General features: G+C 70.3%; 52 protein-coding genes and 5 tRNA genes (1 of these 57 cut by a window edge). 19 read left to right on the forward strand and 38 right to left on the reverse strand.

Annotated features, from left to right (window positions below; genetic code table 11):
- Window positions 1-92: 92 nt before the first annotated feature.
- Window positions 93-887: a bifunctional hydroxymethylpyrimidine kinase/phosphomethylpyrimidine kinase gene (gene thiD, locus ACHBTE_RS29265; protein WP_394727492.1), complete on the reverse strand. Its 795-nt coding sequence runs from the start codon at window positions 885-887 to the stop codon at window positions 93-95.
- On the reverse strand, window positions 884-1,852 hold the full coding sequence (locus tag ACHBTE_RS29270; protein WP_394727494.1) for a thiamine-phosphate kinase: 969 nt from the start codon (window positions 1,850-1,852) through the stop codon (window positions 884-886). The genes thiD and ACHBTE_RS29270 overlap by 4 nt, the downstream gene beginning before the upstream one ends.
- A 206-nt stretch (window positions 1,853-2,058) precedes the next feature.
- On the opposite strand from ACHBTE_RS29270, the gene ACHBTE_RS29275 reads away from it, so the two are divergent.
- Together ACHBTE_RS29275 and ACHBTE_RS29280 are read left to right on the forward strand one after the other, a co-directional pair.
- Entirely contained in the window at window positions 2,059-2,292 is a 234-nt protein-coding gene (locus tag ACHBTE_RS29275; protein WP_003997603.1) for an Lrp/AsnC family transcriptional regulator, read from the forward strand.
- 20 nt (window positions 2,293-2,312) lie between these two features.
- On the forward strand, window positions 2,313-2,822 hold the full coding sequence (locus ACHBTE_RS29280) for a DUF3515 domain-containing protein (RefSeq protein ID WP_394727497.1): 510 nt from the start codon (window positions 2,313-2,315) through the stop codon (window positions 2,820-2,822).
- Between the two features lie 40 nt (window positions 2,823-2,862).
- On the opposite strand, the gene ACHBTE_RS29285 is transcribed toward ACHBTE_RS29280, so the two are convergent.
- From ACHBTE_RS29285 to ACHBTE_RS29295, 3 genes are all read right to left on the reverse strand, one after another.
- Window positions 2,863-4,020, reverse strand: a complete 1,158-nt coding sequence (locus ACHBTE_RS29285) for a D-alanine--D-alanine ligase family protein (RefSeq protein WP_394727499.1) — start codon at window positions 4,018-4,020, stop codon at window positions 2,863-2,865.
- 121 nt (window positions 4,021-4,141) lie between these two features.
- Entirely contained in the window at window positions 4,142-5,152 is a 1,011-nt protein-coding gene (locus ACHBTE_RS29290) for an NAD(P)H-dependent glycerol-3-phosphate dehydrogenase (RefSeq protein ID WP_394727501.1), read from the reverse strand.
- Complete coding sequence (locus ACHBTE_RS29295) at window positions 5,149-5,937, reverse strand: lysophospholipid acyltransferase family protein (RefSeq protein WP_394727503.1); 789 nt, start codon at window positions 5,935-5,937, stop codon at window positions 5,149-5,151. Before ACHBTE_RS29295 ends, ACHBTE_RS29290 begins: the two co-directional genes overlap by 4 nt.
- Before the next feature lie 213 nt (window positions 5,938-6,150).
- On the opposite strand from ACHBTE_RS29295, the gene cofC reads away from it, so the two are divergent.
- Together cofC and ACHBTE_RS29305 are read left to right on the forward strand one after the other, a co-directional pair.
- Window positions 6,151-6,789: a 2-phospho-L-lactate guanylyltransferase gene (gene cofC, locus ACHBTE_RS29300; RefSeq protein ID WP_394727505.1), complete on the forward strand. Its 639-nt coding sequence runs from the start codon at window positions 6,151-6,153 to the stop codon at window positions 6,787-6,789.
- A gap of 48 nt (window positions 6,790-6,837) precedes the next feature.
- On the forward strand, window positions 6,838-7,041 hold the full coding sequence (locus ACHBTE_RS29305) for a hypothetical protein (RefSeq protein WP_394727507.1): 204 nt from the start codon (window positions 6,838-6,840) through the stop codon (window positions 7,039-7,041).
- Window positions 7,042-7,138: 97 nt separating this feature from the next.
- Here ACHBTE_RS29305 and ACHBTE_RS29310 read toward each other — a convergent pair whose 3' ends face one another.
- From ACHBTE_RS29310 to leuC, 4 genes are all read right to left on the reverse strand, one after another.
- Complete coding sequence (locus ACHBTE_RS29310; RefSeq protein ID WP_394727509.1) at window positions 7,139-7,783, reverse strand: HU family DNA-binding protein; 645 nt, start codon at window positions 7,781-7,783, stop codon at window positions 7,139-7,141.
- Between the two features lie 139 nt (window positions 7,784-7,922).
- The gene (locus ACHBTE_RS29315) at window positions 7,923-8,153 is read right to left on the reverse strand and encodes a hypothetical protein (RefSeq protein WP_394727511.1); all 231 of its coding nucleotides are present in this window, start codon (window positions 8,151-8,153) and stop codon (window positions 7,923-7,925) included.
- 278 nt (window positions 8,154-8,431) lie between these two features.
- On the reverse strand, window positions 8,432-9,025 hold the full coding sequence (gene leuD / locus ACHBTE_RS29320) for a 3-isopropylmalate dehydratase small subunit (protein WP_394727513.1): 594 nt from the start codon (window positions 9,023-9,025) through the stop codon (window positions 8,432-8,434).
- Window positions 9,026-9,031: 6 nt separating this feature from the next.
- Window positions 9,032-10,462: a 3-isopropylmalate dehydratase large subunit gene (leuC, locus tag ACHBTE_RS29325; protein ID WP_394727515.1), complete on the reverse strand. Its 1,431-nt coding sequence runs from the start codon at window positions 10,460-10,462 to the stop codon at window positions 9,032-9,034.
- 200 nt (window positions 10,463-10,662) lie between these two features.
- Here leuC and ndgR point away from each other — a divergent pair, with 200 nt between their 5' ends.
- Window positions 10,663-11,379: an IclR family transcriptional regulator NdgR gene (gene ndgR, locus ACHBTE_RS29330; protein ID WP_394727517.1), complete on the forward strand. Its 717-nt coding sequence runs from the start codon at window positions 10,663-10,665 to the stop codon at window positions 11,377-11,379.
- Between the two features lie 70 nt (window positions 11,380-11,449).
- On the opposite strand, the gene ACHBTE_RS29335 is transcribed toward ndgR, so the two are convergent.
- Window positions 11,450-11,977 (reverse strand): DUF4188 domain-containing protein, encoded by a 528-nt coding sequence (locus tag ACHBTE_RS29335; RefSeq protein WP_394727519.1) that lies wholly within the window; start codon window positions 11,975-11,977, stop codon window positions 11,450-11,452.
- A gap of 89 nt (window positions 11,978-12,066) precedes the next feature.
- Between ACHBTE_RS29335 and ACHBTE_RS29340 the strand changes: the two genes are divergently transcribed.
- Window positions 12,067-12,711 carry a MerR family transcriptional regulator gene (locus tag ACHBTE_RS29340; protein WP_394727521.1) on the forward strand — a complete coding sequence of 215 codons (645 nt, stop codon included), beginning with the start codon at window positions 12,067-12,069 and terminating at the stop codon, window positions 12,709-12,711.
- Between the two features lie 50 nt (window positions 12,712-12,761).
- On the opposite strand, the gene ACHBTE_RS29345 is transcribed toward ACHBTE_RS29340, so the two are convergent.
- From ACHBTE_RS29345 to ACHBTE_RS29390, 10 genes are all read right to left on the reverse strand, one after another.
- Window positions 12,762-12,837, reverse strand: a tRNA-Glu gene (locus ACHBTE_RS29345).
- 44 nt (window positions 12,838-12,881) lie between these two features.
- Window positions 12,882-12,953: transfer RNA gene (locus tag ACHBTE_RS29350), tRNA-Gln, on the reverse strand.
- A 20-nt stretch (window positions 12,954-12,973) separates the two neighbouring features.
- Window positions 12,974-13,046: transfer RNA gene (locus ACHBTE_RS29355), tRNA-Glu, on the reverse strand.
- 62 nt (window positions 13,047-13,108) lie between these two features.
- Window positions 13,109-13,181: transfer RNA gene (locus ACHBTE_RS29360), tRNA-Glu, on the reverse strand.
- 21 nt (window positions 13,182-13,202) lie between these two features.
- Window positions 13,203-13,274 (reverse strand) — tRNA-Gln (locus ACHBTE_RS29365).
- A 90-nt stretch (window positions 13,275-13,364) separates the two neighbouring features.
- The gene (locus ACHBTE_RS29370; protein ID WP_394727523.1) at window positions 13,365-14,096 is read right to left on the reverse strand and encodes an HAD family hydrolase; all 732 of its coding nucleotides are present in this window, start codon (window positions 14,094-14,096) and stop codon (window positions 13,365-13,367) included.
- A 65-nt stretch (window positions 14,097-14,161) separates the two neighbouring features.
- Window positions 14,162-14,836 carry a DUF4241 domain-containing protein gene (locus tag ACHBTE_RS29375; RefSeq protein ID WP_394727525.1) on the reverse strand — a complete coding sequence of 225 codons (675 nt, stop codon included), beginning with the start codon at window positions 14,834-14,836 and terminating at the stop codon, window positions 14,162-14,164.
- 147 nt (window positions 14,837-14,983) lie between these two features.
- The gene (gene gltX, locus ACHBTE_RS29380; protein ID WP_394727527.1) at window positions 14,984-16,468 is read right to left on the reverse strand and encodes a glutamate--tRNA ligase; all 1,485 of its coding nucleotides are present in this window, start codon (window positions 16,466-16,468) and stop codon (window positions 14,984-14,986) included.
- On the reverse strand, window positions 16,461-17,246 hold the full coding sequence (locus ACHBTE_RS29385) for a fumarylacetoacetate hydrolase family protein (RefSeq protein ID WP_394727529.1): 786 nt from the start codon (window positions 17,244-17,246) through the stop codon (window positions 16,461-16,463). The genes gltX and ACHBTE_RS29385 overlap by 8 nt, the downstream gene beginning before the upstream one ends.
- A gap of 152 nt (window positions 17,247-17,398) precedes the next feature.
- Window positions 17,399-17,584: a hypothetical protein gene (locus tag ACHBTE_RS29390; RefSeq protein ID WP_394727531.1), complete on the reverse strand. Its 186-nt coding sequence runs from the start codon at window positions 17,582-17,584 to the stop codon at window positions 17,399-17,401.
- 603 nt (window positions 17,585-18,187) lie between these two features.
- Between ACHBTE_RS29390 and ACHBTE_RS29395 the strand changes: the two genes are divergently transcribed.
- From ACHBTE_RS29395 to ACHBTE_RS29430, 8 genes are all read left to right on the forward strand, one after another.
- Window positions 18,188-21,934 (forward strand): nitrate- and nitrite sensing domain-containing protein, encoded by a 3,747-nt coding sequence (locus tag ACHBTE_RS29395; RefSeq protein ID WP_394727533.1) that lies wholly within the window; start codon window positions 18,188-18,190, stop codon window positions 21,932-21,934.
- A 9-nt stretch (window positions 21,935-21,943) separates the two neighbouring features.
- Window positions 21,944-22,357, forward strand: a complete 414-nt coding sequence (locus tag ACHBTE_RS29400) for a roadblock/LC7 domain-containing protein (protein WP_030216565.1) — start codon at window positions 21,944-21,946, stop codon at window positions 22,355-22,357.
- A gap of 115 nt (window positions 22,358-22,472) precedes the next feature.
- The gene (locus ACHBTE_RS29405) at window positions 22,473-22,871 is read left to right on the forward strand and encodes a DUF742 domain-containing protein (protein WP_003997626.1); all 399 of its coding nucleotides are present in this window, start codon (window positions 22,473-22,475) and stop codon (window positions 22,869-22,871) included.
- Window positions 22,852-23,427 carry an ATP/GTP-binding protein gene (locus ACHBTE_RS29410; protein ID WP_030051303.1) on the forward strand — a complete coding sequence of 192 codons (576 nt, stop codon included), beginning with the start codon at window positions 22,852-22,854 and terminating at the stop codon, window positions 23,425-23,427. Before ACHBTE_RS29405 ends, ACHBTE_RS29410 begins: the two co-directional genes overlap by 20 nt.
- A gap of 388 nt (window positions 23,428-23,815) precedes the next feature.
- Window positions 23,816-27,106: a nitrate- and nitrite sensing domain-containing protein gene (locus tag ACHBTE_RS29415; RefSeq protein WP_394727536.1), complete on the forward strand. Its 3,291-nt coding sequence runs from the start codon at window positions 23,816-23,818 to the stop codon at window positions 27,104-27,106.
- A 10-nt stretch (window positions 27,107-27,116) separates the two neighbouring features.
- Window positions 27,117-27,530 carry a roadblock/LC7 domain-containing protein gene (locus tag ACHBTE_RS29420; protein WP_004983065.1) on the forward strand — a complete coding sequence of 138 codons (414 nt, stop codon included), beginning with the start codon at window positions 27,117-27,119 and terminating at the stop codon, window positions 27,528-27,530.
- A gap of 93 nt (window positions 27,531-27,623) precedes the next feature.
- Window positions 27,624-28,196, forward strand: a complete 573-nt coding sequence (locus tag ACHBTE_RS29425; protein WP_394727538.1) for a DUF742 domain-containing protein — start codon at window positions 27,624-27,626, stop codon at window positions 28,194-28,196.
- Window positions 28,177-28,758 (forward strand): ATP/GTP-binding protein, encoded by a 582-nt coding sequence (locus ACHBTE_RS29430; RefSeq protein WP_026248371.1) that lies wholly within the window; start codon window positions 28,177-28,179, stop codon window positions 28,756-28,758. Before ACHBTE_RS29425 ends, ACHBTE_RS29430 begins: the two co-directional genes overlap by 20 nt.
- A 309-nt stretch (window positions 28,759-29,067) precedes the next feature.
- Here ACHBTE_RS29430 and ACHBTE_RS29435 read toward each other — a convergent pair whose 3' ends face one another.
- From ACHBTE_RS29435 to ACHBTE_RS29445, 3 genes are all read right to left on the reverse strand, one after another.
- On the reverse strand, window positions 29,068-29,262 hold the full coding sequence (locus ACHBTE_RS29435) for an acyl-CoA carboxylase subunit epsilon (protein ID WP_394727541.1): 195 nt from the start codon (window positions 29,260-29,262) through the stop codon (window positions 29,068-29,070).
- Between the two features lie 57 nt (window positions 29,263-29,319).
- The gene (locus ACHBTE_RS29440) at window positions 29,320-30,903 is read right to left on the reverse strand and encodes an acyl-CoA carboxylase subunit beta (protein ID WP_394727543.1); all 1,584 of its coding nucleotides are present in this window, start codon (window positions 30,901-30,903) and stop codon (window positions 29,320-29,322) included.
- 154 nt (window positions 30,904-31,057) lie between these two features.
- Window positions 31,058-33,379 carry a polysaccharide lyase 8 family protein gene (locus ACHBTE_RS29445; RefSeq protein WP_394727545.1) on the reverse strand — a complete coding sequence of 774 codons (2,322 nt, stop codon included), beginning with the start codon at window positions 33,377-33,379 and terminating at the stop codon, window positions 31,058-31,060.
- A 216-nt stretch (window positions 33,380-33,595) separates the two neighbouring features.
- On the opposite strand from ACHBTE_RS29445, the gene ACHBTE_RS29450 reads away from it, so the two are divergent.
- Window positions 33,596-34,150 (forward strand): YceI family protein, encoded by a 555-nt coding sequence (locus ACHBTE_RS29450; RefSeq protein WP_394727547.1) that lies wholly within the window; start codon window positions 33,596-33,598, stop codon window positions 34,148-34,150.
- An 83-nt stretch (window positions 34,151-34,233) separates the two neighbouring features.
- Here the strand turns inward: ACHBTE_RS29450 and ACHBTE_RS29455 are convergent, their stop codons facing one another.
- Window positions 34,234-34,803: a YdeI family protein gene (locus ACHBTE_RS29455; protein WP_394727549.1), complete on the reverse strand. Its 570-nt coding sequence runs from the start codon at window positions 34,801-34,803 to the stop codon at window positions 34,234-34,236.
- 256 nt (window positions 34,804-35,059) lie between these two features.
- On the opposite strand from ACHBTE_RS29455, the gene ACHBTE_RS29460 reads away from it, so the two are divergent.
- Complete coding sequence (locus tag ACHBTE_RS29460) at window positions 35,060-35,842, forward strand: S1 family peptidase (protein WP_394727551.1); 783 nt, start codon at window positions 35,060-35,062, stop codon at window positions 35,840-35,842.
- 151 nt (window positions 35,843-35,993) lie between these two features.
- Here the strand turns inward: ACHBTE_RS29460 and ACHBTE_RS29465 are convergent, their stop codons facing one another.
- The 8 genes from ACHBTE_RS29465 to ureA form a co-directional block, all read right to left on the reverse strand.
- Window positions 35,994-37,340 (reverse strand): hypothetical protein, encoded by a 1,347-nt coding sequence (locus tag ACHBTE_RS29465; RefSeq protein ID WP_394727553.1) that lies wholly within the window; start codon window positions 37,338-37,340, stop codon window positions 35,994-35,996.
- A gap of 120 nt (window positions 37,341-37,460) precedes the next feature.
- Window positions 37,461-37,889 carry a VOC family protein gene (locus ACHBTE_RS29470; protein ID WP_394727555.1) on the reverse strand — a complete coding sequence of 143 codons (429 nt, stop codon included), beginning with the start codon at window positions 37,887-37,889 and terminating at the stop codon, window positions 37,461-37,463.
- Between the two features lie 55 nt (window positions 37,890-37,944).
- A complete protein-coding gene (cimA, locus tag ACHBTE_RS29475; RefSeq protein WP_394727557.1) occupies window positions 37,945-39,549 on the reverse strand; it encodes a citramalate synthase in 1,605 nt (534 codons plus the stop codon).
- 307 nt (window positions 39,550-39,856) lie between these two features.
- Window positions 39,857-41,143, reverse strand: a complete 1,287-nt coding sequence (locus tag ACHBTE_RS29480) for a TolB family protein (protein WP_394727559.1) — start codon at window positions 41,141-41,143, stop codon at window positions 39,857-39,859.
- 105 nt (window positions 41,144-41,248) lie between these two features.
- Complete coding sequence (locus tag ACHBTE_RS29485) at window positions 41,249-41,848, reverse strand: TetR/AcrR family transcriptional regulator (RefSeq protein WP_394727561.1); 600 nt, start codon at window positions 41,846-41,848, stop codon at window positions 41,249-41,251.
- 46 nt (window positions 41,849-41,894) lie between these two features.
- Window positions 41,895-42,935 carry an agmatine/peptidylarginine deiminase gene (locus ACHBTE_RS29490; protein ID WP_394727563.1) on the reverse strand — a complete coding sequence of 347 codons (1,041 nt, stop codon included), beginning with the start codon at window positions 42,933-42,935 and terminating at the stop codon, window positions 41,895-41,897.
- Window positions 42,936-42,944: 9 nt separating this feature from the next.
- Complete coding sequence (locus ACHBTE_RS29495; protein ID WP_394727565.1) at window positions 42,945-44,657, reverse strand: urease subunit alpha; 1,713 nt, start codon at window positions 44,655-44,657, stop codon at window positions 42,945-42,947.
- Window positions 44,654-45,364, reverse strand: coding sequence for an urease subunit gamma (gene ureA, locus ACHBTE_RS29500; RefSeq protein WP_394727567.1), 711 nt, complete (start codon window positions 45,362-45,364; stop codon window positions 44,654-44,656). Before ureA ends, ACHBTE_RS29495 begins: the two co-directional genes overlap by 4 nt.
- A 143-nt stretch (window positions 45,365-45,507) precedes the next feature.
- On the opposite strand from ureA, the gene ACHBTE_RS29505 reads away from it, so the two are divergent.
- Window positions 45,508-46,959, forward strand: a complete 1,452-nt coding sequence (locus ACHBTE_RS29505) for a cytosine permease (RefSeq protein WP_394727569.1) — start codon at window positions 45,508-45,510, stop codon at window positions 46,957-46,959.
- Window positions 46,960-47,026: 67 nt separating this feature from the next.
- Here ACHBTE_RS29505 and ACHBTE_RS29510 read toward each other — a convergent pair whose 3' ends face one another.
- Both ACHBTE_RS29510 and ACHBTE_RS29515 read right to left on the reverse strand, forming a co-directional pair.
- On the reverse strand, window positions 47,027-48,115 hold the full coding sequence (locus ACHBTE_RS29510; RefSeq protein WP_394727571.1) for a branched-chain amino acid aminotransferase: 1,089 nt from the start codon (window positions 48,113-48,115) through the stop codon (window positions 47,027-47,029).
- A gap of 274 nt (window positions 48,116-48,389) precedes the next feature.
- Entirely contained in the window at window positions 48,390-49,433 is a 1,044-nt protein-coding gene (locus ACHBTE_RS29515; RefSeq protein ID WP_394727573.1) for a 3-isopropylmalate dehydrogenase, read from the reverse strand.
- Between the two features lie 142 nt (window positions 49,434-49,575).
- Between ACHBTE_RS29515 and ACHBTE_RS29520 the strand changes: the two genes are divergently transcribed.
- Window positions 49,576-51,147 (forward strand): purple acid phosphatase family protein, encoded by a 1,572-nt coding sequence (locus ACHBTE_RS29520; protein ID WP_394727575.1) that lies wholly within the window; start codon window positions 49,576-49,578, stop codon window positions 51,145-51,147.
- Between the two features lie 18 nt (window positions 51,148-51,165).
- Here ACHBTE_RS29520 and ACHBTE_RS29525 read toward each other — a convergent pair whose 3' ends face one another.
- Together ACHBTE_RS29525 and ACHBTE_RS29530 are read right to left on the reverse strand one after the other, a co-directional pair.
- Window positions 51,166-51,306 carry a hypothetical protein gene (locus ACHBTE_RS29525; protein WP_384762590.1) on the reverse strand — a complete coding sequence of 47 codons (141 nt, stop codon included), beginning with the start codon at window positions 51,304-51,306 and terminating at the stop codon, window positions 51,166-51,168.
- A 259-nt stretch (window positions 51,307-51,565) separates the two neighbouring features.
- Window positions 51,566-52,123 carry a GNAT family N-acetyltransferase gene (locus ACHBTE_RS29530; protein WP_394727577.1) on the reverse strand — a complete coding sequence of 186 codons (558 nt, stop codon included), beginning with the start codon at window positions 52,121-52,123 and terminating at the stop codon, window positions 51,566-51,568.
- A gap of 84 nt (window positions 52,124-52,207) precedes the next feature.
- Here ACHBTE_RS29530 and ACHBTE_RS29535 point away from each other — a divergent pair, with 84 nt between their 5' ends.
- Entirely contained in the window at window positions 52,208-52,414 is a 207-nt protein-coding gene (locus ACHBTE_RS29535; RefSeq protein ID WP_394727580.1) for a DUF5988 family protein, read from the forward strand.
- A 65-nt stretch (window positions 52,415-52,479) separates the two neighbouring features.
- Here ACHBTE_RS29535 and pruA read toward each other — a convergent pair whose 3' ends face one another.
- Window positions 52,480-54,111, reverse strand: a complete 1,632-nt coding sequence (gene pruA / locus ACHBTE_RS29540; protein WP_394727582.1) for an L-glutamate gamma-semialdehyde dehydrogenase — start codon at window positions 54,109-54,111, stop codon at window positions 52,480-52,482.
- Window positions 54,112-54,257: 146 nt separating this feature from the next.
- A protein-coding gene (locus ACHBTE_RS29545) for a proline dehydrogenase family protein (protein WP_394727584.1) crosses the window boundary here: on the reverse strand, window positions 54,258-55,168 show its 3' portion. The gene runs 16 nt beyond the window's last position; the window shows 911 of its 927 coding nt (coding positions 17-927); its start codon lies beyond the right edge, outside the window; it ends in the stop codon at window positions 54,258-54,260.

Below are 55,168 nucleotides of genomic sequence, written 5' to 3' on the forward strand. Positions count from 1 at the left end.
TTCCTGCACACCTACAACCACCATCGCTGCCACACCGCACTCGGCGGCCAGCCACCGATCAGCCGTGTGAACAACCCTGCGGGTCAATACACCTAGGCGGCGTCCCCCCGGAACCGCCACCCGTGATCCACCGGCCCGATGCCCCCGCCGAGCGCGAAGCCGGCCCTGATCGCCCCGGTGACGTAATCCTTGGCGGCCACCACCGCCTCCGGCACGGGCAGTCCCTTCGCGAGCCCCGAAGCGATCGCCGAGGCGAGTGTGCAGCCCGTACCGTGCGTGTGCCGGTTGTCGTAGCGAGGGGCTCGCAGCCAGTGCTCCGCGGTGCCGTCGGTCAGCAGGTCCACGGCGTCGCCGGACAGATGACCGCCCTTGATCAGCACCCAGCGCGGGCCGTACGCGAGAACCGCGTCCGCCGCCTCCCGCAGCTGCTCCTCCGACTCGACATGGACGCCGGTCAATTGCGCCACCTCGTCCAGGTTGGGGGTCGCCACGGTCGCGACCGGCAGCAGCTTCGTCCGCACCGAGTCGAGCGCGGAAGCGGCGAGCAGCGGGTCCCCGTGCTTGGAGACCCCCACCGGATCGACCACGGCGGGCGCGGCCGTGCCGCCGATCAACTCGGCGACCGTCCCGACCAGTTCCGCCGAGGCCAGCATCCCCGTCTTGATCGCCTGGACGCCGATGTCGTCGACGACGCTGCGGTACTGCGCCCGCACCGCCTCCACCGGAAGTTCCCAGGCGCCCTGCACACCGAGGGAGTTCTGGGCCGTGACGGCGGTGATCACGCTCATGCCGTGCACGCCGAGGGCGAGCATCGTCTTCAGGTCGGCCTGGATGCCCGCGCCCCCGCCGGAGTCGGAGCCCGCCAAGGTGAGGACGTTCGGGATCATGACTCGATGTCCCCTCCGAAGTGGTCCCAGCCGCCCTTCTTGGTCCAGGGCGCCCCGTCCACCGTGACCTGGGGCAGCGCCGAGGGGTTCAGGACCTCGCCGATGACCTTCCAGCGGGCCGGCAGCTTCACGTCGGGCGGGAAGGTGGCCACGATCGCGTGGTCCTCTCCCCCGGTCAGCACCCACTGCATGGGGTCGACGCCGACGGCCTGGCCGATGTCGTTCATCTGGGTCGGGATGTCGATCGCGCCGGAACGGATGTCGATGCGCACCTTGCTGGCCTCGGCGATGTGCCCGAGGTCGGCGATCAGCCCGTCGCTGACGTCGCACATCGCGGTCGCGCCGAGCCCCGCGGCGGCCGGACCCGCGTGATACGGCGGTTCGGGACGCCGGTGCGCCTCCACGAAGGCGCGCGGCGAGCGGAAACCCCGGGCGAGCACGGCGTATCCGGCGGCGGACCAGCCCAGCCAGCCGGTCACTGCGACGATGTCGCCGGGCTGTGCGCCGGCCCGTGTCACGGGCTCCTGGTTGCGCAGATCGCCGAGCGCGGTGATCGAGACCATGATGGAATCGCCCCCCACGACGTCCCCGCCGACCACCGAGGCGCCCGCGACCTGGCACTCGTCGCGCAGGCCGTCCATCAGCTCGGTCGGCCAGGCGACGGGGAGTTCGGCCGGCACGACCAGGCCGAGCAGCAGCGCGGTCGGCACGGCGCCCATCGCGGCGATGTCCGCGAGATTCTGCGCGGCGGCCTTGCGGCCGACGTCGTAGGCGGTGGACCAGTCCCGGCGGAAGTGCCGTCCCTCGACGAGGATGTCGGTGCTGGCCACCACCCTGCGGTCGGGTGCGGCCACCACCGCGGCGTCGTCGCCGGGGCCGACCCGGACCGCCGGGGTGGTGGTGAGACGGGAGGTGAGCTCCCTGATGAGCCCGAACTCGCCGAGCTCACCAACAGTGCCCTTCATTGCCCTTACGCCCCTTCTGTCCCTGTCCGTACCCGGTCGCGCGTCCCTGCGGTCCTCGCTACCGTCGAGGTGTACGTCAACTTCTGTCGTCCCGGTACCCCGGCGCGCAAGCCCCGGTCACCGGGGGTCTCCCCGCGGCGAGCGGCGACGCGATACCGTGGCGTTCCTTTTCCCCACATGATCCTCGTGGCCGCCCTGGAGGTTCCGTGGTACAGGCGTACATCCTGATCCAGACGGAGGTCGGCAAGGCGTCGACCGTCGCCGAGACGATCAGCAAGATCCCTGGAGTCATCCAGGCCGAGGACGTCACAGGACCGTACGACGTCATCGTGCGCGCCCAAGCCGACACGGTCGACGACCTGGGTCGCATGGTGGTCGCCAAGGTCCAGCAAGTGGACGGCATCACCCGCACCCTGACCTGCCCGGTCGTCCATCTGTAGCCCCCGTCTACCCTTGGCCGGTGAACTCTTTCCGTCACCGGCACCTTTCTGTCCTCGGGCTGCCCGCGCTCGTCCTGCTGATCACCGCCGCGGGCTGCTCATCAGCAGACGACAGCCTGTCGACCGCGGTTCCCAGCCCGGACGCGAAGGTGACCGAGCTGTGCCGGAAACTGGACAAAGTGCTGCCGGCCGAGGTGGACGGTGAGCGCCGCGCGGATCCCTCGCCCGCTTCCGCGCTGACGGCGGGCTGGGGAGACCCGGCGATCATACTGCGGTGCGGTGTCGCGCAACCGCCGAAGATGGTCGACCCGGAGGTGGCCGAGGGGCGTGACGCCGACGCGGTCCCGGGCGGGGTCGAGGGCGTCGACTGGCTGATGGAGAAGCAGGACGGCGGGGCGTACCGCTTCACCACAGCCAATCGTGACGCGTACGTCGAGGTAACGGCGCCCGAGGGGCACGACAGCTCGGGTGTGCTGATCGACCTGGCGTCGGCGATCAAGAAGGCCGTTCCGGAGCGGAAGACCCTCTGAAGCCGGCGGGCCGGCCGCCGGATCCGTGCCCCCGGGGGCTTCAGCGCAGGCCCGTGGACCTGCGCAGCGCCGCCTGGATCAACTGGTCCACCATGTCCGGGTAGCTGATCCCGCTCGCCTGCCACATCTGCGGGTACATCGAGATCGGCGTGAAACCGGGCATCGTGTTGATCTCGTTGATCACGAACTCCCCGTCCTCGGTGAGGAAGAAGTCCGCGCGCACCAGGCCCTCGCAGGAGGCCGCCTCGAAGGCGTCCACCGCGAGCCGCTGCACCTCGGCCGTCTCCTCCCGCGTCAGCGGCGCCGGCACGATGCCGGGTGTGGAGTCGATGTACTTGGCCTCGAAGTCGTAGTACGCGTGCGCGTCCGGCGGCGGGATCTCCGCGGGGACGGAGGCGCGCGGGCCGTCGGCGAACTCCAGCACCCCGCACTCGATCTCCCGGCCGCGCAGGGCCGCCTCGACGAGGATCTTCGGGTCGTGCCGCTGGGCCTCGGCGATGGCCTCGTCCAGGCCGGACAGGTCGTCCACCTTGGTGATGCCGATCGACGAGCCCGCGCGCGCGGGCTTCACGAAGAGCGGCCAGCCGTGGTCGCCGGCGAGGTCGATGATCTTCTTACGGGCGGCGGACGGGTCCTGCTCCCACTCGCGCGGCCGGACCACCACGTACGGGCCCACCTTGAGCCCGAACGAGACGAACACCCGCTTCATGTACTCCTTGTCCTGGCCGACTGCCGAGGCGAGGACGCCCGAGCCCACGTACGGCACGCCGGACAGCTCCAGCATGCCCTGGAGGGTGCCGTCCTCGCCGTAGGGGCCGTGCAGGACCGGGAAGACCACGTCGATCTCGCCGAGCGCCTTGGGCACCGATCCGGGCTCGCTGTAGACGACTTCGCGGTTGGCGGGGTCGACGGGGAGCACCACGCCGCCCTCGCTCGACTCGGCCAGCAGCTCGACGCTGGGCGTACGACGCTCGGTGATCGCCATACGTTCCGGTTCGTCGGCGGTGAGCACCCATCGGCCGCTCTGCGTGATGCCGATCGGCAGGACGTCGTACTTGGTCCGGTCGATCGCGCGCAGGACGGCGCCGGCGGTGACCGCGGAGATCCCGTGCTCGGAGCTGCGACCGCCGAACACGACGGCCACCCGCGGCTTGCGGGAGGGCCGGCCGGGGTTCTGGGGGAGGTTCTCGGTGCTCATATCGCGATGAGCGTACCCGCCCGTAGGGCCCGAGTCAGCGTCCGGAGGGTGGCGTTCGCTCAGCGTCGCCCGGGCTTCGCTCAGCGTCGCCCGTACTCGCTCGGCGTCGCTCAGGCCCGGCTCAGCGCCGTTCGGGCTTGGCGCTGCGCGACATCAGCTCCTTGAGGGCGACCACCGGCGGCTTGCCCTCGTGCACGATGCCGACGACCGTCTCCGTGATCGGCATGTCGACGCCGTGCCTGCGGGCCAGATCCAGCACGGACTCACAGGACTTGACGCCCTCGGCGGTCTGCTTGGTGACGGCGATCGTCTCCTGGAGGGTCATGCCCTTGCCGAGGTTGGTGCCGAAGGTGTGGTTGCGCGAGAGCGGCGAGGAGCAGGTGGCCACCAGGTCGCCGAGCCCGGCGAGTCCGGAGAACGTCAGCGGGTCGGCGCCCAGCGCCATACCCAACCGGGTCGTCTCGGCGAGGCCGCGGGTGATCAGCGAGCCCTTGGCGTTGTCGCCGAGTCCCATGCCGTCCGCGATGCCGACGGCGAGCCCGATGACGTTCTTCACAGCTCCGCCCAGTTCGCAACCCACCACGTCCGTATTGGTGTACGGCCGGAAGTACGGCGTGTGGCTGGCGGCCTGGAGGCGCTGCGCGACGGACTCGTCGGTGCAGGCGACCACGGCGGCGGCCGGCATCCGCGCGGCGATCTCACGGGCGAGGTTGGGGCCGGTGACCACGGCGATGCGGTCCGGACCGACCTTGGCGACATCCTCGACGACCTCGCTCATCCGCATCGCGGAGCCGAGTTCGACACCCTTCATCAGCGAGACGAGGGTCGTGCCGGGCGCGAGCAGCGGGGTCCATTCGGCGAGGTTGCCGCGCAGCGTCTGCGAGGGGACGGCGAGGACGGTGAAGTCGGCGTCGTGCGCGGCTTCGGCGGCGTCCGCCGTGGCGCGCAGGTTCTCCGGGAGTTCGACGCCGGGGAGGTAGTCCGGGTTCGTACGCGTGGAGTTGACCGCGTCGGCGAGGTCGGCGCGGCGGGCCCAGAGGGTCACCTCGCACCCCGCGTCGGCGAGGACCATGCCGAAGGCGGTGCCCCACGACCCGGTGCCCATGACAGCCGCCTTGACGGGCTTGCTCACGTGCCCTGCCCCTCTTCCTGCTCGGCCTTGACCGTGTGCGCCTGCCGGTTCTGCGCGGCGGTCCTGCGCCGCTGCTCGATGCGCTCCTGGCGCGGGTCGTACGGCGTATCGGGCGCCTTCTCGCCGCGGATCTCCTCCAGCTGGCGGGTGATGGCGGCCATGATGACCTCGGTCGCCTCCTTGAGCAACTCCGGGGTCATCTCCTTGTCGTAGAAGCGCGCGAGGTCCACGGGCGGGCCCGCGAGCACCTGGTGGGTCTTGCGCGGAAGGAGATTGGGCTTCTTGGCATACGGCGGCAGCAGTTCGTTGGCCCCCCACTGTGCGACCGGGATGACGGGGCACTTGGTCTGGAGGGCGACCCGGGCGGCGCCGGTCTTGGCCGTCATGGGCCACAGCTCCGGGTCGCGGGTGAGGGTGCCCTCGGGGTAGAACGCGACGCATTCGCCGCGCTCCACGGCGTCGATCGCGGCCCGGAAGGCGCTCAGCGCGTCCGTGGTCTCCCGGTAGACGGGGATCTGCCCGGTGCCGCGCATGGCGGCGCCGATGAATCCCTTCTTGAAAAGCCCGCTCTTCGCGAGGAATCGCGGTACCCGGCCGGTGTTGTACTGAAAGTGCGCGTATGCGAAGGGATCGACGTGCGAATTGTGGTTCACCGCGGTGATAAATCCACCCTCGGCCGGAATGTGCTCCATTCCACGCCAGTCCCGCTTGATCAGAACCACCAGCGGCGGTTTGCAGAGCACCGCGGCGAAGCGGTACCAGAAGCCGATTCTGCGGCGGGGCACGCGCGCACCTTCCTCTAGGGATCAATGACGTCGGGCCGGGGGGCCGCACAAGTGTCGCCCCAGGCCGCCGGTCTGTCGAGAACACCGTACGCCCGCCGGTCTCCCGCCCCCACCCCCGCAAGGGCTTCGCGCCCTTCCCCGCGCCGCGACCACGGGCCGGCCCCGGTACCGGCTGAGTGACAATGGCCGCGAGGAGAGAGGGACGGAACGCTGGTGCAGTGGACCTTGGTCGTACCCCTGAAGCCCTTGGCGCGGGCGAAGAGCAGGCTGTCGGACACGGCCGCGGACGGGCTGCGCCCGGGCCTGGCCCTCGCGTTCGCACAGGACACCGTGGCCGCGGCGCTGGCCTGCCCCGCGGTGAAGGATGTGGCCGTCGTCACCAACGACGCCCTGGCCGGCCGCGAGCTCGGGGCACTTGGCGCGCACATCGTCCCCGACCAGCCCGAAGACGGCCTGAACGCGGCGCTGGCCCACGCCGCGGCAGTCGTACGGTCGTCTCGCCCCGAAAGCCCCCTGGCGGCCCTGAACGCCGACCTCCCCGCCCTGCGTCCCCTGGAATTGGCCCGGGTCCTGGACTCGGCCGCGGAATTCCCCCGCGCATTTCTCCCGGACGCCGCGGAGATCGGTACGACATTGCTGGCCGCAGGGCCGGGCCGCGAATTGCTCCCGGCGTTCGGCTCGGATTCCCGCGACCGCCATCACGAGTCCGGGGCGGAGGAACTGTGCCTCGACGGGGTCGACTCCGTACGCCAGGACGTGGACACCGGCGCGGACCTGCGGGCCGCCCTGACCCTGGGCGTGGGCCCGCGAACGGCTGCCGCGGCGGCCCGGCTGCTGCTCGGAAAGCCGTAGCGAAGCCCCACGGCGCGCCCCGCCCCGGCGGACACTAGGCTGGCCGTCATGCAGGCCACCGCATACACCTACGACGCCGATACCCGCGCCGGCAGCGTCCTCCTGGACGACGGCACCCCCGTCCCCTTCGACGCCCCGGCCTTCGACGCCGGCGGCCTGCAGCTGCTGCGCCCCGGGCAGCGGGTCCGCATCGAGACGGAGGGCGAGGGCGAGTCGCTGCGCATCACGCTGGTGACGCTGCAGACGCTCTGAGCCGCCGGGCCGCACCCCGGGCCCGGCCCACCCCGAAAAACGCCGCGGGCCGGACTCCCCGTGGAGTCCGGCCCTGCGCGTGAGTGCCCCAGCGGTTCTACCTCTTGCGAGCGGTGGCCTTCTTGGCGGTGGTCTTGCGAGCCGTCGACTTCTTGGCGGGCGCCTTCTTGGCGGTCGCCTTCTTCGCCGGGGCCTTCTTGGCCGTCGCCTTCTTCGCCGTCGTCTTCTTCGCCGCGGTGGTCTTCTTGGCCGCCGTGGTGGTCTTCTTCGCGGGAGCCTTCTTCGCCGTGGTCTTCTTCGCGGCGGCCGTGGTCTTCTTGGCCGTCGTCTTCTTCGCGGTGGTCTTCTTCGCCGCCGCCTTGGTGGTCTTCTTCGCGGCGGCCTTCTTGACCGTCGCCGAGGCACCACCGGTGAGGCTGCCCTTGGGCGCCTTCTTCACGGAGACCTCGCCGCCCCGCGGGAGCTTCTTCGAGCCGCTCACCAGGTCCTTGAAGCCCTGACCCGCACGGAAGCGGGGAACGGAGGTCTTCTTGACCCGAACCCGCTCGCCCGTCTGAGGGTTGCGGGCGTAACGAGCCGGACGGTCGACCTTCTCGAACGAACCGAAGCCGGTGACCGAGACCCGCTCACCGGAGACGACCGCGCGGACGATGGCGTCCAGTACATGGTCGACAGCATCGGCGGCCTGCTGGCGGCCACCCATCTTGTCGGCAATCGCTTCTACGAGCTGCGCCTTGTTCACGTCTTCCCCTTCGGAGACATCGCCAGAACGAAAGTGTTCAAGCTTTTTCGCACGTTAGGCAGATATATACCGCAAATCAAACACGAAACGGGCTAATCACCCTTGTGCCGCAACAGACTCGACTGCCTCGAAGGGCTTCTCAGCGTTCCTCTTCGGGGAATCGCCCCGCGTCGAGGTCCGCGATGAACCGCTCCAGACGCCTTGTCGCTTCGGCGACGTCGTGTTTGGCCGCGGCCGTAATGACCAGCAGCTTCCGGGTCAGCGCCATCCGTACGCCCTCCGGGACTTGCAGTGCGCGCACTCTTGTGTGCGCTTCCTTCAGTTGGCCCGCGACCGCCGCATAGAGCTCGAGTTGGCCGTCGTGTTCCATGCACAGATTGTGCCATCTGGGGCGAGTTGTCGCCTGCCAGGGGTGCAACTCCGGCCTCAAATGGCCTTCCGGGCTCTTGCGGAAGTCACGGGTACGACACTCGCGTACCCGAGTAACACCCGTCGTAACGTGGGAAGTTGAACTTGGTTCGATCAGCGGCAGGGCCGTTCGGGTGCAGACATGGCAGTACCCCCGATCGGAGCTGATCGGGGGTACTGAGCGGGTGTTGCGGTGGCCGAAAGTCGCCTTGTGCCGATGCTTCGGCCGGGGCGGCCGGCTCAGCCCTGGAGGGTGCGCGGCTTGAACGACGGGCGCTTCGCCTCGTAGGCGGCGATGTCGGCCTCGTTCTGGAGGGTGATCGAGATGTCGTCGAGGCCGTTCAGCAGCCGCCAGCGGGAGTTCTCGTCCAGCTCGAAGGCGGCGGTGATGCCCTCGGCGCGCACCTCACGGGCCTCCAGGTCGACGGTGATCTCGGCCTGCGGGTCCTTCTCGGTGAGCTCCCACAGCGCATCCACGATCTTCTGCTCCAGAACCACCGTGAGCAGGCCGTTCTTGAGCGAGTTGCCGCGGAAGATATCGGCGAACCGGGAGGAGATGACGGCCTTGAAGCCGTAGTTCTGCAGCGCCCAGACGGCGTGCTCACGGGAGGAGCCGGTGCCGAAGTCGGGTCCGGCGACCAGGACCGTGGCGCCTTCGCGCTCGGGGCGGTTGAGCACGAACTCCGAATCCTTGCGCCAAGCCTCGAAAAGCCCGTCCTCGAACCCGTCCCGCGTGACCTTCTTGAGCCAGTGAGCAGGGATGATCTGGTCGGTGTCGACGTTGGAGCGGCGCAGCGGGACGGCCCGGCCGGTGTGCTTGGTGAATGCTTCCATGACTTCTCAGACTCCAGCGGGCGTACGGGTCTCGGCGTCGGACAGGTCGGCCGGGGAGGCCAGGTGGCCCAGGACAGCCGTAGCGGCCGCGACCTGCGGCGACACCAGGTGCGTACGACCGCCCTTGCCCTGCCGGCCCTCGAAGTTGCGGTTGGAGGTGGACGCGGAGCGCTCACCCGGGGCCAGCTGGTCGGGGTTCATGCCCAGGCACATCGAGCAGCCCGCGTGCCGCCATTCGGCGCCGGCCTCCTTGAAGACGACGTCCAGTCCCTCGGAAACGGCCTGCAGACCGACCCGCGCGGAACCGGGGACGACCAGCATCCGTACGCCGTCGGCGACTTTGCGGCCCTTGACGAGCTCGGCGGCGGCGCGCAGGTCCTCGATGCGGCCGTTGGTGCAGGAGCCTACGAAGACGGTGTCCACCTTGATGGAGCGCAGCGGCTGACCGGCCTCCAACCCCATGTATTCCAGGGCCTTTTCGGCGGCGTGGCGCTCCGAAGCGTCTTCGTACGAAGCAGGGTCGGGGACGGACGCCGAAAGCGGCGCTCCCTGGCCGGGGTTGGTGCCCCAGGTGACGAAGGGCGACAGTTCGGCGGCCTCGATGACGACCTCGGCGTCGAACTCGGCGTCGTCGTCCGTCTTCAGCGTCTTCCAGTACGCGACGGCCGCGTCCCAGTCCTCGCCCTTGGGCGCGTGCGGACGGCCCTCGAGGTAGTCGAAGGTGGTCTGGTCGGGGGCGATCATGCCCGCGCGGGCGCCGGCCTCGATCGACATGTTGCAGATGGTCATCCGGGCCTCCATCGAGAGCTTCTCGATGGCGGAGCCGCGGTACTCCAGGACATAGCCCTGGCCGCCGCCGGTGCCGATCCGGGCGATGATCGCCAGGATCAGGTCCTTGGCGGTGACGCCCTCGGGCAGCTCGCCGTTGACCGTGATGGCCATGGTCTTCGGGCGGGCCATGGGCAGCGTCTGGGTGGCCAGCACATGCTCGACCTGGGAGGTGCCGATGCCGAACGCGAGGCCGCCGAAGGCGCCGTGCGTGGAGGTGTGGGAGTCACCGCAGACCACGGTCATGCCGGGCTGGGTCAGGCCCAGCTGCGGGCCGACGACGTGCACGACGCCCTGCTCGACGTCGCCCAGCGGGTGCAGGCGCACACCGAAGTCGGCGGCGTTCTTGCGCAGCGTCTCCAGCTGGACGCGGGAGACCGGGTCCGCGATGGGCTTGTCGATGTCGAGGGTCGGGGTGTTGTGGTCCTCGGTGGCGATGGTCAGGTCGAGCCGGCGCACCTGGCGACCGCTCTTGCGGAGGCCGTCGAAGGCCTGCGGGCTGGTCACCTCGTGCAGCAGGTGCAGATCGATGAAGAGGAGGTCGGGCTCGCCCTCGGCGCGCCGGACGACGTGGTCGTCCCAGACCTTCTCCGCGAGTGTCCTACCCATCGCTTTCCCTTCGGCCGGCAACGGTCCGCCGGCCCAACTAGAGATCTTGAGAAGGCGGCCACCGCCCACGCCCCTGCTTCCGGGCGTCCGCCGCCAGGCCCGTTCTGTTCACGGGCCGCTCTGCCTTCGTTCTTCCAGAGTGGCGGGTTCCACGGAAAATTGAACTTGCGTTTCACAGAGTGAGACGCGAGTATCGTTGCATGGACAACAGTAGCGGCGTCGGCGTTCTGGACAAGGCAGCCCTTGTCCTGAGCGCCCTGGAGTCCGGTCCGGCCACCCTCGCAGGGCTCGTCTCGGCCACCGGATTGGCACGACCCACGGCACATCGACTGGCCGTGGCTCTGGAACACCACCGCATGGTGGCGCGTGACATGCAGGGCCGTTTCATTCTCGGCCCTCGCCTCTCGGAACTGGCTGCGGCGGCCGGTGAGGACCGCCTGCTCGCCACAGCGGGCCCGGTCCTCACCCACCTCCGTGACGTGACCGGCGAGAGCGCACAGCTCTATCGCCGCCAGGGCGACATGCGCATCTGCGTGGCCGCGGCGGAACGCCTGTCCGGCCTTCGGGACACGGTCCCGGTCGGTTCGACGCTCACGATGAAGGCTGGCTCCTCGGCACAGATCCTCATGGCCTGGGAGGAGCCGGAGCGCCTGCACCGCGGCCTCCAGGGCGCCCGCTTCACGGCTACGGCCCTCTCGGGCGTACGACGCCGGGGCTGGGCCCAGTCGATCGGTGAGCGCGAGCCGGGCGTCGCGTCCGTCTCCGCGCCCGTGCGCGGCCCGTCGAACCGCGTGGTGGCCGCCGTCTCGGTCTCCGGCCCCATCGAGCGCCTGACCCGCCACCCGGGCCGTATGCACGCGCAGGCGGTCATCGACGCCGCCGCCCGCCTCTCCGAGGCGCTGCGCCGCACGGGCTGACTTTCGAGCGCATGACGAGGGGGCCTGCCTCAACGCCGCGGCAGGCCCCCTCGTTCCCCCGATCCCCCCGTCACCTGGCTTCTTCGACCGCCTCAGCCCGCCCCTTCGACCGGTACGCGAACCGGTCCTTCGCATTGCGCCCCCGCCGCTCCAGCGGCACCTGCCCGTGTGCCGCCGCGAGCCCGAACGCCGGCATGTCGCCGTAGATCGCCTCGTAGGAGCCCTCGGGCACGACATAAGCCTCGTGCCAGATGCCCACGTGCCCGTACGCCTTGCCCTCCCGCTCCTTGCGGTTGAGGAGCGCCCACATCCGGTGGTGGAGCATCTCGGGCGTGTGGGCGTAGGCGTAGAGCTTCTCCTTGGACTCCCAGTACTGGACGATGTAGTACGTCCGTGGCGACGCCGTCAGCATCACCTTGCTCAGAAGCCCCCGGCCTGGGTCCTTCGCGAGTGCCGCCAGCATGCGGAACATCGACACCATCACCAGCCCCCACTCGTGCACCGCCCAGAAGTGGTTGATCCGCATCCCGATGAGCAGCACGACCACATCACCCTCGGTGTCGGCGGTCGTACGTCCCAGCACCGGCTTCGCGAACATGGCTTCTCCACGGATCCATTGTCGGATAGCGGCACTATCCTTCTCGGCAGTGATTGGATAGTGACACTCCCCAAGGAAGGGCGCAAGAGATGCGGCTGGCCGAACTGAGCGAGCGCAGCGGGGTGTCCACCGCGACGATCAAGTACTACCTGCGCGAAGGGCTGTTGGCGCCCGGCCGTCAGATCAACACGACGACGGCCGAGTACGACGAGGAGCATCTGCGCCGGCTGCGGCTGATCCGCGCGATGATCCAGGTCGGCCGGATGCCGGTGGCGACGGTCCGGGAGGTGCTGGGGCATGTGGACGACGACTCCCTGCCGCGGGCGATCCGCCTGGGCGCCGCGATGTGGACGCTGCCGCAGGTGCCGGAGCCGGACGAGGACGACGAGTACGTGCGGGCCGCACACCAGGAGGTCGGCCTGCTCCTGGACCGGCTCGGCTGGGAGAACGCCAAGCGGCTCTCGACCATCTCGCCCGCCTACCGCTCGCTGGTGGTGGCGGTCGCCGCGTTCCGTCGCCTCGGCTACGGCTGGGGGGCCGAACTGCTCGCGCCGTACGCCGAATTGATGCACCGGACGGCCGTCCTCGACCTGGACAACATGGAGACGCACGCGTCGCAGGCGGAGCAGATCGAGTTCGCGGTCCTCGGCGCGATCCTCAACGAACCGGTGCTGCAGGCGCTGCACCGACTGGCCCAGGAGGAGGAGAGCACGCGGCGGTACGGCTTCGAGTGAGGGGTGCCGGGCACGACGAAGGCCCTCCGCCGAAGCGAAGGGCCTTCATGTGGTACCCCCGACCGGATTCGAACCGGCGCTACCGCCTTGAGAGGGCGGCGTGCTAGGCCGCTACACAACGGGGGCGTGGAGCCTGCTGGCGTTTAGAACTACACCGCCGCAGGTCCGAGCTGGTCTACCTGGACTCGAACCAAGACTAACTGAACCAGAATCAGTCGTGCTGCCAATTACACCATAGACCAATGTGGTTTAGACCAGTCAGTACCCCCGACCGGATTCGAACCGGCGCTACCGCCTTGAGAGGGCGGCGTGCTAGGCCGCTACACAACGGGGGCCCTAGCGATCCTGCATGAGAGGCAATGGGTGCGACCCGGACTGCTTCCCTGGGAAGGATCTGTACCCCCGACCGGATTCGAACCGGCGCTACTGCCTTGAGAGGGCAGCGTGCTAGGCCGCTACACAACGGGGGCTTTGCAGATGAGCTCTGCGAGCTGGCCTACCTGGACTCGAACCAAGACTAACTGAACCAGAATCAGTCGTGCTGCCAATTACACCATAGGCCACTGGAACGCAAGCCCCTGCGGGGATCTTGTTCTAGTTCGCTCCTCCGGTTCCGGCCTTTCGGCCCGCTCCCCGGCGGCGCAGGAAGAACATTACCCGAAGGTGGACCGGGCTCCAAAACGGGTATCCGCGCCGAGGAGCGCGGGGAGTTCGGCGAGGGAGGCGATCCGGTGCGGTCCACCGGAGGTGGCCACGCCGGTGTACACGCCGTCACGGTCGATCCACACCGACAGCAGCCCGGCCCGCGCTGCCCCGTGCCCGTCGATCTCCGGGTGGTCACCGACGTACGCCACCTGATGCGGGGCGAGGTCGAGCGCGTCGCAGGCGGCGAGGAAGGCGCCGGCCTCCGGTTTGGAGACGCCGAGCTCCGCGGCGCACAGGATGGCCTCGAACCGGTCGTGCACGCCGAGCACCCGCAGCTTGCGGTCCTGGACATGGAGGCTGGAGTTGGAGAGCACCGCGTGCCGGTGGCTGGCGGCGAGGGCGTCCAGGGCGGGCAGGACGTCGGGGAAGAGGGCCCAGGCGGTCTCGTAGTGCGCGACGTACCGCTCGAACCAGGCGTCGGCCTCGCCGTCGCTCAGCTCCGCGCCGAGGAACACCCGCACCCGGTCCCGGCGCTGGCCCTGAAAGGTGGCCTCCCCCGCCGAGAAACGCGCCCACTGGGCCTCGGTGACCTCCCGCCAGCGCACGATGGCGTGCTCGACGCTCTCGTATCCGTCGAGCAGGCCCTCGGCCAGCAGGTGCGCGCGCATTCCGGTGCGGTCCGCCGCGGTGTAGTCGAAAAGCGTGTCGTCCACGTCCCAGACCACGGCGCGAATGCTCATGATCCGACGGTAACGCGCGGCGCCGGGGCGTGTCCGCCGATCGGGAGGGCGGAGACTTCATGACTTCAGTCCACGACGTCGCGGGGGTCGGGGGCCACGAAGAAGTCCGTCACGAAGCAGGTGACCTCGCCCCGCGCCGAGCGGCCCGTCCAGGTCGGGTAGGCGCCGTCGCCCCAGCCGGACGTGAAGGCGGCCAGGGTGTGGCCGGTACCGGGGGAGGTGATCAGGTGGGGTCCCTCCGACCAGTCACTGTCCTCGAAGGCGTCCCACAGCGGCCCCTCGTCCTCCTGCGCCTCGGGGAAGCCCTGCTCCGCCGAGGCGTCGTAGAAGCAGCCGGTGCCGGCGTCCACGCCGTAGCCGTAGAACTCGTCGTCGCCGAGGTCGGCCGGGTCCTGGCCGGGGCGCAGGGCCAACTCCCATGTCGCGGTGGGTTCGTCGCGGATGACCAGACGCGCCGCCGCGACCCGGCGGTGGGGGCGGGCGGCCGGGGGCTCGCCCTGCCGGGCCAGGGTCGCGACGGCTGCCTCGACCCGGTAGCGGCCGGGGGTGACCGTGACCGTGAAGGGCTCGATGTCCCCGGTCCCGAGGTACACGAACGGATCGCAGGCCACGACCCGGCCGGTGGGCAGGTCCAGCTCGCCCCCGTCGGCCACGTGGAGCACGCCGGTGGTCCCGGCGGGGTGGCTGAAGGTGCTGCCCGGCGTGAAGAGCCAGGTGTAGTCGCGGGGGGACATGGGCATGGCGGCGCGCCTTCCTGATCAAGGGTGGAAGCACCACGGAACGTTAGTGCGCCCCACTGACATCGGCGCCGGCCGACGACGTCCGCGCCCAGGAAGAAGGGGCGGCGCCCGGACCACCGGGTGCCGCCCCTGTGCGCTTCGGCAGGGTTACGCGGCCAGCTTCGCCAGCGCCGCGTCGATACGGGCCAGCGTCTGGTCCTTGCCCAGGACCTCGAGGGACTCGAAGAGGGGCAGGCCGACGGTGCGGCCGGTGACGGCGACGCGGACCGGGGCCTGGGCCTTGCCGAGCTTGAGGCCATGAACCTCACCGGCGGCCAGGACGGCCTCCTTCAGGGACTCCGGGGACGTCCAGTCGGCCGCCTCCAGCTTCTCGCGGGCCGTGCGCAGCAGGGCGTCCGAGCCCTCCTTCATGGCCTTCGTCCAGGACGCCTCGTCGAAGACCGGCTCCGGCAGGAACAGGAAGTCGACGTTGTCGGTGATCTCCGACAGGACCTTGAGGCGGGTCTGGGCGTGCGGGGCGATCGCCTGCCACTTCACCTCGTCGAAGGCCTCCGGGGCCCAGGGGGCGAACGGGGCCTTCAGCCACGGGCGGCAGCGCTCGGTGAAGTCCTTCACATCCAGCAGGCGGATGTGGTCGCCGTTGATCGACTCGCACTTCTTGAGGTCGAAGCGGGCCGGGTTGGGCTGCACGTCGGCGATGTCGAAGGCCGCGACCATCTCGTCCGTCGTGAAGATGTCCTGGTCGGCGGAGAGCGACCAGCCGAGCAGGGAGAGGTAGTTGAGCAGGCCCTCCGGCAGGAAGCCGCGCTCGCGGTAGAGGTTCAGCGAGGACTGCGGGTCACGCTTGGAGAGCTTCTTGTTGCCCTCGCCCATCACGTACGGCAGGTGCCCGAAGGCCGGGGTCTGCTTGGCGATGCCCAGTTCGGTCAGTGCCTTGTACAGAGCGATCTGACGGGGCGTGGAGGAGAGCAGGTCCTCGCCGCGCAGGACGTGGGTGATCTCCATCAGGGCGTCGTCGACCGGGTTGACCAGCGTGTACAGCGGCGCGCCGTTCGCGCGGACGATGCCGTAGTCCGGGACGTTCTCCGGGGTGAACGTCAGCTCGCCGCGGACGAGGTCCGTGAAGGTGATCGTCTCGTCGGGCATGCGGAAGCGGACGATCGGGGCGCGGCCCTGGGCCTTGTACTCCTCGACCTGCGCGTCGGCGAGGTCGCGGCAGTGGCCGTCGTAGCCGGACGGCTTGCCGGCGGCGCGGGCGGCCTCGCGGCGGGTGTCCAGCTCGTCCTGGGAGCAGTAGCAGTGGTAGGCGTGTCCGGCTTCGAGGAGCTTGGCCGCGACGTCCTTGTAGAGGTCCATGCGCTGCGACTGGCGGTACGGCGCGTGCGGGCCGCCGATCTCGGGGCCCTCGTCCCAGTCGAAGCCCAGCCAGCGCATCGAGTCGAGCAGCTGGTCGTACGACTCCTCCGAGTCGCGGGCCGCGTCGGTGTCCTCGATGCGGAAGACCAGGGTGCCCTGGTGGTGCTTGGCGAACGCCCAGTTGAACAGGGCGGTGCGGACCAGGCCCACATGGGGGTTACCGGTGGGCGAGGGACAGAAACGGACGCGAACGGGAGTGCCGGGTGCGCTAGCCACGCTTGACAACCTTGTTGGTGAGAGTGCCGATGCCTTCGATGGTGACGGCGACCTCGTCGCCGACGTTGAGGGGGCCGACCCCTGCCGGGGTGCCCGTGAGGATCACGTCGCCGGGGAGCAGCGTCATGGCCTCGGAGATGTTGACGATCAGGTCCTCGATGGAGTGGATCATCTCGCTGGTGCGGCCCAGCTGGCGCTGCTCGCCGTTCACCGTGAGCTGGATGGTGAGGTCGGCCGCGGTCTCCAGGGCCAGGTCCGTCTCCACCCAGGGGCCCAGCGGGCAGGAGGTGTCGAAGCCCTTGGCCCGGGCCCACTGCTTCTCGCGCTTCTGCACGTCCCGCGCGGTGATGTCGTTGGCGCAGGTGAAGCCGAAGATGACGTCCTTGACGCGCTCGCGCGGGACCTCGCGGCACATGCGGCCGATGACGACGGCCAGCTCGGCCTCGTGGTGGAGGTCCTCGGTGAAGGACGGGTACTGGATCTCGTCGCCGGGGCCGATCACCGCGGTGGAGGGCTTGAAGAAGGCGAAGGGGGCGTCCGGCACGTCGTTGCCGAGTTCGCGGGCGTGCTCGGCGTAGTTGCGGCCGAAGGCCACGACCTTGTTGGGGAGCACCGGCGGCAGCAGCCTGACCTTGGTCAGCGGCACCTTGGTGCCGGAGAGCTCGAAGTCCGCGAACGGGATGCCTTTGATGATGTCCAGGACGAGCTCGTCCGGCCTGTCGCCCTCGACCGCGCCGAAGGCGACGTTCCCGTCGATGGAGAATCTGGCGATGCGCACGGGATCTGGCGCCTCTCACTTGAGCCGGCTGGAGTCTGACGCTCCAGGCTAACGCGGTGAGGGGCGGGCGCCTCGCGCATTGCCGCGGGCGCCCCGGCGGCCGTACGGCCGATGCTCGTACGTGATTGAACGATCGCCTGCCGGCCCGCGTACTAGACGGCGGTGACGGTGACGGGGATCTCCTGGAGGATGGTGCGCTTGGGGTTGGCGGTCTGGGCGGGAAGGTCGACGGAGTGCTCCGGCTGCGGCGGGACGTGAAGGCCGCCGGCGCTGTCGAGGTGCACCAGCGTCGTGCGCCGCGGGTTGGCTATCGTGCGGATCATCGTCGTCGTCTTCACGGTTGTACTTCAGCCCTGTCGTGACGAGGCGCCGCGGACGGGCCTGAAGGTGGCAGTCCGGGCGCGGGTTGGCAGAAACATCTCTCCTGTAAAGCGTCAGGCTAGACACGCGGTTCCCACGGAAAGTCGTCAAGACGCTTGATAGGCGTGTGAGTTTGCTCACGGATCAGCGAATAAAACGGGCAATTCAGGCTGGCAATTGACCGTACCGAAACGGACATTGGGCACCTGAAGCCATCATTCCGCTCCTGATCATGGCGACTGGGACACCTCTCACGCCTTGTCGGCTCGCGGGCATACGTCCGGTTTGGGCGGGATAAGGTTCTACGCCAGGTAATCTCGTCACCACATGGTGTCACGTATGTCACGGCTCGACCTACGGGCCTTGTTGGAGATCCTGCACTGTGCTGGAATTCCACGGACCGCCGCAGGATCGAGCCGGCGCACAGGGGGCGCAGCGAGCGCCTTGTGGCGGCGAGAAGGGGGAGCCAGCGCCGGTCCACCACGACCATCAGGGAGCGTATTCAGGGCGCTCCCCGACACGCCGACACCGTGTCCGTCCGTTCACGCGGAGGGGCGCCTGGTCCAGAGGTTGCGACGCTAGTGCAGGGACGTTTCAAGAGGGATGGCAGCGCTTCGGCGGAGCCGGAGCACGGCGGGACCGACCGAGGTCCCTCGCCCCAGCACGCCCAGAACCAGGGCCCGGCCCCATCGGTCGACAGCGGTGAGCGCTCCGGGCGCCCCGCCGTGTCGGCGTCCCCGGGTACGACGGCCCCCTCCGCCTCGCCGGCCAGGAGGACCGCGAAGAGCATGGTCGGCACCGGCTCGCGAATAGCCCTGCGCAACTGGCGTATCTCCACGCGTCTCGTGGCCCTGCTGACCCTCCCCGTGGTCGCGGCCACCTCGCTGGGCGCACTGCGCATCAGCGACAACATGGACGACATCCAGCAGCTCGAGAACATGAAGCTGCTCACGGACATGACCAAGCGGGCCACCGAGCTCGCCGCCGCGCTCCAGGAGGAGCGCGACCAGTCCGCCGGCCCCCTCGCGCACGGCGCCAAGGCGACCGACTACACGGTCAAGGGCTACCGGGACAAGACGAACCGGGCCGCGGACAGCTTCCGGGAGGCCTCCGAGGAGGTCGACAACAACAGCAAGGACGGCAACCTCAAGGGCGTCCGGGACAACCTCGTCCAGCTCGTCGGTGATCTGAGCAACATCGAGAAGATCCGCAGCACCGCCTACGAGTCCAAGCGCAACTCCACGCAGACCGTGGAGGCCTACCACCGTCTGATCACCAACCTGCTCGACCTCTCCCAGGACATGGCGGAGGCGACCAGCAACCCGGAGATGATCCGCAGCACGCGTGCCCTGGCGGCCTTCTCCAACGCCAAGGAGTACGCGTCGATCCAGCGGGCCGTCCTGGCCGCGGCGCTGCCCGCGAACAACGACACCGTCGGCGACCTCTCCGAGAACGACCGCCTCTACGCCGAGTCGGCCCTGACGAGCCAGCGTTCCGAGATCAAGGCCTTCCGCAACATCTACGGCACGCAGGCCGCCGCCGACCTGCTCCAGTCGATCGAGCGGAACAACCCGACGATCACGGCGAGCGACAAGTACGCCAACCGCGCGCTCGGCAACCCGAACGCCCTCAACGACCTCGAGAAGCGCTCCTACCGCGACTGGGTCGACGACAGCACCACCAAGATCCAGCAGATGCGCGCCATCGAGACGACGCTGCTGGAGGACATGGAGCAAAAGGCCCGCGAGCTGCGCAACGAGTCGGAGCGCGAAGCGATCATCTCTGGTGCGCTGATCCTGATCGTGCTCGGTGTCTCGCTGGTCGGCGCCTTCGTGGTGGCCCGCTCCATGATCCGCTCGCTGCGCCGCCTGGAGGAGACCGCCACCAAGGTCGCCCAGGACCGGCTGCCGGAGCTGGTCAAGCAGCTGTCGGAGTCGGACCCGCAGGACGTCGACACGTCCGTCGAGTCGGTCGGTGTGCACTCCCGGGACGAGATCGGCCAGGTGGCCGCGGCCTTCGACGACGTGCACCGCGAGGCGGTCCGCCTCGCCGCCGAGCAGGCCCTGCTGCGGGGCAACGTCAACGCGATGTTCACCAACCTCTCGCGCCGCTCCCAGGGCCTCATCCAGCGTCAGCTCTCGCTCATCTCCGAACTGGAGTCCCGCGAGGCCGACCCGGACCAGCTGTCCTCGCTGTTCAAGCTCGACCACCTCGCGACGCGCATGCGCCGTAACGGTGAGAACCTCCTCGTCCTCGCCGGTGAGGAGCCCGGCCGCCGCTGGACCCGCCCGGTCCCGCTGGTCGACGTGCTCCGCGCCGCCGCGTCCGAGGTGGAGCAGTACGAGCGCATCGAGCTGGCCTCCGTGCCGACCACCGAAGTGGCCGGCCGGGTCGTCAACGACCTCGTGCACCTGCTCGCCGAGCTGCTGGAGAACGCCACCTCGTTCTCCTCCCCGCAGACCAAGGTCAAGGTCACCGGTCACGCGCTGCCCGACGGCCGCGTCCTGATCGAGATCCACGACACCGGCATCGGCCTCTCCCCCGAGGACCTCGCCGCGATCAACGAGCGGCTCGCCTCGCCGCCCACCGTGGACGTGTCGGTGTCCCGCCGCATGGGTCTGTTCGTGGTCGGTCGTCTTTCCCAGCGGCACGGCATCCGCATCCAGCTGCGTCCGTCCGACTCCGGTGGTACGACCGCGCTGGTCATGCTGCCCGTCGATGTCGCCCAGGGCGGCAAGAAGCCCGCTCCGGGCAGGACCGGCCCGAACGGCCCCGGTGGCCCGGGTGGCTCCGGTGGTCCGGCCGCCGCGCAGGCCGCCGCCGGTGCCGCAGCCGCACGTCGTCAGGCCCAGGCCGCCGGCGGAGCCCTCGGCGGAGGTGCACCCGGCGGTACGCCGGGTGGTGCCCTCGGTGCCGGTGCCTCCGGCGGGGGCCGGCTGGGCGCCGGTCAGGGACCGCGGGCCGCGCTGCCGGGCCGTGACGGTGGAGGATCTCCGGGTGCCCCGCGTGGACCGCAGGGTCCGGGCGCGCCCTCACAGGGCCGGCCGCCGGCCGGTGCCGGTGCCGGATTCGGTGGTGGCCAGGCTCCGGGTGCGCCGCAGGGGCTCCAGGCGGCGGGCACGGGTCAGGACCCGTTCGGTTCGGGTCAGGACGCCTTCGGTGCCGGACAGGACGCCTTCGGCGGTGCCCGTGGCGGCTCCGCCGGCCGTGAGCAGTCGCGGCCCCAGACGCCGCCTTCCGCCGGCGGCGAGAAGAGCCGCCGCGCCGGTCGCCGGCCGCAGCTGCCGCCACGCGGTGGTGCGCGTGCCGAGCTGCCGGGCGGCGCCCCGCAGCAGCGCCCCAGCTGGAGCGACGAGAACGCCCAGCCGCCGGTGCCGCGCGCCTCGCTCGACGCCCCGCGCGGACATGACGAGGACCCCTCGCAGACGTCCCGGATGCCGCGGATCGACGACCGTCAGGGCCACGACTCGACGACTCAGATGCCGGCCGTCCCGCGCAACGACGGCCGCCAGGGCCACGGCCCCGCCGACTTCCCCGGCTCGGTGTCGAACAACCCGCAGAACACGGGCCAGTTCGTCCGTCCGGACGTCTTCGGCCAGGGTGGCCAGAGCAACCCGTCGCAGACGGGCCAGTTCGCCGCTCCGCAGGGCTACGACAACGGCTCGACCGGCCGGCACTCCCTGCCCGGCCGGCAGAACCCCGAGTCCACCGGTCAGTTCGAGCGCCCCCAGGCCAACGGCGCCTACGGCAACGGTTCCGGCTTCGGCGCCCAGCAGCCCCCGGCCCCGGCGCGTCCGCAGCAGCGGCCCGCCCGCCAGGAGCCCGAGGCGCTGCCGCCCGCGACCGGCCCCGGTGACGGACGCACGCCCCTGTACGACACGCTGGAGACCAACTGGTTCCACGGCGGTCAGCAGGGCCGGCAGACGGGCTCCGACGGCTCGGCTCCGGCAGCCTCCCCGCAGCAGCCGGAGCAGCAGCCGCAGGCTCCGGCGGCGGCTCCGCAGCCGTCCTCCGCTTCGCAGCGGACCTCATCGACCGCCTGGCGCAGCTCGCCGAACGACGACCTCGTCCGGCAGGCCGAGCGCGTACGGCAGCCGGCCGCGGGCGGGGTCACCACCTCCGGCCTGCCGCGCCGGGTGCCCAGGGCGAACCTCGTCCCGGGTACGGCTCAGCAGCAACAGCACCAAGCTGGTCCGCAGGTCTCGCGTGCGCCTGACGACGTACGCGGCCGGCTGACCAATCTCCGTCGGGGTATCGCGCAAGGTCGTCAGGCCAACACCGGCCAGACGGGCAGTTTCCCGAGCCCCACTCACCAGCAGGAGCGTTAGTTGAGCCAGATGAGCCAGGCGGCACAGAATCTCAACTGGTTGATCACCAACTTCGTGGACAACACCCCGGGTGTGTCCCACACCGTCGTCGTGTCCGCCGACGGACTCCTGCTGGCACTGTCGGAGGGCTTCCCACGCGACCGTGCAGACCAGCTGGCGGCCGTCGCGTCGGGCCTGACCTCGCTGACGGCGGGCGCCTCCCGGATCTTCGAGGGCGGCAGCGTCGCTCAGACGGTCGTCGAGATGGAACGGGGGTTCCTCTTCCTCATGTCCGTCTCGGACGGCTCGTCCCTCGCCGTGCTGGCCCACCCGGAATGCGACATCGGCCTCGTCGGCTACGAGATGGCGCTGCTCGTCGATCGCGCGGGCGCGGTGCTCACGCCGGATCTGCGCGCCGAACTCCAAGGCAGTCTGCTCCACTGAACGCCCCCGGATCCACCCGTCTCACCAAATCACCGTCCGGCCGCCACAATCCCCCCACTGGCCCTCACCCCGACGGCTTGACTGACCGACTTGCTGTCCCCAGCCCGGAGGATTCATGACCCCGCCCACCGCCTCTCATGATCCGTACGCGGAGCCGTACGAGGATGAGGGCGACCAGCCGCTGGTACGTCCGTACGCGATGACCGGCGGCCGGACCCGGCCGCGCTACCAGCTGGCCATCGAGGCCCTGATCAGCACCACGGCCGACCCGGCAGCGCTCATGGGACTCCTCCCGGAGCACCAGCGCATCTGCCACCTGTGCCGTGAGGTGAAGTCGGTCGCCGAGGTCTCCGCGCTGCTGTCCATGCCCCTGGGCGTGGCCAGGATCCTGGTCGCCGACCTCGCGGAGGCCGGCCTGGTCGCCATCCACCAGCCGGGCGGCGACGAGAACAACGGCGGCGCTCCGGATGTGACGCTGCTCGAAAGGGTGCTCAGTGGACTTCGCAAGCTCTGAACCGGGCCGGGCGACCACCTCTGCCAAGATCGTGGTGGCGGGTGGCTTCGGCGTGGGCAAGACCACGTTCGTGGGCGCCGTCTCGGAGATCAACCCGCTGCGCACGGAGGCCGTGATGACCTCCGCGAGCGCGGGCATCGATGACCTCACACACACCGGGGACAAGACCACCACCACGGTGGCCATGGACTTCGGCCGTATCACCCTGGACCAGGACCTGATCCTGTACCTGTTCGGCACGCCCGGCCAGGACCGCTTCTGGTTCATGTGGGACGACCTGGTCCGCGGCGCCATCGGCGCCGTCGTCCTGGTGGACACCCGCCGTCTCGCCGACTGCTTCCCGGCCGTCGACTACTTCGAGAACAGCGGCCTGCCCTTCGTCATCGCGCTCAACGGGTTCGACGGGCATCAGCCCTATACGCCCGACGAGGTACGCGAGGCGTTGCAGATCGGACCGGACGCGCCGATCATCACGACGGACGCCCGGCACCGGGCCGATGCCAAGAGTGCGCTGATCACGCTGGTGGAGCACGCCCTGATGGCGCGGCTGCGGTAGCGCAAATCAGCAGCGCAATACGGCAGTTGTCGTAGATGTGGCGGAGCCGGCTGTGGCCTTTGACACGGTCGGCTCCATTGTTCATAACGTTTCGGCAGAGGAATCGGGTGGTACCGCCACGCGTCGCGGTCGATCGGTGTCGCTGCGCGCACGAAGGCCCCGTCTTTTGACGGGGCTCGCTCTTTATGACCGTTTTATCTAGGGCTTACATCACGTCGAATCCTCAACTTCCACTGTTTGGAAGAGCGCAGGCAGGCGTGCTGGAATGCCTGAACTGCCCAATAGTCAAAGACGTACTCAGCAGTACTGCGTACTCGATGGCGTACTGGGCTCTGAGACACTGCGGCACAAACGTAGGTGCCGACCCCGCCGGAAGGTTGTTGGTCGAGTGAGGCGAAGCAAGAACAGTCCCGAGCCGTCGGCCCGGGGCAACTTCACCCCGCCGCCGCGCGGAGCGGCGCCCGCCCCTGTGCCCGGATCCGAACCGACTGCGGCCCCGGCGCCCAGCGGCGGCCGGTTCTCGCCGCGCAACTGGCGCGTGCCGACCCGGCTGAACGCGATCCTGCTCATACCCGTGCTGGTCGGCCTCGTCATGGGCGGCTTCCAGGTGAAGAGCTCGATCGACACCTGGCAGGAGGCCGAGGACGCGGAGAACACCGCGCGTCTGGTGCGGGCCGCGCTGACCTACGCCAACGCCGTGAACAACGAGCGTGACATCACGGCCGCCCCGCTGCTCCAGGGCAAGGGCCCGGACGACAAGACCGTCTCCGCGGCCCGCGACGCGACGGACAAGGCCGCCGACGAGTTCGACGCGGCGGCCCAGAGCATGCCGGACAAGCCGGGCCTGGAGCGCCGCCGCGACCTGTTCCGCGAGGCCGAGCCCGAACTCGCCAAGCTGCGCGCCGCCGCGTACACCACCAAGCTCAGCGGTGTGAAGACCCAGGAGGGCTACGTCAAGGTCGCCCACCCGCTGATGGAGTTCGCCAACGAGCTCGGTCTGGGCACCGGCAACATCACCAGCTACGGCCGTACCGTCTACGCGATCTCGCTGACGAAGGCGGCCCTGTCGCTGGAGCGCTCCATCGGTATGCAGCTCCTGGTCAAGCCCGGCCCCGGCGCCGGCAGCTTCGCCACCCAGCGGGTCTCCCTGTCCTCGTACGCCTACCTCGAGCGCATCGCCATCGAGGAGTACACCGCCGGTGGTACCGAGGCCGACGCGCAGAAGCTGAAGGACGCCGAGACGGACATCCGGGCGGAGGGTGCGGCCCTGGCCAAGGAGGCCGCCGCCAAGAACCCGGACTACGTGGCTCCGCCGGCCGACCCCAAGGACATGATCACGGCGCTGGTGTCGCTGCCGTCGACCGCCGAGAGCGACCGCGCCGCCCTGGCCCAGAAGGGCATCACCGCGCAGAACTGGTGGGCGGTGAACACCCTCAAGTACAACGCCTACCAGAAGATCGAGTCCGACCTGGCCGACAAGGCGGTGAACGAGGCCTCCACCATCGCCGACGACGCCAAGCAGGACGCCCTCATCACCGGTGCCGTCGTCGTGATCGCGCTGCTCGTGGCGTTCATCCTGGCCGGTGCCGTGGCCCGCCAGATGTCCCGCTCGATGCGCCAGCTGCGCAACGCCGCCTTCGGTATCGCCGAGCAGCGGCTGCCGATGCTGGTCGACCAGCTCTCGCGCACCGACCCCGGCCGCGTCGACACCCGTGTCGCGCCCATCCCGATCACCACCCGCGACGAGATCGGCGAAGTCGCCCGCGCCTTCGACCAGGTCCACCGCGAGGCCGTCCGGCTCGCCGCCGAGCAGGCCCTGCTGCGGGGCAACATCAACGCGATCTTCACCAACCTCTCGCGCCGCAACCAGTCGCTGATCGAGGGCCAGCTGACCCTGATCACCGACCTGGAGAACAACGAGGCCGACCCGGACCAGCTGGAGAACCTCTTCCGCCTGGACCACCTCGCGACCCGTATGCGCCGCAACGGCGAGAACCTCCTGGTCCTCGCCGGCGAGGAGCCCGGCCGCCGCTGGGACCAGCCGGTCCCGCTGGTGGACGTGCTGCGTGCCGCCTCCTCCGAGGTGGAGCAGTACGAGCGCATCGAGCTCTCGGGCGTCCCGGAGGCCGAGATCCACGGCCGTGCCGTGACCGACCTCGTACACCTGCTGGCCGAGCTGCTGGAGAACGCGACGACGTTCTCCTCCCCGCAGACCAAGGTCCGTGTGACCGCCACCCGTCTCCCCGACGGCCGCGTCATGATCGAGATCCACGACAAGGGCATCGGCCTCACCGCCGAGGACTTCGCGGACATCAACCACAAGCTGGCCAACCCGCCGACCGTCGACGCGGCGATATCCCAGCGCATGGGCCTGTTCGTGGTCGGCCGGCTGTCCGACCGGCACGGCATCCGGGTCCAGCTGCGCCCCTCCGGCGAGCAGGCGGGCACGACCTCGCTGGTCATGCTGCCCGACGCGATCACCCATGGTGGTGGCGGCGAGCAGCAGCCGATGCAGGACGAGTTCACCGTCTCGCAGATCATCCCGGAGCAGAACTTCCAGGGTGAGGACTTCAACAACGGTCTGCCGATGCGCACGGCGGCCGAGCTCGGCTTCGACGACAGCCGCTACACCGAGGTCCCCGACGACATCCGCGATCTCGACCCCGTCGGCCGCTCCCTGATGCGTGAGGAGCGCCGCGCGGCCCTGGAGGCGCAGGCCCACGGCCAGCAGCCCGGCCAGGAGGGCGAGGCGACCGGGTACGACGAGTTCACCGGTCAGCAGGGCTACGACGAGCGGGGCGGGTTCCCCGAGCAGCCCGGCGGTTACGACCCGCAGCCGTCGTACGAGGACCAGCGGCAGGCGCCGTACGAGGAGCGGCAGGCCGGCTACGACGAGCCTCAGCGTGCCGCCTACGAGGAGCCCCAGCGGGCGTCGTACGACGACACGTACTACGCGCCGAACGGCGGCCTCCAGCAGAACAACGACACCTTCTCGTCCGGCGGCGGCTACCCCGAGCCCTCGTATCCGGAGCCGGTCCGCGAGGAGCCCCCGGCCACCGGCGCTTCGGCCCCGGGGAGCTTCCCGGCCTTCGAGCAGCGCCGTCACCAGGACGACTGGCCGCAGCAGAACGGCTACCGCAACGGCTACCCGGACGGTTACGCTCCGGAAACGGAATCCGCGCAGGCCGATGACGGGAACGAGCGGGACCGCGTAGGCTTCGACCGTCCGGGACCGGCCCCCTCCGCCGCCCACGAGCTGACCGACGCCGGGCTCCCCCGCCGCGGTTCCCTCAACGGCACCAACGGGACCAATGGCGCACGGCCCGTGCGGCAGGAAGCCCCGGCCCCCACACCGGAGAGCAACGGCGACAGCAGCTGGCGTTCACAGAACGACGACCGCTGGCAGCAGGCCGCGCAGCTCCGGAAGCCCAAGGCAGGCGGAGTGACCTCTTCCGGCCTGCCGCGGCGGGTACCCAAGGCCAACCTGGTCGAGGGAGCCGCCGCAACCACCCCCCAGGGGGGCCCACAGGTCTCCCGCGCTCCCGAAGACGTCCGGGGCAGGCTGAGCAACCTGCGCCGGGGTGTCCAGCGGGGTCGCAGTGCGGGAAGTGAAACGAACGGCCAGGCCACTAGGAATCAGCACAGTGGTCCTGACAGCACCTACAACCAGGAGCGTTAGTGTGAGCCCGATGAGCCAGGCGGCACAGAACCTGAACTGGTTGATCACCAACTTCGTGGACAACACCCCTGGGGTGTCCCACACGGTGGTGGTCTCCGCCGACGGACTCCTTCTGGCGATGTCCGAAGGCTTTCCGCGCGACCGCGCCGATCAGCTCGCGGCCGTCGCCTCCGGTCTGACGTCTCTGACGGCAGGCGCCTCCCGCATCTTCGAGGGTGGCAGCGTGAATCAGACGGTTGTGGAGATGGAGCGGGGATTCCTGTTCATCATGTCCATCTCCGACGGATCCTCGCTCGCGGTCCTCGCACACCCGGAGGCGGACATCGGCCTCATCGGGTACGAGATGGCGCTTCTGGTCGACCGTGCCGGTACGGTCCTGACGCCGGATCTGCGTGCGGAGCTCCAAGGCAGCCTGCTCAACTAACAGACAGTCGGTGCGTTTTGGCGTCCCGGGGCCGTAAGGTTTCGGGACGCGGCTCCACAAGATGGGTGCCAGGCACAGTCGGAGGAGGAGAAAGTGGCAACACCCCCAGACGGTTCGTCATCGGGCAATTGGTCGTACGGCCCTGCCCAGGGCCGGCACGACGGTTCCCAGAACCGGTACAACTTCCCCTCCTCGCCGAGCCAGCGGCCTCCGTACGCACCGCAGGGCCCCGGGCCCTCGCCGTACGACCAGCCGTCGGCGCCGCGCATCCAGCCGGTGCAGCCGCAGCGACGCGCCCCTGAGCCGGCGCCCGCCGGGGCGTCGAACAACCCCCTGGTGCGCCCGTACGCCATGACCGGCGGCCGGACGCGCCCGCGCTACCAGCTCGCCATCGAGGCACTGGTGCACACCACCGCGCAGCCGCACCAGATGCAGGGCCAGCTGCCCGAGCATCAGCGGATCTGCAACCTCTGCCGCGAGATCAAGTCGGTGGCGGAAATCTCCGCCCTGCTCACGATCCCTCTCGGCGTGGCCAGGATCCTCGTCGCCGACTTGGCGGAGGCGGGCCTGGTCGCCATCCATCAGCCCGGCGGCGACGAGAACGCCGGCGGCCAGCCAGACGTGACACTGCTCGAAAGGGTGCTCAGTGGACTTCGCAAGCTCTAGCGGCGGTCCTTCCCGCTCCACCACCTCCGCGAAGATCGTGGTGGCGGGCGGCTTCGGCGTGGGCAAGACCACGTTCGTCGGCGCCGTCTCGGAGATCAACCCGCTGCGCACAGAGGCCGTCATGACGTCTGCTTCCGCGGGCATCGACGACCTCACCCACACCGGAGACAAGACGACCACCACGGTCGCCATGGACTTCGGCCGTATCACCCTGGACCAGGACCTGATCCTGTACCTGTTCGGTACGCCCGGCCAGGACCGCTTCTGGTTCATGTGGGACGACCTGGTCCGCGGCGCCATCGGCGCCATCGTTCTCGTCGACACCCGGAGGCTCGCCGACTGCTTCCCGGCTGTGGACTACTTCGAGAACAGCGGCCTGCCCTTCGTCATCGCCCTCAACGGCTTCGACGGCAACCAGCCGTACAACCCCGACGAGGTCCGTGAGGCGCTCCAGATCGGCCCCGACACCCCGATCATCACCACGGACGCCCGCCACCGTGCGGATGCGAAGTCGGCGCTGATCACGCTGGTCGAGCACGCTCTGATGGCACGGCTGCGGTAGCTGGACCGGACCGGACGCACTTGGTTTTCTGGCCCGCGGCCACCTCCTTCGGGAGGTGGCCGCGGGCCGTTTGTGCGACCGGGCCGGGCTTCATGGGCGGCCGCGGGTGCGTGGGGGCTGATCGCGCAGTTCCCCGCGCCCCTGAGAGTGGGACCAGTGGCCCGGTCTTCAGGGGCGCGGGGAACTGCGCGACCGGCCCACCACCACCCGCAGCCGCTCCCTGGCGGCGCCCACCGAGCTCCCGGGCGCCCCATGCAGACGGCCCCGCCCTCCCGACGGGAGAACGGGGCCGTACGAGCGTCGCGGGCGTCAGCGCCAGCTGTGCGGTGCGCGGAAGCCGGGCTCGCGCTCCAGGCGGCGCCAGCCGGCCTTTGCGCGGCCTCGGTGGGCAGGGGCGGCGTCGGCCGGCTGGGCGGCGGCGCGGGCCAGGAGGATCGCCGTGATGGCGGCGACTTCCTCGGGCTCGGCGTGGCCCTTCTCGACGCGAATGTCAGGGAGGTTCATGGGTGTCAGTCTCCGTGGACGAGGTTTCCGCGGGGGTACCGCGAAGGATCCGCTGGGTTACTGCGGGGGGTTGCCGTGCTTGCGGGACGGCAGGTCGGCGTGCTTGGTCTGGAGCATCGCCAGCGACTTGACCAGTACCTCGCGGGTCTCCGCGGGGTCGATCACGTCGTCGACCAGGCCACGCTCCGCCGCGTAATAGGGGTGCATGAGCTCGGACTTGTACTCCTTGACCATGCGGGAGCGCATGACCTCGGGTTCCTCGGCCTCGGCGATCTGCCGGCGGAAGATCACGTTGGCGGCGCCCTCGGCGCCCATCACGGCGATCTCATTGGTGGGCCAGGCATAGGTGAGGTCGGCGCCGATGGACTGGCTGTCCATGACGATGTAGGCCCCTCCGTACGCTTTGCGCAGGATCAGCGAGATCCTCGGCACGGTGGCGTTGCAGTAGGCGTACAGGAGCTTCGCACCGTGCCGGATGATGCCGCCGTGCTCCTGGTCGACACCCGGGAGGAAGCCGGGCACGTCCAGGAAGGTGATGATCGGGATGTTGAAGGCGTCACACATCTGCACGAAGCGCGCGGCCTTCTCCGACGCCTCGATGTCCAGCACACCGGCCAGCACCTGCGGCTGGTTGGCGATGATGCCCACCACCTGACCGTCGAGGCGGGCCAGGGCGCAGATGATGTTGCGGGCCCAGCGCTCGTGGACCTCGAGGTACTCGCCGTCGTCGACGATCTCCTCGATGACCTTGGCCATGTCGTACGGCCGGTTGCCGTCCGCCGGGACCAGGTCCAGCAGGACGTCGCTGTGCCGGTCGGGGGCGTCCGAGGACTCCACCCGGGGCGGGTTCTCCCGGTTGTTCTGCGGGAGGAGGGAGAGGAGGTAGCGGACCTCCGCGATGCACGTCTCCTCGTCGTCGTACGCGAAGTGGCAGACGCCGGAGGTCTCGGCGTGCACGTCGGCGCCGCCCAGCCCGTTCTGGGTGATCTCCTCACCCGTCACGGCCTTGACCACGTCCGGGCCGGTGATGAACATCTGCGAGGTCTCGCGGACCATGAAGACGAAGTCCGTCAGGGCGGGCGAGTAGGCCGCGCCGCCCGCGCAGGGGCCCAGCATCACCGAGATCTGCGGGATCACCCCGCTCGCCTTGGTGTTGCGCTGGAAGATGCCGCCGTAGCCGGCGAGAGCGGAGACGCCCTCCTGGATTCGGGCGCCCGCGCCGTCGTTGAGGGAGACCAGCGGAGCGCCGGCCGCGATGGCCATGTCCATGATCTTGTGGATCTTGGTGGCGTGGGCCTCGCCCAGCGCGCCGCCGAAGATGCGGAAGTCATGGGCGTAGACGAAGACCGTGCGGCCCTCCACCGTGCCCCAGCCGGTGATGACACCGTCGGTGTACGGCTTCTTGGCCTCCAGGCCGAAGCCCTGGGCCCGGTGCCGACGCAGCTGCTCGACCTCCCGGAAGGACCCGGGGTCCAGGAGCAGCTCGATGCGCTCCCGTGCGGTCAGCTTGCCCTTGGCGTGCTGTGCCGCGGTCGCCTTCTCGCTCGGGCCGGCCAGGGCCTGCGCACGAATCTCGTGCAGCTCGGCCGTCCGTCCGCGGGCGTCGATCGGCTCACCCGGTGCCTCATCCAAAACGGTCATGTAGTGACCTTACGAAGGACACGGAGGAAAGCGAGCCGTTGACTCCGTACAGTCTCCGGCGCGTTTTCCTGGCACCCCTGAACAGAACCATGGACGCGTGCAGCCCTTCCGACTGCTCAGAGGGCCTGTGCGTTGTGAGGACCGTACAAAGACGTCAGCCGAGAACCACCTCACATCGATGGCCGGCACATACCATCCCCGGAGTGACACGAACCCTCAGTCGGCGGCCCGTGGAGAGCACCTCGACCGAGTCGTCCGCCCGCGTCACCCGGCGTACGGGACGGTCCCAGACGATCTCCAGCGGTACCCCTGTGCGCGGCGGCTCGCTCACGCAGAGGGTAGCGGTCCGGCCCCGGCCGCGGACCAGCACACTCGCGCCGGCGGAGGCACTGAGCGGGCCGGCCGTACCCGGCTGCCAGAAGTTGGCGGCCGTCAGGCCCAGGGAGGGGACGCGGACCGCCTGGCAGCCGCTGTCGTTGGCGAGGACGGACAGCCAGCGGGCGCAGCGCGCGGCCCGTGCCGCCACCGCGCGCCGCCCGGCTCCGGGCATGAGCAGGTAGACGTACGTCGCGTCCTTCGGGTCGGTGCCGTGGTCGAGCCACAGGAGCTGCCGGCGCCTGGTGCGGCGCTCGGCCGTGCCACCGGTGTTGATGTCGGCCCAGGCGCCGGTGCGGTCCTCGCGCAGCGTCCGCAGGTCGCCGTACGGCACCACCCAGCCGCCGTGGCCCTCCAGATGCGCCCAGCCGGGTCCGCGTACGAGGGCCTGGGTGCCGCCCTCCCCCAGGTTGCGGTTGTCGACGACGGTCTCGACGGGGACGCCGTCGGCGCAGGTGATCCCGGCGCCCAGGCAGATCACCGCGTCCGCGACGCAGAACCACGACTTACGGGCTTCGAGCGTGGAGCCGAGCCCCTTGAGGTGCTGCCCGATCGCCGCGTACTCGCCGTCCGTGGTGCCGCCGACCCAGCGCGCGTCGGGCTTGGGCTCGCCCCACTCGCCGCCGGCCCGGTCGGGAAGGCGCCGGGTGGAGACGGTGGTCCCGGGGAGGCGGTACCAGTCGACGGTCGGCCAGTACCAGTCCGTGTACTGGTCGCCGTTGCCCGTCGCCCACCAGGAGAGCATTCCGGCGCCGGTGTGCCAGCCGCGCGGGTTCTCGCCGTTGCCGCACTCGTAGTGGGCGATGCGGTCGCTCGCCATGGCGATGTTCGCGACGAAACCGGGGCGGCGGTGCACGGCACGGTCCATGGCGGCGAAGAGGTGATGGCCGGTGGGTTCGGGGGCGGCCGGGACGGGGGAGGCGGCGACCGCGTGCAGGCGGGCCAGATCGGCGGTACCGAACTGACGTGCCGTCAGGATCGGGGCGACCGTGTCCCGTTCGATCCACCCCTTGATCCGGCCGTACCAGCGCTCGCGTTCCGCCGCGCTCGCTCCGCCGGCGAGCAGGGCGATGGCGGCGATGACGCCCTGGCCGTGGAAGTGATCGCCGCGCATCACCTGGCGGTCGTCGCTCTTGAGGTAACCCCGGCTGATGGCACGGCCGTTGACGCTGTCCATCATCAGTCCGTCGTGGAGGAGGGGCGCGAAGGCCCGCTCGACGCTGTCGAGGACGATCTGCTTGTTCGGGTCGGCCACCTCCCACTCGGACCCGGCGAGCAGGGCGAAGAGGCGGCCGAGGCCGTCGAGGAGGACCTGGCCGTAGGTGCCGGAGTAGGCGACCCAGGTGTGCTGGACGAACGAGCCGTCGGCGTAGAGGCCGTCGCCCTCGGTGACGTACGGGAAGACCGGGGAGAGGGCGTCGCGGGCGAGCGCGATCTTCGCGGGGGTCCGGCCGAGGATGCCGCGCAGGGCGACGCTGCGGCACAGGTCGACGCGGTTGGCGCCGGTGGAGGTGCCGGAGTAGTCGCCGAGCATCGAGTCCGGGACGAAGTGGTCGACGGCCGCGCAGGCGGCGGCGATTTGTTCTTCGGTGAGGTGGCCGTACAGGGCGGCCGTGATGTCCATCAGCAGCCGGGGGCTGCCGATCTGCCATTCCCACCAGTTGCCGTAGCGGGTGGTGGACGGGTTGTAGACGGTGGTGGAGAGATGGTCGAGGCCGCGCAGTACGTCGGCGAGGAGGGCCGGGTCGCCGGTGGAGCCCGTGCCCTGCTGGAGGTAGGCCCGGGTCATCGTCCACAGCCGGCTGTAGCTCCGGGTGATACCGGAGGGCGGATCGTACGGGTGCCCCGGCCAGAGGGAGGTGGCGGTGGGCGTCATGGTGGCCCCGAAGCCGCGGGCGAGGGTGCCGGTCTCGGCGAGACGGGTGACGTACGGCTCCGCCGCGGGGTCGTAGCCGCTGCCGAGGGCGATGTCGAGCCAGCGCAGGCGGAGGGCGTCGTAGGGGTCGAGGGCGGCTGCCGCTCGGGCAGGGGTGAGGGCTCCCTGGACCAGGGGTGCGGTGAGGGCGGCGGCGTACAGGAAGGCACGGCGCGTGAAGGTCATGCTCATGCCGATACCACGTAACGCGGTGCTACGCCACAGACACACCGTGGATGCTGTTGAACATTGAACGGAATAGAGCTACGGTAGGTCTCGTTGATGTAGTTCAAGATTCAACATTACGGATCCGGCGCACCCCCACCGGTCCGGCAGCACACGCCGATCCGGCAGCACGGCTCGGCATCACACGGATTCGACCTCACTTCGAAGGAGCACGTCATGGCGAACACCGACCTGACCGCCCTGACCGGCGACTACACGATCGACACCGCCCACTCCACCATCGGCTTCACCGTCCGCCACGCGATGGTCACCAACGTCAAGGGCAAGTTCCTCGACTTCAGCGGCTCGCTGCACCTGGACGGCGCGGATCCGGCCGCGTCCTCGGCGTCCATCGACGTCAAGATGGACAGCATCGACACCGGCTCCGCCGACCGTGACGGTCACCTCAGGAGCGCGGACTTCTTCAAGACGGACGAATTCCCGACGATGACGTTCCGCTCCACCAAGGCCGAGTCGCTCGGTGGCGACGACTTCCGCATCACCGGCGATCTGACGATCCTCGGCACGACGAAGCCGCTCACCATCGACCTCGAGTTCAACGGCGCCGCGAAGGACCCCTTCGGCAACGAGCGCGTCGGCTTCGAGGGCAAGGCGCAGATCCTGCGCTCCGAGTGGGGCCTGACCTGGAACGCGGCCCTGGAGACGGGCGGTGTCCTGGTCTCCGACAAGATCAAGCTGAACTTCGACATCTCGGCGATCAAGAACGCGTGACCCCTTCGCGCACTCAGACACGGCGCCGGTGAGCCCTCCGCTCACCGGCGCTTCGTCATGTGCGCCGCGCCGTGCGCGCCGCGTCACGCGCGCCGCGTCAACTCCCGGACGATCGCGGCGACCTGCGTCTGCCGGCCGCGGGGGGTACGGGCGCGCAGGAGGCCCAGCATGACCTGGTAGCGCTCGGTCCGGCCCAGTTTCTCGAAGGCGTCGGCGGCGCGTGGGTTCTCCATCAGTGCCGCGGTCAGCTCGTCCGGGACCTGGGCGTTGCGCTGTGACTCGTACGCCGCCTCCCACCGGCCGTCCGCCTTGGCCGCCGCCACCTCCGCGAGGCCGCCGGGGCGCATGCGGCCCTCGGCGGTCAGCTCAGCCACCCGCCGCACATTGACCATCGACCAGAGACTGCCGGGTCGCCGCGGGGTGATCCGCTGGAGGTAGGACGAGGCGTCCAGGCCCTTGCGCTGCCCGGTGATCCAGCCGTGGCACAGGGCCACGTCGTTGACCTCGGCGGCGGTGACGGAGGGGACGCCGGAGCCCTTCTTGGCGAGCTCGACCCAGAGGCCGGGGTGCGGTGCCGGGTGCGCGGTCAGCCATGCGTCGAGAGCGGCGGCCGACTCGAAGGCGAGGGGTGCTGTTCCGTCGGAGGGGGTCATACGGGCACGTTAGGCGAGGTACAGGTCAGATTCTGTCCTATTTCCATCGCCCTGCCCGAGGGGTCTTCCTCTGGGGGTGGCTGGAATTGGCCCCTTGTCCGAACACGCACTGGCTTCTCATAATCCAGCAACAGAATTGACCGGCGCATGTCACGACGAGAGGACATCGCTCCTCTCACTCCCCCTTGTGTGGCATGCCCCTGACATCACAGCGCTCTCACGTTCGTATGTCCAACCCCCCACGGAAGGCATCACGTTGAAGAAGCTACTCACCGCGCTCAAGAGATGCGCGGTCCTCGGCGCAGCCGCTCTCGCGATCGCCAGCCTTCAGCCCGTCTCGGCCGCGCAGGCCGCCGACTCGCGCGTCGTCGGCGGAACGCGTGCCTCGCAGGGCGAGTTCCCGTTCATGGTCCGGCTCTCCATGGGCTGTGGCGGCGCGCTCTACACGCAGCAGATCGTGCTCACCGCCGCGCACTGCGTGGGCTCGACCGGCCCCAACACCGGCATCACCGCCACCGCCGGTGTCGTGGACCTCCAGTCCACCAGCGGCCGGGTGCAGGTCCGTTCCACGTACGTGTACCGGGCCCCCGGCTACAACGGCACCGGCAAGGACTGGGCGCTCATCAAGCTGGCCCGGCCCATCAACCTGCCGACGCTGAAGATCGCCACCACCGCGCAGTACAACACCGGCACCTTCACCGTCGCCGGCTGGGGCGCGAACCGCGAGGGCGGGGCCCAGCAGCGCTACATGCTCAAGGCCACCGTGCCGTTCGTCAGCGACGCCCAGTGCCGTTCCTACAGCGGCTACGGCGGCCTCGTCGCGAACGAGGAGATCTGCGCCGGCTTCCCGTCGGGCGGGGTCGACACCTGCCAGGGCGACTCCGGCGGCCCGATGTTCCGCCGGGACGCGAACAACGCCTGGATCCAGGTCGGCATCGTCAGCTGGGGCATAGGCTGCGCCCGGCCGAACGCGCCGGGCGTCTACACCGAGGTCTCGACCTTCGCCTCGCAGATCGCGTCGGCGGCGTCCTCGCTGTGACCGCGGGTCCTGTGTGATCGCACGGTCCTCATGACCTACGGTCGCCGCGACCTGCCAGTACGGCCGACGGGCCCGGCGTCCACGGACGCCGGGCCCGTTCCGTTTCGTCCCTTCCGGTGAGGTCAGGTCCGGGTTCGCCGGTGGCGGGGGGTCAGAATCCGCCGCCCCCGTCGAAACCTCCACCGCCGAACCCGCCGTCGCCGAACCCGCCGTCGAAGGCACCGCCGTCGAAGTCCGCGCCGGAGACGTCGCCGCCCTCGTAGCCGCCGCCCTCATAGCCGTAGCCCGCGCCGTAGTCGGCCGCGTAGGCGGGGGTCGCCATCATGCTGCCCAGCATCGTGCCGATGAGGAGGCCGGGGAGGATGCCGCCGCCGAAGTAGCCGCCGGCCCAGGGGCCGTAGGCGGGGCCGGCGTCCCAGTACGGGCGACGGCCGTCCTCGGTGTCCACCTCGCGGACCACGGGGTCGCGGCCCTCGGCCAGCCGGGTGCGGTCGGCCGCGCAGACCGGGACCTCACGTGCCGTACCGGCGGGCGGGGTCCATGTCTCGTCTGCCACCGCCGGGCCGTGGCGAGGGTCGAAGAAGCACGGCGGCCGGCGTTCGGGCAGGGGCCGGTGGTCCCGGCGGGCGGCCAGCTCGGTGAGGGAGAAGCGGCCGTCCGCCAGGGCTTGGGTGACCGCCTTGACGTCCTCCGGCCGGCGCGCCCCGTCCATCAGCCGTTTCGCCTGGTCGTAAGCGTCCAGGGCATGCTCGTAGTCCGCGCGCATCGCGTCGTCGGCGCCGCGCTCGGCCGGGTGGAAGTCCAGACAGTCCAGTTCCTCGCCGAAGGCCGTGATGTCCTCGTCGACGACGACCCTCAGCTTCTCCAGTGCCGCCCGCTGCTCCTCCTCGTGGCGGCGCCGGTTGCGCCGGACCAGCGCGTACGCGGTAGCGCCGCCGGCTGCCAGCACCGCGCCGGCGGCGATCAGGCCGCTGATGTCCACGGTCTCGCCGGCGCCGCCGTCGCGCCAGCCGCTGGGTGCGCTGCCGTTCACGTCGCGCAGCGCCGCGTCCACGAAGTCGTTCAGCTGGGCCTTGGGGTCACCGGCGCTCTGCACCGAGGTGACCAGGTTGTCCACCGCTCGCGGAGGCAGCACGACCGGGTCGGCCGCGGCGTCGAAGCGGTCTCCGACGCGGACGGCGTACAGGCCCGTGACACCGGTTTCCGTGCGGAGGTTGCGCAGGAGGTTCTCGGTCGGCTGGTCGGCGGGGAGGACGGCCACGAAGACGGGCCGGTCGGCATCCCTGATCTTGTCGGCGAGTGCTTCGGCGTCCGCGGACGCCAGCTGGTCCGAGGCGGCGGGATCCACGTAGACGGGATCCTCCCGCAGCGCCTCGGCGACCGGTGTCAGGTCCGTGGCCGCATGTGCGCCGGGCGCGCCGGCCGTGAACACCGCCGCGGCGGCGATGACCGGCACGATCAGCGAGCGCATGAGACCCCGGAAGAGCGGAGTCCTCATACTTCGACGCTACCTGATGGACCGCGCAAAGGAGCCGGTGGCGTGGTCACGATTCCACGCCGGCATCCTCAGCCCCGCACTCCCCCTCCGTCGCGCTGCGGTGTCCGCGGGCGTAGTGGATCAGGCGTACGGCTCGCCGATGCCCAGCAGGTTGCCCTCGCTGTCGTGGAACCAGGCGGCGCGCTCCCCGCTGAAGCCCTTGCTGGGGTAGTGCCCCTCGATCTCAGCGATGCCGTTCGTCGTGCGCAGGCCCGGCACGTCGACCTCCTCGAACTCGACGCCGCGCCGCCTGAGTTCCGCCACGGCCGCGTCCACGTCCTCGATCTGCCAGCCCATCTGGGTGAAGGTGCCGGGGGACGCTCCCGTCGACTGGAACAGGGCGAACTCCGTGCCGCCGCACCGGTACAGCAGTCCACCCGGCCGCTCGTCGGCGGGCTCCAGACCCAGCTTCTCGGAGTAGAAGCGCCGCGCCCGCTCCAGATCCCGGGCGGGCAGGCGGGTCGCGACCTGCCCCCGGGTGAACAGGTTCCCCACGTCGTACGTGTCCATGGCCCCACTGTGCCGTCGGAGACGCGCCCGGGCGTGGCGGCGGGGTCCGTTCGGCCTACTCGGCCGGGGTCACACCGGCCCGCAGCAGCCCGTACGTGTACGCGTCCTCCAGGGCCTGCCACGACGCGGCGATGACGTTCTCGGCGACGCCGACCGTGGACCACTCCCCCGCCCCGTCGGACGTGGAGATCAGGACGCGGGTGGTGGACTGGGTGCCGTGCACGCCCTCCAGGATGCGGACCTTGTAGTCGACCAGGTCGAGCTTGGCGAGCTGCGGGTAGATCTTCTCCAGGGCGACCCGGAGCGCTCGGTCGAGGGCGTTGACCGGGCCGTTGCCCTCGGCGGTGGCGACGATGCGCTCGCTCTTGGCCCACAGCTTGACGGTGGCCTCGTTGGCGTGGCTGCCGTCGGGGCGGTCTTCGACGATCGCCCGCCAGGACTCGACCTGGAAGTACTTCAGCGGCTTGCCCTCGGCCTCGGCGCGCAGCAGGAGTTCGAAGCTGGCGTCGGCGGCCTCGTACGTGTAGCCCTGGAGCTCGCGCTCCTTGACCCGCTCGACGACCCGGCCGATCAGCTCGCGGTCGCCGCCGAGGTCGATGCCGAGCTCCTTGCCCTTGAGCTCGACCGAGGCGCGTCCGGCCATGTCGGAGACCAGCATGCGCATGGTGTTGCCGACCTGCTCGGGGTCGATGTGCTGGTAGAGGTCGGGGTCGATCTTGATCGCGGAGGCATGCAGTCCGGCCTTGTGCGCGAAGGCGGAGACGCCGACGTACGGCTGGTGTGTGGACGGGGTGAGGTTGACGACCTCGGCGATGGCATGCGAGATGCGGGTCATCTCCCGCAGGCGCCCCTCGGGGAGGACCTTCTTGCCGTACTTCAGCTCCAGGGCCGCCACCACCGGGAAGAGGTTGGCGTTGCCGACGCGCTCGCCGTAGCCGTTGGCCGTGCACTGGACGTGGGTGGCGCCCGCGTCGACGGCGGCGAGGGAGTTGGCGACCGCGCAGCCGGTGTCGTCCTGGGCGTGGATGCCGAGCCGGGCGCCGGTGTCGGCGATGACCGTGGAGACGACCGCCTGGACCTGGGCGGGGAGCATACCGCCGTTGGTGTCGCAGAGGATCACGACGTCGGCGCCTGCTTCGGAGGCGGTGCGCACGACGGACTTCGCGTATTCGGGGTTGGCGCGGTAGCCGTCGAAGAAGTGCTCGCAGTCGACGAAGACCCGGCGGCCCTGCTCGCGCAGGTAGGACACCGTGTCGCGGACCATCTCCAGGTTCTCGTCCAGGGTGGTGCGCAGCGCGAGCTCGACATGCCGGTCGTGGGACTTCGCGACCAGGGTGATCACCGGGGCGCCGGACTCGAGGAGCGCGGCGACCTGCGGGTCCGCGGACGCCTTGCCGCCGGCGCGGCGGGTGGCGCCGAAGGCGACCAGCTGGGCGTGCTTGAAGTCGATCTCCCGCTGGGCGCGGGCGAAGAACTCGGTGTCGCGCGGGTTGGCGCCGGGCCAGCCGCCCTCGATGAAGCCCACGCCGAACTCGTCCAGGTGACGGGCGATGGCCAGCTTGTCGGCGACCGTGAGATTGATGCCCTCCCGCTGGGCGCCGTCGCGCAGGGTGGTGTCGAAGACGTGGAACGAGTCGTCGAGCTCGCTGGTTGACGTCATGGTCGTAAGGCTCCTGTATTGGATCTCGGTCTACCGGAATGACCGGCTCCACCGCCCCCACCTATGGTCCCTCACGCTCTCCGCCCGGCTGCGGGTGGGCCGGGAAACAGAAAAACCTCTCGCGGGTGCGAGAGGTCTGCGCGCGGGTCGAGGACGACGGTGTCCACCCGTACCTGGTCGTACGTGGTGGTCACTGCGGACCGGCGCGCCTGCTGCCAATAATCATGGCGAACGAGAGCACGGGGGCAGTCTGGCACAAGTCGCCCCCGTGCTCACCGTCCGTCTCAGGATGCGAACAGTGTGCTGATCACCGCCGGTGATGTGCGAAGCCGTCGCTCACACCGTTGGTGTCGCCGGCGACGAGCTGGGACGAGGCGCTGCTGAGGGCGAGGCGCTTCGCCCCCGCGCTCACCGACGCGAGCGAGACCGACGCGTCCGTCACCGGCCCGCCGGCCACGGACTCGCTGACCAGGCGGGTGCCGCCGGTGCGCAGGTCGCGGAGGTAGATGTTGGCCGGGCCGAACGTGCCGTCGGGCAGCCGCGGGGTGGCCTCGTAGCCCACGTACCGGCCGTCGTCGCTGATCACGGGCCGGTCCGGCATGCTCTCGCCGTCGGGGCCGGCGTCCACCCGCCGGGTGGTGTCGGTGCGCAGGTCGCGGACGTAGATGTCGGAGGCGTCCGGGCCGCCGCCGGGCACCAGGTCCTCGTCCCAGTTCTGGAAGGCGACGGTGCGGCCGTCCGCGGAGAGGGTGGCGGGCAGCGCGTGGCGGGGCGCCGGGGAGCCGTCCGCCTTGACGTTGACCCGTTCCTCGGCGCCGGTGCGGCGGTCGTGCACCCAGGTGACCCCGTTGGGGCTGCGCGGGACGAGCTGGGTGTACAGCACGTACCGGCCGTCGGCGCTCACATCCTGCAAAAGCGCCGGGTTGGTGGGGCGGTCCGCGTTGGTGATCCGCTCCGTGCGGCCGGTGCGCAGGTCGTGGACGTACACGGCGCCGAAGAGGTCCGCGGCGCCCTGCTCCATCCGGTCGGCCTTGGCGTTGAAGGTGATGTAGCGGGCGTTCGCCGACATGGCCGCGCCGGCCGCGTAGGCCGAGCCCCCGTCGAAGGCGACGCTGATCCGCCTGGTCGTGCCGGTGCGCCTGTCGTGCAGATAGATGTCGTCGGCTCCCGCGTCCGCCGGCGGGGTGTCCCAGGCGACCAGGTTCCTCGCGTTGGAGCGGAACAGGACGTACCGCCCGTCGGCGCTGATGCCCTGCACGGACGACCTCTGGTCGGCCTGGGTGCCGTCGGAGGCGACGCTGACCCGCTCGACGTAGCCCGTGCGCAGGTCGCGCACGAAGACGTCCGACACCTGGTTGGTGTCGCCGGCCACGAGGCCGGTCGCGTCCGACATGAACGCCGCGAAGCGGCCGTCGGCGCTGAATTCCGGCGCGTACGAGTCGCCGTTGCCCTGCTCCCCCGTCGCCGAGAGGGTGACCCGCTCGACGGACGGGACACGGGGCGCTGCGCTCGCCGGTGTGGCGGTCAGTACCGCCGTGGTGGCGGCCAGGGCGACGGTGCAGGCGAGCGCTCGAACTCGCTTGATGCGGTGCATGGTTGTTGTTCCCCCGTGATCGGTCGCGGCTGTTGCTGAACCGAGGCAAACGCACCACGCGCCCCATGGTCAATCCGCCATATTGCGTACAACCCGGGCCTGGGCTCAGGAGTCCGCGAGGAGGCTGTCGTCCAGGAACTCCCTTACGTGGCGCAGGATTTGTGCCCGGTCGGTGCCGCGCAGCCCGATCGCCACATGGATCGAGAAGCCGTCGAGGAGGGCCCGCAGCCGGGCGGCGAAACGGTCCGGGTCCACGGTCCGGAACTCCCCCCGGGACACACCCTCCGCGACCAGCGCCACCAGGTCCCGGTGCCAGGCGCCCTCGATGGCGGCCTGGCGTTCGCGGGCGGCGTCGTCGGCGTTCTGCGAGCGGTTCCAGACCTCCAGCCACAGGGTCCAGTGCGGATCACGATGGCCGTCGGGGACGTACAGGTCGACATAGGCGTCGAGCCGTTCCCGGGCGGAGGCGGTGCGGGTCAGCAGCCGGCCGCGCTCGGCGCCGAGCCGCCCCTCGCTCCACTCCAGGGTGCACAGCAGCAGCTCGTCCTTGGAGTGGAAGTAGTAGAGGAGATGGCCGCTGCTCATCCCGACCGCACGGCCGAGCGCCGCCATGGTCAGCTTCTCCAGTCCGCGCTCGGCGATCATCTCCATGGCGGCGGCGAGCACCTCGTCGCGGGGCGGCGCCTGCCTGCGCCCACCGGCCATCTGCGGCTCCTTCTCCGCAGCCGAACCCGATCCGGAGGGCGTTCCCCTAGACCTTCGGCTGCTGTTGCGTGATGCAGTGGATGCCTCCACCGCCCGCGAAGATCGTACGGGCGTCCACGAGGGTCACCGTCCGCTCGGGGAACAGCCGCCGGAAGATGCCGGCCGCGAGCTCGTCGCGCGGGTCGTCGAAGCCGCACAGGACGACGCCGCCGTTGCAGAGGTAGTGGTTGATGTAGGAGTAGTCGGCCCAGTGGCCGTCGGCCTCCAGGACGGTCGGGGCGGGGACCTCCACCACCTCCAGGCGGCGCCCTCGCGCGTCCGTCTGTGACCGCAGCAGGCCGACGGTCTCCCGGGTCACCTCGTGGTCGGGGTGCGCCGGGTCCGGCTGCACATGGGCCACGACGACGCCGGGGCGGGCGAAGGCAGCCACGATGTCGACATGGCCGAGGGTGCCGAAGCCGTAGGGAGGATAGTCACCGGTGAGGCCGCGGGGCAGCCAGATCGCCTTGCGGGTGCCGAGCATGGCGTGGACCTCGGCCTCCACCTCCTGCCGCGTCCAGTGCGGGTTGCGCTCCGGCCCGAGCTGGACCGTCTCGGTCAGCAGGACCGTGCCCTCGCCGTCCACATGGATCGCGCCGCCCTCGTTGACGAGCCGTGAGGCGTACGTCCTGCTCGCGCCGGCGAGGTCGGAGACGTAGGCGCCGATCTTCGCGTCGTGCTCCCAGCGGGCCCAGTCCTGGGCGCCCCAGCCGTTGAACGTCCAGTCGACGGCGGCGAGTTCACCGGCGCCGTCGGTGAGGAAGGTGGGTCCGATGTCCCGCATCCAGGCGTCGTCGAGGTCCCGCTCGACCGTCTCGACGCCTTCGCCGAGCAGGGCGCGGGCCTCGGCCGACTGGCCGGGTCCGCACACCACCGTCACCGGCTCGAAGCGCCGCACGGCACGGGCGACGGACGCCCAGGCGATCCGCGCGGCGGCCAGGTCCTCCGGGTCGTCGAAGGTCGGGTTGGGTCCCGGCCAGGCCATCCAGGTGCGTTCGTGCGGGGTCCACTCGGCGGGCATGCGGAAGCCGTCGGCAGCTGCGGACATGAGAGTTCCTTAGAGGAAGTAGAGGCGGTTGAGGGAGACGGACTCGGCCGGCTCGGAGCGCAAAGGCTCGCCGTCGAGGGTGACCAGGCCGGTGCGCTGGTCGACGTCCACGGCTCCGGTACGGGAGTTCAGGCGCAGGTCGGCGGGTCCGATGCCGCGTGTGCCGCGTACGGCGACCCTGCGCCGGCGCGTCGGCATCGAGTCGTTGCCCTGGTCGACGGCGGTCTGCGCCACGAAGGCCACCGAGATCTCGGCCGGCGTGGCACCGTGGGCCCCGAACTGCGGCCCGAGAACCAGGGGTTCGCAGGTGTCGGTCGCGGCATTGGGGTCGCCGACCACGCCGTACGCGGGGAATCCGGCCTTGAGCACCAGTTGCGGCTTGGCGCCGAAGTACTCCGGCCGCCACAGCACGATGTCGGCGAGCTTGCCGACCTCCAGCGAGCCGACCTCGTGGGCGAGGCCGTGGGCGATGGCCGGGTTGATGGTCAGCTTGGCCATGTAGCGCAGGACGCGCTCGTTGTCGTGGTCGTCGTCGGGGGCGCCGAACTCGGCCTTCATCTTCCCGGCCATCGCGAAGGTACGGCGGACGGTCTCACCGGCCCGGCCCATGCCCTGCGCGTCGGACGAGGTGATGCCGATCGCGCCCAGGTCGTGCAGCACGTCCTCGGCGCCCATGGTCCCGGCCCGGATGCGGTCGCGGGCCATGGCGGCGTCGCCGGGCAGGTCGGTCTTGAGGTCGTGGACGGACACGATCATGCCGTAGTGCTCGGCGACCGCGTCCCGGCCGAAGGGCAGGGTGGGGTTGGTGGAGGAGCCGATGACGTTCGGGACGCCGGCCATCTTCAGCACGTTCGGCACGTGTCCGCCGCCGCAGCCCTCGATGTGGAAGGCGTGGATGGTGCGGCCTTCCAGGACCTTCAGGGTGTCCTCGACGGACAGGCATTCGTTCAGACCGTCGCTGTGCAGGGCCACTTGGACGTCGTGTTCCTCGGCGACCCGCAGGGCGGTGTCCAGCGCCCGGGTGTGGGCGCCCATGTCCTCGTGCACCTTGAAGCCGCAGGCGCCGCCCTCCTCCAGGGCCTCGACCAGGGGCGCGTCGTGGGAGGACGAACCCCGGCCCAGGAAGCCGATGTTGACCGGCCAGGCGTCGAAGGCGCTGAACGCGTGCCCGAGCGCCCAGGGCGAGTTGACGCCGACGCCCCACACCGGCCCGAACTCCTGGCCGATGATCGTGGTGACACCGGAGGCGAGCGAGGCCTCCATGACCCGCGGCGACAGCAGATGGACATGGGTGTCGACGGCCCCGGCGGTGGCGATCAGTCCCTCGCCGGAGACGATCGAGGTGCCCGTGCCGACGACGACGTCGACCCCGTCGAGGGTGTCGGGGTTCCCGGCCCGACCGACCGAGCAGATCCGGCCCTCCCGGATCCCGATGGAGACCTTCCGGATCCCGAGCGCCGCGTCGATCACCACCACATTGCTGATGACGACGTCACAGGTCTCCCGGACGGCGGCGGCCTTGAGATGCAGCCCGTCCCGGGCGGTCTTGCCGAACCCGGCGAGGAACTCGTCGCCGGGGCGCTGGGAGTCGGCCTCGACGCGGATGGTCAGCCCGCAGTCGCCGAGCCGGACGCGGTCGCCGGCCCGTGGGCCGTGGGTGGCGGCGTACTCGTACGGGGTGAGGCGGCGCGCCTCGGCGGGGTGGCCTCCTGGGCGGCTCATCGCTGGACCTCCTGGTCGGTTGTTTCCGGTACGCCGAGGTAGCCGCAGGCGGCGGCGCGGCGCAGTGCCTCTTCGCGGGCGCCGGGTGCGTCCAGCGGCCCGTCGACGAGCCCCGCGAATCCGATCGCGATCCGGTCGCCCCCGATCGGCACCAGCCCGACCTCGACGCTCTCCCCCGGCCCGAAGCGCACGGAGGATCCGGCGGGCACGGCCAGCCGCATGCCGTAGGCCCGCTCCCGGCAGAAGTCGAGCCGGGGGTTGGCCTCGAAGAAGTGGAAGTGGGAGGTGACGGAGACCGGCACGGTGGCGGTGTTGGTGACCGTCAGCCGCAGGGCCGCCTCGGGCTCGGCGTCCTCCGGTCCCGGCAGCAGGGCACCCGGGGCGCGGTCGCCGAGGGTGGCGGCGATGCCGATCGGGTCGCCTACGACCGCGAGGCGTGAGCCGTCGTCGAAGACGGCCTCGACATGTACCTCGGTGACGACGTCGGCGACGCCCGGCAGCACGTCGTCCGGGCCGAGCACGGACTGGGCGCGCTCGATGGCCTCGGCCAGCCGGACGCCGTCACGGGCCGCCTCGCACACGGTGTCCGCGATCAGCGCGGTGGCCTCCGGGACATTGAGCCGCAGACCGCGGGCGCGGCGGGCGCGGGCCAGCTCGGCGGCTGAGAAGAGCAGCAGCCGGTCACGTTCCGTGGGAGTCAGTCTCATGTGGCGGGCACCTCCTTGCATCGCTCAGATTAGAGCATCACTCTAAACATTAAATCCGTAGAACCGAAGTGTTGACTCAGCGCAATCGATCCCACAGATTGAACGTCGCTCTAACTCTGCCGGCCGATCGAAGGAGACCTGCCATGCCGATGGAACAGCGCGGAGTCGACACCATCCCCGACGAGGAACGCACCAGCGGGCCCCGGGATCTCGTCTCGATCCTGCTGGGCTCGAATCTCTGCCTCGGGGTGATCGTCTTCGGCTGGCTGCCGCCGTCGTTCGGCCTGGGATGGTGGGCATCGGTCGGCTCGATCGTGGTGGGCACCCTGGTCGGCACGGCCCTCACCGCCCCACTGGCCCTGATCTCCCTGCGCACGGCCACCAACCTGTCCACGTCCTCCGGCGCCCAGTTCGGGGTCCGGGGGCGGCTGGTCGGCTCGGTCGTCGGCCTGCTGCTGGCCCTCGGCTACTCCGCGCTGACGATCTGGATCGGCGGCGATGTGATGGTGAGCGTCCTGGGCCGCCTGTTCGGCACCCCGGCGAACGACCTGTCGTACGGCGTCGTCTACGCGCTCCTCGCCGCCGCGACCGTCGCCGCAGCGGTGTACGGCTATCGCGTACTGCTCGCCCTGTCCCGGGTGCTCGCGATCGGCATGACGGCCCTGCTCGTCCTCGGCGTGATCGCCTACGCCCCGCACTTCACGACCGGCGCGCTGCCCGAGGCGGGCGGCCTCCTGCTGGGCGGCTTCTGGCCGACCTGGCTGCTGGCCACGGTCGCGGCGGGGCTGTCCGGACCGATCGCCTTCATCACCCTGCTCGGCGACTACACCCGCTACATCTCCCCGGCCCGCCACTCCTCCCGCCGGGTCCTGCACGCGACCTGGCTCGGTCTGACCCTGGGCCTGCTGGTCCCGCAGCTCTTCGGCACCTTCACGGCGTACGCGGCCCGCGCGGCCCTCGACTACGCCGGACCGCTCGTCTCCGCGTCCCCCACCTGGTTCCTGATCCCGCTGCTGCTGGCCGCCTCCGCGGGCTCGGTCGGCAACGCGGGGCTCATGCTCTACTCCATGGGCCTCGACCTGGACGCCATCCTGCCCCGGGCCGCCCGCACGACGGCGACCTACGCGGTCGCGGTCCTCGCCACGGTGTGCGTCTTCGCCGGCCACTACGCCTCCAGCGCCCAGGACGCCATGACGTCCTTCGTGCTGCTGCTGACGGCGATCGGCACCCCGTGGGCGGTCATCACCCTGATCGGCTTCGCCCGCTGTCGCGGGGAGTACGACGCTGAGGCCCTCCAGGTCTTCAACCGCCGGGCGCGGGGCGGGATCTACTGGTACCGGTCCGGCTGGAACATCCCGGCGACCGTGTCCTGGGTCCTCGGCGCCACGGTCGGCCTGCTCGCCGTCTCCGTGCCGTCGTACGAGGGGCCGCTGCTCGGCGTGACCGGCGGGGTGGACTGCAGCTTCCTGCTGTCGGGGCTGGCGGGGGGCGTGGCGTACGTGCTGCTGACGCGCGGTGACCGCGCCCCGGCACGCGAAAGGGCCGCCGCGGACACGGAGTCCGGGGCGGCCCTGCCGGTCACGGCCGAGAGCTAGGACCTGTCGGTCCGGACCATCCCGGCGTCGCCTGGCCCGGCACCCACATCGGGCCGGCGTCTTGGCCCTAACCCAGCCTGTGCATCCAGCCGTGCTTGTCCTCGGTCTTGCCGCGCTGGATGTCGAGGAGGGCCTGGCGGAGCTTCAGGGTGACCTCGCCGGGCTCGCCGTCGCCCTGGTCCCACTGGGCGCCCGTGCGCTTCACGGTGCCGACCGGGGTGATGACGGCCGCGGTGCCGCAGGCGAAGACCTCGGTGAGGGTGCCGTTCTCCGAGTCGCGCTGCCACTGGTCGACGGAGATCCGGCCCTCCTCGGACTCGTAGCCGAGGTCACGGGCGACGGCCAGCAGGGAGTCACGGGTGACGCCCTCCAGGATCGAGCCGGTCAGCGACGGAGTGATGATCTTGTCGCCGTACACGAAGTACAGGTTCATGCCGCCGAGTTCCTCGACCCACTTGCGCTCCACCGCGTCCAGGTAGCAGACCTGGGCGCAGCCCTCGGCGGCGGCCTCGGCCTGGGCGAGCAGGGAGGCGGCGTAGTTGCCGCCCGTCTTCGCGTCGCCCATGCCGCCGGGCACGGCGCGGACGTGGTCCTCGGAGACCCAGATGGACACCGGCTTGACGCCGCCCGGGAAGTACGCGCCGGCCGGGGAGGCGATGACGATGAACAGGTACTCGCTGGCGGGCTTCACGCCCAGGCCGACCTCGGTCGCGAACATGAACGGCCGCAGGTAGAGGGACTCCTCGCCGCCGTGCGCCGGCACCCACGCCTCGTCCTGCCGCACCAGTGCGTCGCATGCCTCGATGAACGTCTCGACCGGCAGCTCGGGCATGCCGAGCCGACGGGCGGAGGACTGGAAGCGCTGGGCGTTCTTCTCCGGACGGAACGTGGCGACGGACCCGTCGGGCTGACGGTAGGCCTTCAGGCCCTCGAAGATCTCCTGCGCGTAGTGCAGGACCATCGTGGCGGGGTCGAGGGAGAGCGGCGCGTACGGCACGAGCTGGCCGTCGTGCCAGCCGCGGCCCTCGGTCCACTTGATCGTCACCATGTGGTCGGTGAAGTGGCGGCCGAACCCGGGGTTGGCCAGTATCGCCTCGCGGTCCGCGGCGGCGAGCGGGCTGGCGGACGGCTTGAGCTCGATCGTGGGCGTCGTCATGAGTAGATGTCCTTCACCGGTTGCGTTGTGGCGGGCCGCGATCACGCCAGTACTGCCTGTCGCCAGTGCTAGGACGTCCGAGCATTCCTTCTTACCGCGGCTCCGCGTTCGATTATCGCAAGCGGGTGCCGTGGAAGAAATCGGCCTGTTCGACGTGATCGGCGCGAAATCGCGATCCAGGGGTTGATGGTGTCACCCGGCGGCGGACATGGGGAAGCCGCCGGGTGCGAAGTGACCCGACGGCTTCGAAGGTTGTTCGAGTGCGCGACGGGCGTCAGCCGGCTACTCGTACGGCCAGCGCGTCGCCGATCTCCGACGTGCTGCGGGCGGGCTTGCCGGTGCGCTCCGCGAGGTCGGCGGAGACGGCCTCGTCGATGCGGGCGGCCTCGGCCTCGTAGCCGAGGTGGCGCAGCAGCAGGGCGACGGACAGGACCGTGGCGCTCGGGTCGGCCTTGCCCTGGCCGGCGATGTCCGGGGCCGAGCCGTGGACCGGCTCGAACATGGACGGGAACTCTCCGGACGGGTTGATGTTGCCGGAGGCCGCGACGCCGATGCCGCCGGAGACGGCCGCGGCGAGGTCGGTGATGATGTCGCCGAAGAGGTTGTCGGTGACGATCACGTCGAAGCGCTCGGGCTGGGTGACCAGGTAGATGGTCGCCGCGTCGACGTGCATGTACTCGGTGGTGACCTCGGGGAACTCCTCGGCCACCTTGTTGAAGACGTTGGTCCACAGGTGACCGGCGAAGGTCAGCACGTTGTTCTTGTGGATCAGCGCCAGCTTCTTGCGCGGCCGGGCCTGCGCGCGGGCGAAGGCGTCACGGACCACTCGCTCGACGCCGAAGGCCGTGTTCACGGAGACCTCGGTGGCGACCTCGTGCTCGGTGCCCTTGCGGATGGTGCCGCCGTTGCCGGTGTAGGGGCCCTCGGTGCCTTCGCGGACCACGACGAAGTCGATGCTCGGCTCGCCGGCGAGCGGAGTGGCCACGCCCGGCAGGAGCTTCGACGGGCGCAGGTTGACGTGGTGGTCGAAGGCGAAGCGGAGCTTGAGCAGGAAGCCGCGCTCCAGGACGCCGGAGGGCACGCTCGGGTCGCCGATCGCGCCGAGCAGGATCGCGTCGTGCTTCTTCAGGGCGTCGAGGTCGGCGTCGGTGAGGGTCTCACCGGAGGCGTGGTAGCGCCGGGCGCCGAAGTCGTACTCCTTGGTCTCCAGCTTCACATCCTGCGGGAGGACGGCGGAGAGGACCTTGAGGCCTTCGGCCACGACTTCCTGCCCGATGCCGTCACCGGGGATCACTGCGAGATTGATGCTGCGAGACATGTCGGCACCCTACTCCTCGTCCCATGGAATGACATGCCATGTCCGCGATGCGGACAGCCGGACGGGGGACGGCGCTCGGGCGTCGGCCGGCGTTCACCCGTACGCAGGGCGGGCGTTGGTCTGCGCTGGGAACTTCCCTTTCATGGACCTCCCCGACTTCGGCATCCCCCCGCAGCTCGCCCGCCGGATGAGCATGGCGGAACAGCACGAGTACCTGCGGACGAAACTGACCCGGCGTCGCACGCTGGTGACGGCGGGCGCGGTCGCGGGCGGGCTGCTGACCGGCTGCTCCGGTCCGGGGCCGGGCATGGCATCGCCCACCTCCTCGGCGTCCGCGTCCGTGTCCGCGTCCAGGGTGCCGGGCTCGGCCGTCACGCCCTTCGGCCGCCATCTCGCCTTCGGCGCCGACCCGAAGACACAGATGCGGATCTCCTGGCAGGTGCCGGCGGCGGTGCGGGGGCCGTTCGTCCGGATCGGTCTGCGCCCCGACGAGCTGAGCCGCGGCATCGAGGCCGAGGTCCGCGCCCTGCACACCCCCGAACTGCGGGGCGTCCGCGCGGCGCTCGAGCAGTACTACGTGCATGCCGCCCTGGACACCCTGCGCCCCGGCACGACGTACTACTACGGCGTGGGTCATGAGGGCTTCGACCCGGCCTCCCCGCGACACCGCTCGACCATCGCCTCGTTCCGGACCGCCCCCGCCACACCGGAGACCTTCACCTTCACGGCCTTCGGCGACCAGGGCGTCGGCGAGGCCGCGGCCGGCAACGAACACGTGCTGCTGCGCCGTGACCCGGCGTTCCATCTGCACGCCGGCGACATCTGCTACGCGAACGTCAAGGGCCTGGGCAAGGAGTCGGACGCCTACGACCCCGGGTTCTGGGACCTGTACCTCAAGCAGACCGAGTCGGTGGCCAGGTCGGTGCCGTGGATGGTGACGACCGGCAACCACGACATGGAGGCCTGGTACTCGCCGGAGGGCTACGGCGGTCAGCTCGCCCGCTGGTCCCTGCCGGACAGCGGCTTCGACGCCCGGTCGACGCCGGGCGCGTACTCCTTCGTCTACGGCAACGTCGGCTTCGTGGCGCTGGACGCGAACGACGTGTCGTACGAGATCCCCGCCAACCGGGGCCACACGGACGGCCGGCAGACGAAGTGGCTGGACGAGCGGCTCGGGGAGCTGAGGGCGGCGCGGGACGTCGACTTCGTCGTCGTCTACTTCCACCACTGCGCATACTCGACGTCCACGCACGCCTCCGACGGCGGGGTGCGGGCCGAGTGGGTCCCGCTGTTCGCGCGGCACCAGGTGGACCTGGTGATCAACGGGCACAACCATGTCTACGAGCGGACGGACGCCGTCAAGAACGGCGAGGTCGGCAGGCAGGTGCCGATCGGCGCCGCCACCGACCCGACCCGGGACGGCATCGTCTACGTCACCGCGGGCGGGGGCGGCAAGGAGCTGTACGGCTTCCCCGCGGGCGTGGAGGAGAGCTACGAGGGCCATGTGACCGAGCGGGAGTCGGTCGACACCTTCAAGTGGACCAGGTCGCGCGACACCAGGCCGGAGAGCGTGCAGTGGTCGCGGGTGCGCTACCGGGGCTTCTCCTTCCTCTCCGTGCAGGCGGAGAGCGGCGCGAAGCCCCGGCTCAAGGTGTCCGCGCTGGCGCAGAGCGGGGAGCGCATCGACCACTTCGAGGTGCGGCGGGGCGGCTGACCGGCCTGCGGTCGGCGCCTACGCGGCCTGGTGGCCGGTGGATCCGCCGTTGTCCCTGCGGTCGAGGGCGCGCTGCAGCGCGGCGGCGGCGTTCTTTCGGTCGGACTCGCTCGTGCGGGAGAGGTGACGGACTCGACGGCGGGCGGTCGTCTCGGCCATGGGAAATCGACTCCTTCGAAACCCGGGAGTGACACAAGGGGGATACGAGACGCCGGGTGGGCGGGGAGCGGGGGCCGCAGGGGTTGCCTGCACGGGGCCCGGCTCACGACCGCCATTCGCTTGATCGAGCGAGACGTTCGGCTTCTACAAAGCTAAGGGAGGACAGCGCATCTGTCTCCACAATTACTCGGACTTCCTACTATCTGAGACGGCCGACCGGGTCACACCCCCATGACCTGCGCATTTGCCATCGGTCCGGTCAGAGCACGTCCCCGTCCCGCCAGTCGAAGAGCAGCTCGAATCCGGGGTCGAGCGCACCGGCCAGGGCGGGCCGCACAAAGGTCGTGCCCTCCTCGTCCGGCAGATGCACGACGCCCTGCGGCCCCAGCGCACAGACCCGCCCCCGCCACACCTCCCAGCCACGGGCGGCGTACAGCGCGGCCCCCTCGTCGCTCGCGGACAGCATCCCCGCGTCGTACGCCCGGTCGACCACCCGCTCCAGCTCCGCCATCACCAGGCCGCCGAGCCCCCTGCGGCGCGCGTCCCGCCGTACGGCGACCGCCTCGACGTACCCGACCCGCAGCCACCGGTCCCGGTGCCGCACCCGCCGCATCACCACCGCCCCGTGCGCGACGAGCCGCCCGGCGTCGTCGTGCACCAGGGCGTGCATGCCGCCGAGCCCGTGCTCGAAGTCCTCGTCGGAGAAGTCACCCTCGAAGGCGTCGTCCAACAGGGCGCGGATCGCGCTCAGTTCGGCGGGAGCGAGGTCGGCGGTGTGCGCGGTGCGCGGGGTGCCCGTGGTGGCGTCGGTGGTCATCCCGCCAGTATTCGGCATCGCCCACTCGGCTGATCCTCCGCGCCGCCCGGGAGACGGGGTCACGTCGAGGGGAACGGTGAGGTCATGAACGACACGTCGAAAGTGTTCCTGGAGGGCGGCCCCGAGGACCTGCCTGAGCGGATCGTCGGGGCCCCCTCCCCCGGTCCGGATGTGAAGATCAAGCTCCGCGGTGGATACGAGCACTTCAGGCCGACCACGCGCCGGGAGAACACCGAGCAGGGCGCGCTGCCGGTCTACGAGTGGTGGGAGCGCACGGAGATCGCCGAGTAGCGAACTCCGCGCACGGCGAAGGGCCGGGTCCGTCAAGACCCGGCCCTTCGCGTCGAGTTGGCGTGTCAGCCCATGTGCGGGTACGCGTAGTCGGTCGGCGGGACCAGCGTCTCCTTGATGGCGCGGGTCAGCGTCCAGCGCATCAGGTTCTGCGGGGCGCCGGCCTTGTCGTTGGTGCCGGAGGCGCGGCCACCGCCGAAGGGCTGCTGGCCGACGACGGCACCGGTCGACTTGTCGTTGATGTAGAAGTTGCCGGCGGCGTAGCGCAGCTTGTCCATGGTGTACGCCGCGGCGGCACGGTCGGCGGAGATGACCGAGCCGGTCAGCGCGTAGGCGGACACCGACTCCATCTGCTCCAGCATCTCGTCGTACTTGTCGTCCTCGTAGACGTGCACGGCGAGGAACGGACCGAAGTACTCGGTGGTGAACACCTCGTTCTCCGGGTCGGAGCACTCGACGACGGTCGGGCGCACGAAGTAGCCGACCGAGTCGTCGTAGGAGCCGCCCGCGACGATCGTGCAGGTCGGGTCGGACTTGGCGCGGTCGATGGCGGCCTTGTTCTTGGCGAAGGCGCGCTCGTCGATGACGGCGCCGATGAAGTTCGACAGGTCGGTGACGTCACCCATGGTGATGTAGTCGACCTCGGCGGCGAACTCCTCCTTGAAGCCGGAGTTCCAGATCGACGCCGGGATGTAGGCCCGGGAGGTCGCCGAGCACTTCTGGCCCTGGAACTCGAAGGCACCGCGGGTCAGCGCGGTCTTCAGCACCGCCTTGTCGGCGCTCGGGTGGGCGACGACGAAGTCCTTGCCGCCGGTCTCGCCGACGATGCGCGGGTAGGAGCGGTACTTCTCGATGTTGTTGCCGACCGTCTTCCACAGGTACTGGAAGGTCTTGGTCGAGCCGGTGAAGTGGATGCCGGCGAGATCGCGGTGCTCCAGGGCGACCTTGGAGACCTCGATTCCGTCACCGGTGACGAGGTTGATGACGCCCTTGGGCAGACCGGCCTCCTCCAGGAGCTGCATCAGCAGCACGGCGGCGTGGGTCTGCGTCGGGGACGGCTTCCAGACGACGACATTGCCCATCAGGGCCGGCGCGGTGGGCAGGTTGCCCGCGATCGCCGTGAAGTTGAAGGGCGTGATCGCGTAGACGAAGCCCTCCAGCGGGCGGTGGTCGAGGCGGTTCCACACGCCGGGGGAGTTCGCCGGGGGCTGCTCGGCGAGCAGGTCACGGGCGTACTTGACGTTGAAGCGCCAGAAGTCGACGAGCTCGCAGGGCGTGTCGATCTCGGCCTGCTGGGCGGTCTTGGACTGGCCGAGCATGGTGGAGGCGGCCAGCGTCTCGCGCCACGGTCCGGCCAGCAGCTCGGCGGCGCGCAGGATGATCGCCGCGCGGTCGTCGAAGGACATCGCACGCCAGGCGGGCGCGGCGGCGAGGGCCGCGTCGATGGCGTCCTGGGCGTCCTGCTGGGTGGCGTTGCCATAGGTGCCGATGCGGGCCTTGTGGTTGTGCGGCTGCACGACATCCACACGCTCGCCGCCGCCGAACCGCTTCTCGCCGCCGATGGTGCAGGGCAGGTCGATCGGGTTCTCGGCCAGCTCCTTGAGCTTGACCTCCAGCCGGGCGCGCTCGGGTGAGCCGGGGGCGTAGCCGTGCACCGGCTCATTGACGGGGGTGGGGACCTGGGTCACAGCGTCCATGTGTTCCGTAACTCCTTACTGAGCGGTGTGTTTTCGAGCCGTTGTGTCGGGGCTCAGCCCTTGCTGACCATGGAGCGCAGGCTGCGCCCACCCGGGGGCCAACCCCCGGACCCCCGGCAGAAAGACCTGTGTGCGTGCGTCATTCCTCAACCTCGGGTGAGCATGCTGCGGGCGAAGAACCGCAGGTTGGCGGGCTTCTCCGCGAGGCGCCGCATGAAGTAGCCGTACCAGTCGGTGCCGTAGGCCGTGTAGACGCGCATGCGGTGGCCCTCTGCGGCGAGACGCAGGTGCTCGTCGCTGCGGATGCCGTACAGCATCTGGAACTCGTACTCGTCGAGCTTGCGCCCGGCGCGCCGGGCGAGCTCCTGGGCGATGGTGATCAGGCGCGGGTCGTGGGAACCGATCATCGGATACCCGGCACCCTCCATGAGAATCCCGAGGACCCGGACGTATGCCTTGTCGATCTCGTGTTTCTGCTGGTAGGCGACCTCGGCGGGCTCCTTGTAGGCGCCCTTCACCAGGCGCACCCGGCTGCCGTTCGCGGCGAGGCGGCGGGCGTCGGCCTCGGTGCGGAAGAGATAGGCCTGGATGACGCAGCCGGTCTGCGGGAAGTCTTTGCGCAGCTCGTCGTGGATGGCGAACATCGAGTCGAGGGTGGTGTGGTCCTCCGCGTCCAGGGTGACCGTCGTACCGATGGCCGCGGCGGCCTCGACGACGGGCCGGACATTGGCGAGGGCGAGCTCGTGGCCGCCGTCCAGCGCCTGTCCGAACATGGAGAGCTTGACGGACATCTCGACGCGCTCGCCGAGCTCGAGGTCCTTGATGCGGTCGACGAGCCGCAGATAGGCGTCCCGGGCGGCGGTGGCCTGCTCGGGGCGGGTGATGTCCTCGCCGACGACGTCCATCGTCAGCTCCAGGCCCTTGCCGGTGAGCTCTTCGATGATCGGCACGATGTCGTCGACGGTCTCACCGGGGATGAACCGGTCGACGACCTGCTTCGTCACCGGGGCCGCCGAGATCAGGCGTCGCATCCGGTCGCTGCGCGACGCGGCGAGAA

The sequence above is a fragment of the Streptomyces sp. M41 genome, assembly GCF_043673425.1.
Lineage (GTDB): Bacteria > Actinomycetota > Actinomycetes > Streptomycetales > Streptomycetaceae > Streptomyces.

What these genes read in the sequence shown, in the direction of transcription:
- ACHBTE_RS29455 (WP_394727549.1), bottom strand. Translation starts at nt 34,803, where the DNA reads ATGACCCCCTCCGACGGAACAGCACCCCTCGCCTTCGAGTCGGCCGCC.
- ACHBTE_RS29435 (WP_394727541.1), bottom strand. Translation starts at nt 29,262, where the DNA reads ATGAACCTCCCTGACATTCGCGTCGAGAAGGGCCACGCCGAGCCCGAG.
- ACHBTE_RS29520 (WP_394727575.1), top strand. Translation starts at nt 49,576, where the DNA reads ATGGACCTCCCCGACTTCGGCATCCCCCCGCAGCTCGCCCGCCGGATG.
- ACHBTE_RS29270 (WP_394727494.1), bottom strand. Translation starts at nt 1,852, where the DNA reads ATGAAGGGCACTGTTGGTGAGCTCGGCGAGTTCGGGCTCATCAGGGAG.
- ACHBTE_RS29285 (WP_394727499.1), bottom strand. Translation starts at nt 4,020, where the DNA reads ATGAGCACCGAGAACCTCCCCCAGAACCCCGGCCGGCCCTCCCGCAAG.
- ACHBTE_RS29465 (WP_394727553.1), bottom strand. Translation starts at nt 37,340, where the DNA reads ATGAGGACTCCGCTCTTCCGGGGTCTCATGCGCTCGCTGATCGTGCCG.
- ureA (WP_394727567.1), bottom strand. Translation starts at nt 45,364, where the DNA reads ATGAGACTGACTCCCACGGAACGTGACCGGCTGCTGCTCTTCTCAGCC.
- cimA (WP_394727557.1), bottom strand. Translation starts at nt 39,549, where the DNA reads ATGACGTCAACCAGCGAGCTCGACGACTCGTTCCACGTCTTCGACACC.
- ACHBTE_RS29400 (WP_030216565.1), top strand. Translation starts at nt 21,944, where the DNA reads ATGAGCCAGGCGGCACAGAATCTCAACTGGTTGATCACCAACTTCGTG.
- ACHBTE_RS29450 (WP_394727547.1), top strand. Translation starts at nt 33,596, where the DNA reads ATGGCGAACACCGACCTGACCGCCCTGACCGGCGACTACACGATCGAC.
- leuC (WP_394727515.1), bottom strand. Translation starts at nt 10,462, where the DNA reads ATGGGTAGGACACTCGCGGAGAAGGTCTGGGACGACCACGTCGTCCGG.
- ACHBTE_RS29420 (WP_004983065.1), top strand. Translation starts at nt 27,117, where the DNA reads ATGAGCCAGGCGGCACAGAACCTGAACTGGTTGATCACCAACTTCGTG.
- ACHBTE_RS29470 (WP_394727555.1), bottom strand. Translation starts at nt 37,889, where the DNA reads ATGGACACGTACGACGTGGGGAACCTGTTCACCCGGGGGCAGGTCGCG.
- ndgR (WP_394727517.1), top strand. Translation starts at nt 10,663, where the DNA reads ATGGACAACAGTAGCGGCGTCGGCGTTCTGGACAAGGCAGCCCTTGTC.
- ACHBTE_RS29480 (WP_394727559.1), bottom strand. Translation starts at nt 41,143, where the DNA reads ATGCACCGCATCAAGCGAGTTCGAGCGCTCGCCTGCACCGTCGCCCTG.
- ACHBTE_RS29370 (WP_394727523.1), bottom strand. Translation starts at nt 14,096, where the DNA reads ATGAGCATTCGCGCCGTGGTCTGGGACGTGGACGACACGCTTTTCGAC.
- ACHBTE_RS29515 (WP_394727573.1), bottom strand. Translation starts at nt 49,433, where the DNA reads ATGTCTCGCAGCATCAATCTCGCAGTGATCCCCGGTGACGGCATCGGG.
- ACHBTE_RS29485 (WP_394727561.1), bottom strand. Translation starts at nt 41,848, where the DNA reads ATGGCCGGTGGGCGCAGGCAGGCGCCGCCCCGCGACGAGGTGCTCGCC.
- ACHBTE_RS29305 (WP_394727507.1), top strand. Translation starts at nt 6,838, where the DNA reads ATGCAGGCCACCGCATACACCTACGACGCCGATACCCGCGCCGGCAGC.
- ACHBTE_RS29525 (WP_384762590.1), bottom strand. Translation starts at nt 51,306, where the DNA reads ATGGCCGAGACGACCGCCCGCCGTCGAGTCCGTCACCTCTCCCGCACG.
- ACHBTE_RS29495 (WP_394727565.1), bottom strand. Translation starts at nt 44,657, where the DNA reads ATGAGCCGCCCAGGAGGCCACCCCGCCGAGGCGCGCCGCCTCACCCCG.
- ACHBTE_RS29315 (WP_394727511.1), bottom strand. Translation starts at nt 8,153, where the DNA reads ATGGAACACGACGGCCAACTCGAGCTCTATGCGGCGGTCGCGGGCCAA.
- ACHBTE_RS29535 (WP_394727580.1), top strand. Translation starts at nt 52,208, where the DNA reads ATGAACGACACGTCGAAAGTGTTCCTGGAGGGCGGCCCCGAGGACCTG.
- ACHBTE_RS29505 (WP_394727569.1), top strand. Translation starts at nt 45,508, where the DNA reads ATGCCGATGGAACAGCGCGGAGTCGACACCATCCCCGACGAGGAACGC.
- ACHBTE_RS29335 (WP_394727519.1), bottom strand. Translation starts at nt 11,977, where the DNA reads ATGTTCGCGAAGCCGGTGCTGGGACGTACGACCGCCGACACCGAGGGT.
- ACHBTE_RS29340 (WP_394727521.1), top strand. Translation starts at nt 12,067, where the DNA reads ATGCGGCTGGCCGAACTGAGCGAGCGCAGCGGGGTGTCCACCGCGACG.
- thiD (WP_394727492.1), bottom strand. Translation starts at nt 887, where the DNA reads ATGATCCCGAACGTCCTCACCTTGGCGGGCTCCGACTCCGGCGGGGGC.
- pruA (WP_394727582.1), bottom strand. Translation starts at nt 54,111, where the DNA reads ATGGACGCTGTGACCCAGGTCCCCACCCCCGTCAATGAGCCGGTGCAC.
- ACHBTE_RS29440 (WP_394727543.1), bottom strand. Translation starts at nt 30,903, where the DNA reads ATGACCGTTTTGGATGAGGCACCGGGTGAGCCGATCGACGCCCGCGGA.
- ACHBTE_RS29510 (WP_394727571.1), bottom strand. Translation starts at nt 48,115, where the DNA reads ATGACGACGCCCACGATCGAGCTCAAGCCGTCCGCCAGCCCGCTCGCC.
- ACHBTE_RS29375 (WP_394727525.1), bottom strand. Translation starts at nt 14,836, where the DNA reads ATGCCCATGTCCCCCCGCGACTACACCTGGCTCTTCACGCCGGGCAGC.
- ACHBTE_RS29490 (WP_394727563.1), bottom strand. Translation starts at nt 42,935, where the DNA reads ATGTCCGCAGCTGCCGACGGCTTCCGCATGCCCGCCGAGTGGACCCCG.
- ACHBTE_RS29530 (WP_394727577.1), bottom strand. Translation starts at nt 52,123, where the DNA reads ATGACCACCGACGCCACCACGGGCACCCCGCGCACCGCGCACACCGCC.
- leuD (WP_394727513.1), bottom strand. Translation starts at nt 9,025, where the DNA reads ATGGAAGCATTCACCAAGCACACCGGCCGGGCCGTCCCGCTGCGCCGC.
- ACHBTE_RS29445 (WP_394727545.1), bottom strand. Translation starts at nt 33,379, where the DNA reads ATGACCTTCACGCGCCGTGCCTTCCTGTACGCCGCCGCCCTCACCGCA.
- ACHBTE_RS29405 (WP_003997626.1), top strand. Translation starts at nt 22,473, where the DNA reads ATGACCCCGCCCACCGCCTCTCATGATCCGTACGCGGAGCCGTACGAG.